The following is a 56,073-nucleotide window of genomic DNA, read 5'->3' as shown; positions in this document are numbered from 1 at the left end:
GGAGCTGAAATCTACTTCCTCAAGTTTGCCGGTCAGGACCAGTGGCGAGGTAGCGCTATAGATTCCGGCAAGCTTGAGTTCATCCACAAAGGCCTGCTGAATGTAGCTTTCAAAGTTTGGAGAGACCGTTACAGGGCCTGCAGCGCGACACGTCAGAGAGGCGTTGCCCGGCTTCGCGGACTGGAAACTTCCCACTGCAACCGGCTGAAGGTTGTAGGCCTTGATCGCTTCAACGTTTTGGACTGCTGCCCCATAAGGCGCAACGTTGTATGCACAACCGGTGAAAAGGAACGTCGTCGTGATCAGAAGAGCCAGCTTGATTTTCATCGTCTTGTTAATTGTAAAAAAGAGTATCAATCATAACTCGACCTGAAGACAACGTATCAAGTAATTCGTCGTTGGATGCACATATGTGACGAAGGCTTGTCAATGTTGGTATCGATGAAGGGGGGATTTAACTGAGATGTTCATTACCGAATTGAACGGGCTCAGCAGGCAGGCCGCATGCCGAGGTCCGGTCAAGTCGTGGGGGAAACACTCTCAGAATCGATAACCCCGCGTGAGCACTCCACCCAGCCGTGCTCACGCTGCTACCCTCAAAACCGATAACTCACCCCCGCCGTCACCACCAGCGGATCCAGCCGCACCTTCGCATGCGCCGGCGCCCCGCCCAGCGCCGGCAGCGTGCCCGTCGCGGTCGTCTTGAGCCAGATCTTCTTCGCATCGACGAAGAAGCTCCAGCGTTGGTCGATCGGCACCTCGAAGCCGGCCTGCAGCACCGGGCCGACGCCATTCTTGACGTGAAGGTTCGACACGAAGCCATCGCGGGATTCGAGCACCAGGGTGTAGTCGATGCCGGCGCCGATGTAGGGGCGCACGGGGCCGCCTTCCCACAGATGGCGGCGCACGGAGAGCACGGCGGGGCCGTATTTCACCTTGCCGAGCGTGCCGGCGCCGGCCAGCGTTCCGGTGCCCTTGAGGGCGGTGGTGGGTGGCAGGCCCAGGGCGATTTCGGCGCTCCAGCCCGGGTGGAAGTCGTAGATGGCGCCGAAGCCGAGGCTGTAGTTGGCGTCGGCCTTGGCATCGGCGCCCGGCACTAACTGGCCGCCGGCGCGCACTTCGGCCGAGGTGCTGAAGCCGATGTGCGCGGCGCCGGCGTAGATGCGCCAGGGCGATTTCGGAGCCGCGTCGGGCGCCTGGGTCTGTGCTTGAACCTGCGCCTGCGCGGGCAGCGTGGGGGCGAGGCTGGCGAAAGCGGCGGCTGCGGCACAGGCCGCACGGGCAGCAGACCGTGAAAGGAACGGGCGCGCGGCGGTGGCGGCGGCGGGGGTGTTGCGGTGTGCAGTGGCTTGCATGGCGTTGTCTCCTGGCTGTCTGGGTGTGTGCCGTTGTGACCGCGGATCAATCCCGCCCCGCGCGCTCGATGCCGCGCGCGAAGCCTTCGGGGTCGGTGAACAGGGCCTCGTGGCTGCCGCCGGTCTCCACGTAGCGGAACAGGCCGAGCCGCTCCGACAGGCGCGGATGCCAGGGCAGGCTCTGCGGGAGCGCGGTGTCTTCGCGGCAGTTCAGGTACGACTTGCCCAGCGCCAGTGCGGCGGTGGGCTGCGAGAGGGTGATGGGGTCGGTCAGGCAGCGCAGCGGCTGCGGGTGCAGCAGCGCATAGGTGGTGCGCGCCAGCTCCGCATCGGCGTCGTTGATGAAGCTTTCGCGCCAGACCTCGTAGGGCAGTTGCACCCCGCCGCCGTTCGCAGCGGCGATGTTTTCGAACATGGCGCGGTAGTAGGGGGGCGCCATGTCGGCCAGGGATTCGCCGGGCAGCGGCACGAAGGCGTTCACGTACACCAGCCGCCGGATGCGCCCGGGCACGCGGTCGGCCGCGCCGGAGAGCAGCATGCCGCCGTAGCTGTGGCCGACGAGGCGCACGTCGTTCAGGTCGTTCGATTCGAGGAACTGCACCAGCCCGTCGATCGCGTCCTGCAGGCCCAGCGGGGCCGTGCCGTCGCCGGGGCGGTTGCCCGGCAGCGTGGGGCAGTGCACGGTGTGGCCGCGCGCGCGCAGGTGCCTGGCCGTGGCCGCCAGGGTTTCGCCGGTGTGCCAGGCGCCGTGGACCAGAACGTAGGTGTCCGCCATGTCGTTGTCTCCTTGTGGTGTGGGAGACCCATGGTGGCCCGGCGGTGGGGCCGCGGATGGCCGTTGCGTGCCAGCGTGGCGGACGCTGGCTGCCAGGCGAGGCGGGAGTTCAGGCGCGTGCCGCTGCGCTCACCGCATCTCCGCCCGCGCTCCGCTCCTGCGCGGGCGTCCTGCCGCACCACTGCCGGCAGGCGCGTGCGAAGTGCGACGGGTCCAGGAAGCCTGCGCGCCGCCCGATCTCGGCCACCGTCAGGTGCCGGTGCGAGGGCGCATGCAGCATGCGCTGCGCCACGGCCATGCGCTCGCGCATGAGCAGTACTGCGAAGGTGGTGCCGCCCGACGACAGCGCGCGGTGCAGCGTGCGCAGCGAGACGCCGACGTCATCGGCCACGTCGGCGGCGGTGAGGCCGGGCTCGCAGAAGCGCTCGCGCACGCAGTGTTCGATGCGCTGCAAGAGGCCCGGGCGCGGCGGCTCATGGGGCACCGCGCCGCAGGCCAGGGACAGCAGGCCGCCCAGGTGCTCGGCCTGCAGCGCGCCGAGCCGCTCGGGCGTCTCGGTCTGCAGCTGGCTCACGTAGGCGCTCAGCACCCGGCCCCAGCCGGCGGAGCCGTCCACGCGGCGGCCCAGCCAAGGGTCCGCGGCGGGCAGCCAGGTGCCCAGCCAGCCGATCGGGATCTGGATGGAGACGGTGTCCACCACGTCCGGAAAGTCCAGCAGGTAGCGGCGGCGCGAATCGATCAGGGCCAGATCGCCGGGCAGCAGGCGCGCGGCGCCGGCATCGTCCTGCGCGACGTGGCAGGGCGCGGTGTCCTTGCAGAGCAGGTAGTAGAAGTTGTCGCCGCCCCCGCGGCGGATGGCCTGCTGCGTGCGGCGCACGCGCTGCCCGCTGCCGCTCACGCGGTTGAGGCGCAGGCCGCCGCAGGGCACGGAGGTGAGCGTGGCCGAGAACGCGTGGCGCTGGCCGGGCTCGACCTCCATGTCGAGGAAGCAGTCGCAGACGGCGCCGACCCAGTAGTCGGCCCGCTGCGCGGGGGGAACGGCGTCGGTGGTCCAGGTGCGAAGGCCGTCGTGCATGGCGTGTCGGGTGCGGTGGGCCGCTGTGGGAATGTCTTTGCCGGGGATGCTATGCCGGCTCGGCAGTGGGCGCTCTCCGGGCCATCCCTATCACGTCGCCATCCCTATCGTGTCGCCATCACGCGCCGCGCCGCACGCGCCCCAGCAGCACCACCGCCACGGCCGCCAGCACCGCGGGCACGGCGGCCACCAGGATGATGGAGGACGGCGTCCACGCCGCAGCCAGCAGCGCGCCGCCGGCCAGCGGGCCGACGATGGCGCCGATGCGGCCCACGCCCAGCGCCCAGCCCACGCCGGTGGCGCGGATGTGGGTGGGGTAGATGGCGGCGGCCAGCGCGTTGCAGCCGATCTGCGCGCCCACCACGCCGAAGCCCGAGAGCGCGGCGCCGGCCAGCAGGCCCGTGAGGTTCTGCCCGCTGAAGGCGATCAGCGCGATGAAGCCGGCCGATGCGGCGTAGGCCGCGCCCAGCACCGTGTAGGCGCTGAAGCGGTCGATGAGCCGGCCCAGCGCGAGCGCGCCCACCACGCCGCCCAGGTTGAGCATGGCGGTGGAGAGGATGGCTTTTTCCAGCGGCAGGCCGGCGCTCTTGAGCAGCGTGGGCAGCCAGTTGACCAGGAAGTACATGACCAGCAGGTTCATGAAGAAAGCCAGCCAGAGCAGCAGGGTGGTGGGCAGGCGGCCGTGGCGGAACAGCTCGAACACCGAGAAGCCGCCCTGCACGCCCGCGGCCTCGCCGCGCAGGCCGGCCATCACCGTGGCCGGGTCTTCGCCGGGATAGGCACTGCGCACGATCGGCTCGTAGCGCGCGGGCGCGGCGCCGCTGGCGGCCAGGTAGCGCAGCGATTCGGGCAGCAGCAGCGCGAGCACGGGCAGCAGCAGCAGGGGCAGCACGCCGCCCAGCACAAAGACCGAATGCCAGTCGAAGTGCGCGATGAGCCAGCTGGAGACCAGCCCGCCCAGCGTGGAGCCCAGCGGGAAGCCGCAGAACATCACGGTGACCAGCGTGGCGCGCAGGCGCTGCGGCGCGTATTCGCTGGTGAGGGCGATGATGTTGGGCATGGCCGCGCCCAGGCCAACGCCGGTGATGAAGCGGTAGGCCAGCAGCTCGTTCATGCTGGTGGCCCAGGCGGTGAGCAGCGCGAACAGGCCGAAGATGCAGGTGGACAGCAGGATCACCTTCTTGCGGCCCCAGCGGTCCGCCACCGGGCTGAGCAGGAAGGCTCCGGCCATCAGGCCGAAGAGGCCCGCCGCGAAGATGGGGCCGAACTCGGACGCCTTGAGGCCCCAGTCTTCCGCGATGCGCGGCGCCACGTAGGCGATGGACTGGGTGTCGAAGCCGTCGAGCATGGCGACGATGGCGCACAGCAGCGTCACGCGCAATTGCAGCGGCCCGAAGGCGGCGCGGTCTGCCGCCGGAATGCCGGCGGCCATGGATGGGGTCATTTTGTCTCGCTCCGTTGTCAGGGATGGAAAGGGCCCGGCCCGCCGGTGCCGGACGGCTTGTCGCCACCCTGGCCGGCGGATCTCTGCGCCCCTTGGGGCTCGCACAGGTCAGGTCATGGCTGGTAGTCCGGCTGCGCCTGCGGCCGTGCCGCGATGAAGGCGGGGTGCTGTTCGGCATGCGCGTGGACGGCCATCACGCGCGCATAGGGCGCGAGGTCGCAGCCGGCGCGCAGGGCGTTCGCCACCTGGGGCACCAGGCATACGTCGGCCAGGGTGGGCGCATCGCCGAAGCACCAGGGGCCTGTGCCGCCCTCGCCTGTGCCGCAGTGCCGCTCCAGCAGCCGTTCGACGGCCTCGAAGCCTTCGGCCGCCCAGTGGGCGTACCACGCGTCCTTCTGCGCAGCGCTCAGGGCCAGCGGGCCCTGCAGGTATTTGAGGATGCGCAGGTTGTTGACCGGGTGCATGTCGCAGGCGATGACATTCGCCAGCTCCAGCACGCGGGCGCGCAGGCGGGGTTCGAGCGGGATCAGCCGCGGCTCGGGGTGGCACTGGTCCAGGTAGTCGAGGATGGCCATCGACTGGCCCAGCGTGAAATCGCCGTCCACCAGCGTGGGCACGACGCGCGAGGCGTTCAGTTCGGCATAGCCCGGAGCGCGGTGCTGGCCGGTGCGGATGTTCACGCCGTGGTAGTCGGCGGGCAGCCCCTTGAGCGCCAGCGCGATGCGCACCCGGTACGAGGTGGAGCTGTTGAAGAAGCTGTAGAGCTGCATGGCGGAGCCCATCGAACGTCAGACCACGTCCACCGCCAGCTCGCCCAGGCGCTCCACGCCCACCACCATGCGGTCGCCGCGCACCACCGGGCCGACGCCTTCGGGCGTGCCGGTGTAGATCAGGTCGCCGGGCTCCAGGCGGAAATACGTGGAGAGGTCCGCAATGGTCTCGGCCACCGACCAGATCAGGTGCGACACGTCGCTGCGCTGGCGGTCGGCGCCGTTCACCGTGAGCCAGAGGCCGGCCTGCTCGAAGTGGCCCACGTCGCTCGCGCGGTGGATGGGGCCGATGGGCGCGGAGGCGTCGAAGGCCTTGCCGATCTCCCACGGGCGGCCCATCTGGCGCATCTCCATCTGGCGGTCGCGGCGGGTCATGTCCAGGCCCACGGCATAGCCCCAGGCATGCTCCAGCGCCTGCTCGCGCGGGATGTCGCTGCCGGCCTTGCCGATGGCGACGACCAGCTCGGCCTCGTAGTGGAAGTTGTCGGTGCGCACCGGGTACGGCAGCCGCAGCGTCTCGCCGTAGGCCACCGGAATGACCGCATCGGCCGGCTTGCAGAAGAAGAACGGCGGCTCGCGGTCCGGATCGAACCCCATCTCCCGCGCATGGGCCGCGTAGTTGCGCCCCACGCAGTACACACGGCGTACGGCGAAGGCATCCGGCGTGCCCACGACAGGCACGGCGACGGTAGGAGGAGCAGGGAAAACGAAGGCCATGGTGTTTTCTTTCTAGGAATGAATCGTTCAAAGGGGAAGCAGGGTCACGCTCGTAAGCGGTCCACAGAGCCTCTCTGGCAAGGCGCCGCATCGCAGACAGTGGCAGCGCCACGGCAAGATGCGGCAACGCCGCCAGGGAGGCTCTGTGGACCGCGCCCCATCACATGCGGTGTTCGCGGTGGAGATTGAGTGCCGCCTGCACGGGGCGGTCGGAGTAGCTGAACAGCACCGCATCCTGCGTGGCGGCCAGCTGCACCGGCGCCCACGACGGGGCGACGAAGGTGTCACGCGGGCCGAACTGGAAGGTGCTGTCGCCCATGCGCGCCGTGCCCTGGCCTTCCACCACGCTGAACACGGTGGCGTCGGTGCCGCGGTAGGTGCGGCCCTGGAAGCCCGCGGGCAGCAACTGCAGGAAGGTGGCCATGGTGGGCATGGGCCAGCCGCCGGTGGCGGGGTTCACGTAACGCAGCTTCACGCCGTCCCAGGCGTCCAGCTCGCCCTGGCGGAACAGCCGGTCCAGCGCCTCGCGGCTGCGGTCGTAGGGGTAGCTGAAGATCGGCGAGGTCGAGGCCGAGTCCGCCGCGCGGTGGCGCACGGGCGCCATGTTGTGGCCGAAGGCGGCGAAGCTGTGGCCTTCGGGGCAGCTGATGGGCTGCACGGCCTCGGGGTAGTTCTCGGCGAAGCCGGCGTCCAGGTGGCCGATCAGGGGAATGTCCAGACCGTCCAGCCACACCACGGGCTCGCCGCCTTCTTCGAGCCGCGGGTTGCCGTGGTCGTGCCAGGTCCACGACGGGGTGATGATGAAGTCGCCCGGCCGCATGGTGGTGCGCTCGCCGTTGACGGCCGTGTACGCGCCCTGGCCTTCCACGATGAAGCGCAACGCCGACTGCGTGTGGCGGTGGCTGGGCGCCACCTCGCCGGGCAGGATCAGCTGCAGCCCCGCGTACAGCGTGGAGGTGATGCTGGAGCGGCCGGCCAAGCCGGGGTTCTCCAGGATCAGCACGCGGCGCACGGCCTCTTCGGCGCTGATGACCTCGCCGGCCTGCATGACCAGCGGGCGCACGTCGGCGTATTTCCAGATGGCGGGCACGGCCTGCGGGCGCGGCTCGCGCGGCACGAGGCTGTGCAGCGATTCCCACAGCGGGGCCATGCCGTGGCCGGCGATGCGGTCGTAGTAGGCCTGCCGTTCCGGTGATGGGGTCCGGGACGTCGAGGCAGGTGCCGGTGCCGACGCGGCGGCCGGGGCGGCGCCCTGGGCTGCAGGCCGGGCGAGGGTGGTGGTGTCCATGCTTGTCTCCTTGGCAGCGGCCCGGCGTCGCGCCCTCGGTGAAGGCTCGGCCGTGCCATGGAGTCCATTATTCGAAGCGAGCGATAGTCCGTAAAATCATTTATTGGTCTTATCCATAAGTTTTTGGATATACCTCCTGCCCACCTTCTTACGCCTGGATCGCCCATGGACTGGACCCACCGCCTGCGGCTGCGCCAGCTGCAGATGCTCCTCAGCCTCGCGCAGACCGGCAACATGAGCCAGTCGGCGCAGCAACTGCACACCGCGCAGCCCGCGCTCTCCAAATGGCTCAGGGAGCTGGAGGACGATCTCGGCATGGTGCTGTTCGAGCGCCATGCCCGCGGCCTGCGCCCCACGCCCCAGGGCGAGGCGCTGATCGCGCACGCCCGCCGCATCGAGGCCCACCTGGACAGCGCGCGCGACGACATGCAGGCCCTGCGCGACGGCGGCAGCGGGCTGGTGGTCGTGGGCACCTCGGGCGCATCGGCCTCCGACGTGGTGCCGATGGCCGTGCTGCGCCTGCTGGAGTGGCTGCCGCGCGCGCAGATCCGGCTGGCCGAGAGCACCATGAACGTGCTTATGCAGCAGCTGGCCCACGGCGAACTCGACGTGGTGGTGGGCCGCTCCGCGCCCGAGCTGCACGATGCGCACATCCATGCCGAGACGCTCTACATGGAGCCGATCCATCTGGTGGCGCGCCCGCAGCACCCGCTGCTGCAGCGCGCCGAGGGCGAGGCGCCCGGCTGGCGCGACCTGATGGCCTTCCGCTGGCTGGTCTGGCCACGCGGCACGCCCATCCGCAACGCGCTCGACGGCGCGCTGGCCGCCGCCGGGCATGCGCTGCCGCCGGGCAGCGTGGAATCGAACTCCGTCACCATCAACCTCACGCTGCTGGGCCACAGCGACATGATCGGCCTGGCCTCCCACCGCGCGGCGCTGCGCTTCTCGCACATGGGCGCGCTGCGCGTGCTGCCGGTGCGGCTGTCGGGCTTCGGATCGGTGTCGATGTACTGGCGCGAGAACACCACCGACCGCATGGCGGTGGCCGCCATGCTGCGCGCACTGCGCGAAGTTTCTTCCTCCCCCGTGTCCTGAAGGCGCGTGCAGGCCCGGGCCCGTAGGGGCACCATAAGGGCCTCGGCGCACGCCGCCGCATCGCATCCCTGTGGAGGAGACACCCATGGCCCAGCCCACCCACGTGGTTTTCAACCAATACGCCGAGCTGGCCGACTACGACCTGCTCGCCACCGATGCCGCGCTGCAGGAGGCATTGCAGCGCGCGGGCGCCGGCCATGCCCTGCCCGCGCTGGGCGACTACGCCCGCCGGCTCGGCAGCGCCGGCACCTATGCCCTGGCCGAACTGGCCAACCACCACAAGCCCGTGCTGCACCGCTTCGACAGCCGCGGCCGGCGCATCGACCGGGTGGAGTTCCATCCCGCGTGGGACGCGCTGATGGCGCTCTACCGCGGCGAGGGCCTGGTCTCGATGCCGTTCGACGGCGACCGGCCCGGCCGCTGGTCCGCCTGGGCCGCGGGCTTCTACCTGCACGGGCAGGTGGAACAGGGCACGCTCTGCCCCGCCACGATGACGCAGGCATCGATTCCGCTGCTGCGCAAGGAACCGGCGCTGTGGGCGCAGCTGGAGGGCAGGCTCCGCAGCCGCACGCACGACCCGCGCGACCTGCCCGCGCACGACAAGGCCGGCATCTGGCTGGGCATGGGCATGACGGAAAAGCAGGGCGGCTCCGACGTGCGCGCCAACACCACCGTGGCCACGCCGGTCGGCGCGGGCGGGCGGGGCGGCGAATACCTGCTGCGCGGCCACAAGTGGTTCTTCTCCACCCCGCAGAGCGATGCGCACCTGGTGGTGGCGCGCACGGGCGAGGGCGGGCCCTTCGCCTGCTTCTACGTGCCGCGGCGCCTGGAGGGCGGCACGCTCAACGGCGTGCACGTGCAGCGCCTGAAGGACAAGGTGGGCAACCGCAGCAACGCCAGCGGCGAGGTCGAGTTCGACGGCGCCTGGGGCGTGCTCATGGGCGAGGAAGGCCGCGGCATTCCCACCATCATCGAGATGGCCACCTATACGCGCCTCAACTGCGTGGCCGGCAGCGCCGCCATCCTGCGGCAGGCCACCGTGCAGGCGATCGCGTACGCACGCCAGCGCCATGCCTTCGGCCGCGCGCTGGCCGAACAACCCCTGATGCGCACCGTGCTGGCCGATCTGGCGCTGGAGAGCGAGGCCGCGCTCGCCCTGCTGATGCGCCTGGCCGAAGCCTTCGAGCACGACGACGGCGGCACCGCGAGCCCGGCCGACCGCGCCTGGAAGCGCGTGATGACGCCGGCCGCCAAATTCTGGGTCTGCAAGCGCGGCGTGGAACTGGCGGGCGAGGCCATGGAAGTGTTCGGCGGCAACGGCTACGTACAGGAAGGCGTGATGGCCCGGCTCTTCCTGGAGTCGCCCGTCAACTCCATCTGGGAAGGATCGGGCAACGTGATGTGCCTGGACGTGCTGCGCGCCCTCTCCCGCGATCCCGAGGCCGCCCACGCCCTGCTGGAAGAGCTCGCACCCGCCGCGCAGGGCGAGCCGCGCATCGCCGCCGCGCTGCGCGAGCTGCAGGCGCTACTGGCCGAGCCCGCGGAAGCGCTCGAAGCGCTGGGCCGCCTGCTGGTGCAGCGGCTGGTGCTGCTGGCCCAGGCCTGCCTGCTGCGCCGCCATGCGCCCGCGGCCGTGGCGGATGCGTTCATCGCGACCCGCCTTGGCGATGCAGGCAGCGGGCGCGTAGTGGGCGCGATCGATGCGCGCGCGCTGGGCGTTGACGCCGTCCTGTCGCGCGCGTTCCCCGGCTGAGCAGACCTCTACGGGCCTTGCACCGGTACGGATCGACCGCTTTCACGCCGGCCCGGAACGCCGTCGCCCGGCGCATCAACGGCGGGGCGGCTCCTCGCGCCGGCTCCGGCCCAGCCAGGCCGCCGCGCCCAGCAACACCGTCAGGAGCAGTACACCTCCTTCGGTCAACCCCGGAATGGCAACCGGGGCCAGGACGGGCGCCGCAGCGAGTTCCAGTACGTAGCTGCGGCTTCCTTGGCCAGCCACACCCGCGGCGCTGTCGGTGACCGTTGCGGTGAAAGCAAAACTGCCCGCCTGGGTCGGCGTACCGGACAGCACGCCGGCCGCACTCAGGCTCAACCCGGCCGGCAAGGTGCCTGCGGTGATGCTGTAGGTGTATGGCGCGGTGCCGCCAGTGGTGGTCAGCGTCTGGCTGTAGGCGCTGCCGGCAGTCCCACCGGGCAGGTTGGACGGAGTGATGGTTAACGTCGACGCGACGATCGCCAGCGTGAAGCTGCGGCTGACCTGACCAGGCGTTCCGCTGGTGCTGTCGGTGGCGGCCACGGTGAAGCTGAAGTTGCCGGGGGCGGTGGGCGTGCCGCTGAGCGCGCCGGTCGCGCTGTCGAGGCTGATGCCCGCCGGCAACGCGCCTGCGCTCACCGCATAGGTATAGGGCGCAATACCGCCGCTGGCCGGGGTGATCGACGTGCTATAGGCTTGGCCGGCGGTGCCATCGGGCAGGGTCTTTGCCGGCAATGTCAGCGTCGGCGACGCCACGGTCAGGGTGTAGGCGCGGTTGCCGGCGGTGGGAATGCCACTGTCGGTGGCAGACACGGTGAAATTGAAGCTGCCGCTGGCGGTCGGTGTGCCGGACAGGATGCCGGACGGATTCAGGGTCAGCCCCGCCGGCAACGCGCCGGCGGTGATCGCGAAGGTATAGGGCGCGGTACCGCCGCTGGCGTTCAGGGTCTGGCTGTAGCCCGTGCCGGCGGTGGCCGCCGGCAGCGAGGCAGGCGAAACCGTGACCACCGCATCGTCGTTGAGGATGGTGCCGGTGGCCGCGGCGCGGGCGATGCTCGCGTTGGTGGCTCCGGACAGGTTCAGGGTGAAGATCTCGTCCGGCTCGACCGTGGTGTCGCCGTTGACGGTCACCGCCACGCTCTGCGTGGTGGTGCCGGGCGGGAAGGTCAGCGTGCCCGACCGGGCGACATAGTCGCTGCCGGCGTTGGCGGTGCCGTCGGCGGTCGCGTAGTTGACCGTGACGGTCTGGCCGCTGGCGGCGCCGAGGCTGACCGTGAACGTCATTGTGGCAGTGCCGCTGTTGCCTTCAGTGGCGCTGGCATCGCCGACCGACAGCGCTGGCACTGCGTCGTCGTTGATGATCGTGCCCTGGCCTTGCCCATCGGCGACCGTGGCGCCGTTCACATTGGTGACGTTGACGAAGAAGGTCTCGTTGGGCTCGTTGAGCGTGTCGCCGACGACCTGCACGGTGAAGGTGGCGCTGCTGCTGCCGGCCGCGATGGTCTGCCCGGCCAAGCTGGACGCGACGTAATCCGTGCCCGCGATGGCGGTGCCGTTGGCGGTGGCGATGTCGAAGCTGACCCCGCCGGAGCCGGCCGGCTGGCTGAGCGAGACGGTGAAGGTGAAACTGGTGGTGCCGGCATTGCCCTCGTTCAGCGACACGTCGTTGATCGACAGCGCCGGGAAGTCGTCGTTGAGGATGGTGCCGGTGGCGCTGTTCGGCGAGCCCACCGTATAGCCGCTGCCTGCATTGAGGCTGATCACCACGGTCTCGTCGGGTTCGACGGTACCGTCAGGCGTGGGGTTGACAGTGATGGTCCCGCTGGACTGGCCAGCTGCGATCACCAGCGGCGAATTGATCGTGGCGTAGTCAGTGCCGTTGGTGGCGGTCCCGCCCAAGCTGAAGCCGATCGAGAGCGCCGACGTCGACGGCTGGTCCAGGGCGACGGTGTAGATGAGATTGGGGGCGCCGTCCTCGTTCACGCCGGCCGGCGAGACCGTGATGCTGGCGACGGGGAAGTCGTCGTTGACGATGGTGGCGGTGGCGCTGGACGGGCTGCCGACGGAATAGTCCGTGCCGCTGGCGATGCTGAAGATCGCCGTCTCATCGGGTTCCACCGTCGTGTCGGCGCCCGGGGTGATGCTGAAGCTGGCCGAAGAGGCATTGGCCGGTACCACGAGGCTGCTGACCGCGCCGGTGTAGTCGGTCCCGCTGGTGGCCGTGCCGCTGCGGGTCAGGTTCACGGTGGTCGGCGAACTGTTGGTCTGGCTCAGCGTCACCGTGTAGACCAAGGCCGTGCCGCTGTCCTCATTGGTGCTGGACGGCGAGACCGAGATGCTGGCGGTGCGCGAGGGATTGATGGTAATGTTGAAGACGATCTGGTTGTTGTACTCGTCGAGCAGGTAGAACGAGTCCGACGTCGCGCCGTCCCCGTTGTTGGTATAGGTCACCCGTTCGGTACCGGCGGCGTCGAGCTGGCCGGTCAGGGAGTAGCTGCCGTGCGAGGGTTGCTGGCCGTCGGTCATGCCGGTGTTGGACAACGATCCGTCGCAGGTGGAGACGTCGAAAGTGAAGGAGCCGCCTGAGCTCACGGTAGCGGTCTTCGGCGTCGGACACGCTGGCTGCCCTGGCCCCTCCTGCGCAAGGGCGAGAGACGCCGTCACCAGCAGGCATAGCGCCAGGAACCAGCGCAGGGCCAGACTCGCCCTGCCCCACAGAAACTTGTTTGCGGTCATTTTTCTCTCTCCCTCCAACGTCTTCTACAGACGCAAGCCCTTCACTTTGACGCCGGCGACATGGCTACGCCATCGGTTCAATCATGAACCGTGCGTAATTTCTCAGAAATACGACGGTGTGAATGGAATTCGCAATCTCCCCACAACCAGACCATGGGGGGATCGTGTAGCTGGAGAAAAAAGGATAGCCCGATGAACGGAGCCTGTGGCGGGCGCGATCTGCATGATCGGCAGCGGTGTGCGTGACCCGCATGGAGCAGCTTGTTTCCCACGCGCGACAATGGCGCCCATGCTGACCCTCCCCGACATCCAGGCCGCCGCCGCCCGCCTCCAGGGCCAGGTGCTCGACACCCCCTGCGTCGAATCGCGCACGCTCTCGCAGATCGTGGGCGCGCAGGTGTTCCTCAAATTCGAGAACCTGCAGTTCACCGCCTCCTTCAAGGAGCGCGGCGCCTGCAACAAGCTGAGCCAGCTCTCCCCCGAGGAGCAGCGGCGCGGCGTGATCGCCATGAGCGCCGGCAACCATGCCCAGGGCGTGGCCTACCATGCGCAGCGCCTGGGCCTCGCGGCCGTGATCGTGATGCCGCGCTTCACGCCCGGCGTGAAAGTGGAGCGCACGCGCGGCTTCGGCGCCGAGGTCGTGCTGCACGGCGACACGCTGGAAGAAGCCCGCGCGCACGCCTATGCGCTGGCCGAGGAACGCGGGCTCACCTTCGTGCATCCCTACGACGACGAGGCCGTGGCCGCGGGCCAGGGCACGGTGGGCCTGGAGATGCTGCAGGCGGTGCCCGACCTGGACTGCCTGGCCATCGCCGTGGGCGGGGGCGGCCTGATCGCCGGCATCGCCACCGCCGCCAAGGCGCTCAAGCCCGGCATCGAGATCATCGGCGTGCAGACCTCGCGCTTCCCGGCCATGGTGAACGCCGTCAAGGGCACGCAGCACCCCCAGGGCACCTCCACGATTGCCGAGGGTATCGCCGTGGGCACGCCCGGCCGGATCACCCGCGAGGTGATCGAGCGGCTGGTGGACGACCTGCTGCTGGTGGACGAGGGCGACATCGAGCAGGCCGTGCTGATGCTGCTGGAGATCGAGAAAACGCTGGTCGAGGGTGCGGGCGCCGCGGGGCTGGCCGCGCTGCTGCGGCATCCGGAGCGCTTCCGCGGCAAGCGGGTGGGCCTGGTGCTGTGCGGCGGCAACATCGATCCGCTGCTGCTGGCGGCGATCATCGAGCGCGGCATGGTGCGTTCCGGCCGCCTGGCGCGCGTCAAGGTGAGCGCGCGCGACATCCCGGGCGTGCTCGCGCGCATCACCGCCACGGTGGCCGAGGCCGGCGCCAACATCGAGGAGGTGCACCACCAGCGCGCCTTCACCATGCTGGCCGCGCAGAACGTGGAGATCGAACTGGTGCTGCAGACCCGCGGCCGCGAGCACGTGCAGCAGGTGCTGGCGCACCTGCGTGCCGCGTCGATGGAAGCCGACCTGCTGTGAGCCGCGGGCCAGCGCTGCTGTAGGACGCGGACGGGTTTTGCGGCTATTGCCTGCTGAGTCACAGGGCGTTGCATCGCGGCCGCGCCGTTTTCGGCACACTGCTGCCCCATGCAGAAACCCCAACGACGCCATTTCCTCCGCTCCCTCGGCAGCGGCGCCGCGCTGGCCACCGCAGGTGGGCTGGGCCTGAACTGGACCCAGGCCTTCGCCGCCCTCAAGCCCCTGGGCGAGGCCCAGCCCTTCGATTTCGCGGCGCTCAAGGGCCAGGCCCGGGCCCTCGCCGCCAAGGCCTACGAGCCGCCCAAGGACACTATTCCGCCGTCCGTCTCCCAGCTCGACTGGGACCAGTACCAGTCGATCCAGTTCCGCGGCGACCACGCCCTCTGGGCCGACGAGAACCTGCGCTTCCAGGCCAAGTTCTTCCACCTGGGCCTGTTCTTCAAGAAGCCGGTGCGCATGTACGAACTCTCGGGCGGCAAGGCGCAGGAACTGGCGTACGACCCGGAAATGTTCAACTACGGCAAGAGCGGCCTGAAAGCCGGCGACCTGCCGCCGAGCCTGGGCTTCGCGGGCTTCCGCCTCAATTTCCACACCGATCCGGTGCGCGACGTGGCCGCCTTCCTGGGCGCGAGCTACTTCCGCGCGGTGGGCGGCGAATGGCAGTACGGCCTCTCGGCCCGCGGCCTGGCGATCGACACCGGCATGCAGCGACCGGAGGAATTCCCCGACTTCACCGCCTTCTACCTGGAGCGCCCCCTGCCGGGTTCCAACACCGTCGTGGTGCTGGCGCTGCTCGATTCGCCGAGCGTGGCCGGCGCCTACCGCTTCGCGATCACACCGGGCGACACGCAGGTGATGGACATCGACGCCGCGCTCTACCCGCGCAAGCCCATCGAGCGACTGGGCATCGCGCCCTGCACCAGCATGTTCCAGCACGGCGAGAACGACCGCCGCATGGCCAACGACTGGCGCCCGGAGATCCACGACTCCGACGGGCTGCAGATGTGGCGCGGCAACGGCGAATGGGTGTGGCGCCCGCTCACCAATCCGCCGACGCTGCAGTTCAACGCCTTCGCGGACCAGAGCCCGCGCGGCTTCGGCCTCGTGCAGCGCGACCGCAACTTCGACCATTACCAGGACGACGGCGTCTTCTACGAGCGCCGCCCCTCGCTCTGGGTGGAGCCCAAGTCCGACTGGGGCGCGGGATCGGTGCAGCTGGTGGAGATCCCCACCGTCGACGAGACCTTCGACAACATCGTCGCGTTCTGGAACCCCGACCGCAAGCCGCAGGCCGGCGAGGAGCTGCTCATCGGCTACCGCCTGTTCTGGGGCGCGCACCCGCCCGCGCAGTCGCAGCTCGCGCGCTGCGTGGCCACCTGGACGGGGCTCGGCGGCGTGGTCGGCCAGCCGCGCAAATACTTCTCGTGGCGCTTCGCGGTCGACTTCGCGGGCGAGAACCTCGTGGCCCTGGGCCGCAATGCCAAGGTGGAGCCCGTGATCACCGCGAGCCGCGGCACCATCGAGATCACCTCCGCCCGGCCGCAGGACGCGATCCAGGGCTGGCGCGCGATGTTCGACATCAAGCCCGACGACGACCGCACCGACCCGATCACCATCCGCATGTTCCTGCGCGGCGAGAACGGCGCACCGCTCACCGAGACGTGGCTGTACCAGTGGGTGCCGCCCGCCCCGGCAGACCGCAAGCCTTACTGAAGGCAGCCCTGGGGCGCAAGGCCGGCCGCGAATACTGAGGTTTGTACCGAGGAAACCGCGGACCGGGCGCGGCGGGGCTGTGGCTAGAATGGTCCGACCCCTCCGCAACCCCGAACCGAGGAACCTGCCATGGCCCACGACACCACCACCACACCGCACGCCGGCGAGCAGCACGCGCCCGACGGCGTGGAGGCCGTGGTGCCCTACATGCCCATCGTGCTGCCCATCGCGGGCGGCATCCTGATGCTGCTGCTGGCGTTCATCGCCATCTACATGGCCTGACGCCCCGGCACGCTTCGGCGGTCACGGCCCCGCGCATGCGGGGCTTTTTTCATTTCCCCCTCCCCTTTTCTTTCCCTTCAAGGACCCATCCCATGCGAGCCGGCCACGCCCTCGTCCTCTTCTCCGGTGGCCAGGACTCCACCACCTGCCTGGCCTGGGCACTCGAACGCTTCGAGCGCGTGGAGACCATCGGCTTCGACTACGGCCAGCGCCACCACGTGGAACTGGCCGCCCGCACCGAAGTGCTGGCCGCGCTGCGCGAGCGCTTTCCGCAGTGGCGCGACCGGCTGGGCGAGGACCACATGGTCGACCTCGCCGTGCTCGGACAGATCAGCGACACGGCGCTCACCCGCGACACCGCCATCCAGATGACCGAGGCCGGCCTGCCCAACACCTTCGTGCCCGGCCGCAACCTGCTGTTCTTCCAGCTGGCCGCGGCCGTGGGCTACCGGCGCGGCCTGCACACGCTGGTGGGCGGCATGTGCGAGACGGACTTCTCCGGCTACCCGGACTGCCGCGACGACACGCTCAAGGCGCTGCAGGTGGCGCTGTCGCTCGGCATGGGCCAGCGGTTCACGATCGACACCCCGCTCATGTGGATCGACAAGGCGGCGACCTGGGAAATGGCCCGGCAGCTCGGCGGCGACGACTTCGTGCGGCTGATCGTCGAGGACACCCACACCTGCTACCACGGCGAGCGCGGCGCCCTGCACGCCTGGGGCCACGGCTGCGGCGAATGCCCGGCCTGCGCGCTGCGCCGAGCCGGCTTCGAACGCTGGACCGCAGTGAAACCCGCCTGAATGCGCGCATAACCCCATGCATCTTTTGCATGGATTTCCCCCCTGTCTGACAGACAGGAAAGGGGTGGGTTCATAAAATCGTCATCCCAGCCGACCTGCGGATGACGCAAACGCCCCTGGCGAACCGCCTGCCCTGCGCCGTTCACCCGCCCGCCGACTGAGCCGCAAGACGTTTTTTCAAAGACAGCGCTCAGGAGCCAGCGCGGCACTGCCGCATCCCGGCCGCTTCCTTTGAAAAACCGTTTTTCAACTTCAGGAAGCCCGCGATGAACGCACCCACCATGCAAGGCCTCGACCTCCAGGCCCCCGCATACGTCAAGAACGCCCGCCTGCTCGCCTGGGTGGCCGACATGGCCGCCCTCTGCAAGCCCGCCAAAATCCACTGGTGCGACGGCTCGCAGGAAGAGTACGACCGCCTCTGCCAGCAGCTGGTGGACGCCGGCACCTTCAAGAAGCTCAACCCCGCCAAGCGCCCCGGCAGCTACCTGGCCTGGTCCGACCCGTCGGACGTGGCCCGCGTGGAAGACCGCACCTACATCTGCTGCGAGAAGAAGGAAGACGCCGGCCCGACCAACAACTGGATGGCCCCGGCCGAGATGCGCAGCACGCTGCAGCCCCTTTTCGACGGCTGCATGGCCGGCCGCACGATGTACGTCGTGCCGTTCAGCATGGGCCCGCTGGGCTCGCCCATCGCCCACGTCGGCATCGAGCTCTCCGACAGCCCCTACGTGGCCGTCAACATGAAGATCATGACCCGCATGGGCAAGGCCGTGTACGACGTGCTGGGCGTGGAAGGCGACTTCGTGCCCTGCGTGCACACCGTGGGCGCGCCGCTGCAGGCCGGCCAGCAGGACGTGTCCTGGCCCTGCAACAAGACCAAGTACATCGTGCACTACCCCGAGACGCGCGAGATCTGGTCGTACGGCTCCGGCTACGGCGGCAACGCGCTGCTGGGCAAGAAGTGCTTCGCGCTGCGCATCGCCTCCACCATGGGCCGCGACCAGGGCTGGCTCGCCGAGCACATGCTGATCCTGGGCGTCTCCAACCCCGAGGGCAAGAAGTACCACGTGGCCGCCGCCTTCCCGAGCGCCTGCGGCAAGACCAATTTCTCGATGCTGGTGCCGCCGAAGGCCTTCGAGGGCTGGAAGGTCACCACCATCGGCGACGACATCGCCTGGATCAAGCCCCAGGCCGACGGCTCGCTGCGCGCCATCAACCCCGAGGCCGGCTACTTCGGCGTGGCCCCCGGCACCAACTACCACACCAACCCCAACTGCATGGCCAGCCTCGACAAGGACGTGATCTTCACGAACGTCGCGCTGACCGATGACGGCGACGTGTGGTGGGAAGGCATGGAAAAGGACACCGGCAGCCTGCCGGACCACCTGATCGACTGGCAGGGCAAGGACTGGACGCCCCAGATCGCCCGCGAGACCGGCGCCAAGGCCGCCCACCCGAACGCCCGCTTCACCGTGGCCGCCACCAACAACCCGGCGCTGGACCCGGCCTGGGACGATCCGAAGGGCGTGAAGATCGACGCCTTCATCTTCGGCGGCCGCCGCTCCACCACCGTGCCGCTGGTGACCGAGGCCCGCGACTGGCAGGAAGGCGTCTACATGGCCGCCACGATGGGCTCCGAGACCACCGCCGCCGCCTTCGGCGCGCAGGGCGTGGTGCGCCGCGACCCGTTCGCCATGCTGCCCTTCATGGGCTACAACATGAGCGACTACTTCCAGCATTGGCTGAACCTGGGCGAGAAGATCGCTGCCTCGGGCGCCACGCTGCCGCGCATCTACACGACCAACTGGTTCCGCAAGGACGAGGCCGGCAAGTTCGTCTGGCCCGGCTACGGCGAGAACATGCGCGTGCTGAAGTGGATGATCGACCGCATCGAAGGCCGCGCCACCGGCCGCGAGACCGCCTTCGGCGTGGCGCCGCAGTACGGCGAGATCAACTGGACGGGCCTGGACTTCTCGGGCGAGCAGTTCGACACCGTGACCCGCATCGACCAGGCCGCCTGGGCGGACGAGCTGAAGCTGCACGACACGCACTTCGAGCAGCTGGCCCACCGCCTGCCGGAGCAGATGCTCCAGACCAAGGCCGCGCTGGAAAAGCGCCTCGCGGCGGCCTGATCGGCGCACGGACGCGTCCGCACCGGCGGACGCCCTTTTGAAGAAAGCCCCGCACCATGCCCATGGCCGGGGCTTTTCTTTCACGCGCCCACGAAAAAGGGCACCTTGCGGTGCCCTGGAAAGTGCCGGAAGAGTTCGGGGTTCGTGGCCCCGCCCGGCCGGTCCGGGCGCATGGCCCGGGACCTGATGGAATCGGATCAGTAGTAGCGGCGGATGTTGTCCACGGCGATGCCGTTCATGGCGCGGCTCAGGTCGGCCATGATGCGGGCGTCGTAGAGGGCGGCGTTCCAAGTCTGCTCGTCCTCGGCGTCGCGGCGGCGGGCTTCCGTCCAGGCGTGGAAGCCGGCACGCAGCATGGCGGCGCCACGGCGCACGGGGCCGGCCAGCAGGGCCAGGGCGGCGAAGGCGATCAGCCAGAGCACCATCCAGGCGGTGAGGGTGTGGCCTTCGCTCCAGGTGTCGATGATCTGGTTGGCGACCACCAGCACGGCGGCCACGACGGCGGCCAGCAGCAGGGAGGAGGCGCCGCGCGCGCCGTCGAAGGCGCTCTTCAGGGTGGCGGCGGCCTGTTCGGCACGGGCCACGCCAGGGTGTTCGGTACGGTAGTCGATGTGGACGAAGCTGGTCATGATGTGTTCCCTTTCGGTCGCTTGTGGCGAAGTTGCCGGGCGAATGCAGGTATCTTAGGGTTTACCCCAGGGTTCTTCCACTTTATATTTTGAATCCCAGACATTCATATCTGTGATGATTCGACGATGGCGCCGATCAATTTCCGCTCGCTCGACCTGAACCTGCTGCGGGTGTTCGATGAAATCATGGCCGAGCGCAACCTCACGCGCGCGGCCGCCAAGCTCGCGATCACCCAGCCGGCGGTCAGCAATGCCCTGCGCCGGCTGCGCGAGGTGTTGGGCGACGACCTCGTGGTGCGCAGCGGCCAGGGCGTGGAGCCGACGCCGCGCGCGCTCGCCCTCTGGCCGCCCGTGCGGCAGGCGCTGGCCCAGTTGCAGCAATCGCTGGCACCGGGCGCGTTCGATCCGGCCTCGGCCAATTCCACCTTCGTGCTCGCGCTGGCCGACGCCACGGGCGCCACGCTGATCCCGCCGCTGGTGGAAATCGTGGAGCGCGAGGCGCCCGGCGTGTCGCTGCGCGTGGTGCCGCTCACCACGCGCGACCCGCGCGGCCTGCTGGACGACGGCTCGACCGACATGGCCGTGGGCTACTTCCCCGCGGTGATGGCCGACCTCACGGCACGCGCCCAGACCGACAGCGTGGTCGCCTATGAAAGCCTGCGGCTCTACGATGGCGAATACGTCTGCGTGATGCGCCAGGACCATCCGCTGGCGGCCGAGCCGCTGACGCTGGACCAGTACTGCGCGGCGCGCCATCTGCTCGTGAGCTTCTCGGGCAAGCCCTACGGTTTCATCGACGAGGCGCTCACCGCCCTCGGCCGCGAGCGCCGCATCGTGCTCACCGTGAACCAGTTCTTCACCGCGGGCCGCGTGGTGGCCACCACCGACCTGCTCACGGTGCTGCCGCGCCACTTCGTGGGGGTGGCGAGCCTGGGCGGCGAGCTCGTCTGGCGGGCGCTGCCGATGCCGCTGCCCACGGTGCACGTCGATGCGCTCTGGCACCGCAACAAGGGCCACGACGCAGCCCACCGCTGGCTGCGCGGCGCCATGGCGCGCTCGGCCCTGCACACCACGGCGCGCCCTCCGGCAGCCGCGCCGCCGCCCGCACCGGACAATCCGGGCCCATGAAGATCCAACTGCTGTCCGACCTGCACCTGGAGGCCCATCCCGCGTTCCAGCCGAGCCCCGCCCCGGATGCCGACCTGCTCGTGCTCGCGGGGGACATCGGCTCCTACCAGAGCGGCTCGCGCCTCGCCGACGACGATTTCGGGCTGGCACGCTTCTCGCCGTTGCCGCAGCATGCGGGCTGGCCCGTGCCGGTGCTGTTCGTGCCCGGCAACCACGAGTACGACATGCAGGATTTCGATGCGGGGCGCGAGCGGCTGCGGGCCACCTGCGACCGGCTGGGCCTGCAGTGGCTCGACCGCGAGACGGCGGTGCTGCAGGACGTGCGCTTCGTGGGCACCACGCTCTGGAGCGACTTCGATGCGCTCGCCCTGGACAAGAGCGACCAGGGCGCCGACATGGCCCGGCTGCTGCGCCACCGCGACAAGGCCTTCCGCGCGGCGAACTTCTACCTGCGCAAGACCGGCGGCACGCGCGGTGGCGAGCCCTTCCTGGCCGAGCCCATGCGCGAAGAAGCCCTGCGCTGCCAGGATTGGCTGCGTGCGGCCTTGCAGACGCCTTTCGACGGCCCCACGGTAGCGGTCACCCACTTCGCCCCCAGCCTGCGCAGCGCCGACCCGCGCTACGGCCTGGTGCCCGGCACCGCGGGCTTCTGCAATGCGCTCGACGACCTGCTGCCCCATGCGCAGGTATGGATGCACGGCCACCTGCATGCGCCCAGCGACTACACCGCGCAGGACACCCGCGCGGACGGCAGCGCCTGGGCCTGCCGCGTGGTCGCCAACCCGCTCGGCTATGCGGGCAAGGGCGAGCAGGAGACCTTCCGGCCGCATTTCACCATCACCGTATGATGGGCGCCGGGGCCGCATGCACCCATGCCCGTCCCGGTCCGCACGCGCACGGCAGCACAAAGATGACCCAGGTCAAGACAACAGGCACAGGCGCGCTTTAGTCTCCCTCCATCCCTTTGTGAAAGCGTCTCTACCATGAAGATCCTCCTGGCCGTCGACGGCAGCGCCTATACCAAGAAAATGCTGGCCTACCTCGCCACGCACGACGAACTGCTCGCCGGCGGCACGCACGACGTGACTGCGATCACCGTGCAGTCGCCGCTGCCCCCGCGGGCCCGCGCCGCCCTGGGCAAGGAAGTGGTCGAGAAGTACTACGCCGACGAAGCCGAGAAGGTCATCGGCCCGGTCGCCAAGTTCCTCGCGCGCCACGGCATCACGCCCAAGCGCATCGTGAAGATCGGCCCGGTCGGCGAGACCATCGCCAAGGCGGCCGATGCGGGCAAGTTCGACCTGCTGGTGATGGGCTCCCACGGCCACGGCGCGCTGGGCCAGCTCGTCATGGGCTCGGTCAGCACCCAGGTGCTGGCCAGCAGCCGGGTGCCGGTGCTGCTGGTGCGCTGAGCCAGGCCCTTGGACAGGCAGGGCGCCGACCGATCAAAAGGCCGCGGAGCAGGCCATGCCGGCGGACGCCGTGGAACGGGCCTGGCCCGGCCACCGGCGTCGTCCCCCTTCCCGCGCGCCAGCGCGAGAGCAGGGGGAAGCGGCGCAGCCGCTCAGGGGGTCGACCTGCTTTTCAGGCCATCGAAGCACGCCTGCACCGCCCAGTCCACGATCTGCCCGTCGGTGTACCCGCCCCGCTCCCGCAGCATGGAGAGCAGCGGATCGGCGCTGCGGGCGTAGAGCGAATAGAGGATCACCTCGCACGGCAGCGCCTCGCTCAGCCGGCCCTCGCGCTGGGCCGCGGCGATCCATTCCGTGGCGCGCGCGCTCACTTCCTGCAGCGCTGCCTGGTAGGCCGCGCAGTCCTTGAGCGGGCCCCGCAGGCCCGAATTGCGGGCGAGCATCAGCGGCAGTTCGTCGGTGAGCTGCTGGGACAGCAGCCAGCGCAGCAGCTCGCGCAGGCATTCGAACGCCGGCAGATCGGCGGGCAGTCCGTCGAGGAAGGCGCCGAGCCGGCCCACGGCCTGGGCCATGGCGGTGGCGCACAGTTCTTCCTTGCCGGCGAAATGCTTGTAGAGGCTCGCCTTGGCCACGCCCACCTCGGCGGCGACCTCTTCGAGCGTCATGGCCTCGAAGCCCTTCTCGCCCAGCAGCCGGCCTGCGGCCGCCACGATCGCCTGGGCGCGGGCCTCGTGCATCTGTGCCTTGAAGGAGCGGCGGGGCGGAGCGGGCGTGTTCATGCGCGCATCTTAGGGCCTCCGTCGCTAACTCGACAGTAGCGTAAGGGCTGCCTGCGTCATGGATCGGTGGCGAGCGTGCGGGCCGCGGCGGCCGTGAGCGCCTCGGTCAGCGCGTCGAGCACTTCGGATTCCAGATTCCAGCAGTGCCAATAGAGCTGGATCGGCAGCGCGTGGCCCGGGGCGAGGTCCACGAGCGCCCCGCTGGCGAGCGCCGGGCGCGCGAGCAGCTCGGGCACCACGCCCGCGCCCCATCCGGCGACGACGGCGCGCACCTGGCCTTCGGAACTGGGCACGAACAGGTGGTGCAGCGCCACCCGCTTGAGGCCGAAGGCGCGCATGATGAATTCCGACTGCATGTCGTCCTTGCGGTTGAACGACAGGAAGGGCACGTCGCGGAAGTTGTGCGGCGTGAGCCCCTGCGGCAGGTGCCGCGCCGCCAGGCCGGGCGAGGCCACCGCCACGTAGCGCATGGCCCCCAGCGGCACCACCTTGCAGCCGCGCATCGGCTGCCTGAGCGTGGTCACGCAGCCCAGCACCTGGCCCGAGCGCAGCCACTCCTGGGTGAAATCCTGGTCGTCCGCGATGATCTCGATCGGCAGGCGCTGGCGGGCGAGGTCGTGCAGCGCGTCGAGGGCCCAGGTGGCGATGCTGTCGGCATTGATGGCGATGGCGATGCGCTCGTCCTCGCGGGCGCCGCCGGGCGCGCTGGGCGCGAGGTCCTGCAGGTCGCGTTCCAGGTCGGCGCGCAGCAGGCGCAGCTGCTTGGTGTGCTTGAGCAGCAGCTGGCCCGCGCTCGTGGGCTTGAGCGGCCGGCTGCGCACGATCAGCACCGAGCCCACCTGGGCCTCCAGCGCACGCAGGCGCTGCGAGACGGCCGACTGGGTAACGTTCAGGCGCTGGGCGGCGCGCTCGAAGCCCCCCTCTTCCACGATGGCGGCCAGGCATTCCAGGGCGGCGGGATCGAAGGTGCTCATGGCGTTCGCTTCATTAGGTGAACTGATGAATTTGGAGGAAGTTTAATTCCTCTTCAAAAATAACGGGCTCCGCCGCACACTGCGCAGCTATGAAAACCATCGTCCTCGGAGCCGGCATCATCGGCATCAGCACCGCGTGGCACCTGCTGGAGCGCGGCCATGACGTCATCGTCGTCGACCGCCAGCCCGATGCGTCGCTGGAGACGAGCTATGCCAATGCGGCGCAGATCTCCGTGAGCTACTGCGAGCCCTGGGCGAACCGCGAGGCGCCCTGGAAGGCGCTCAAGTGGATGATGGACAAGGAAGCGCCGCTGCTGTTCCGCCCGCGCATGGACTGGGAGCAGTGGCGCTGGAGCCTGAAATTCCTCGCGCAGTGCAACGACGCCGCCTTCGCCCGCAACGTGCAGCAGATCGTGGCGCTGGGCGCCTACAGCCATGCCGCGCTGAAGGACCTGGTGCGCTCCACCGGGATCGAATACCACCGGCTCGAACGCGGCATCGCGCATTTCTACACCGACCAGAAATCCTTCGACGCGGCCGGCCACGCCGTGGAACTGATGCGCCAGTACGGCGTGCAGCGCCGCCTGGTGAGCCGCGACGAGCTGCTGCAGATCGAGCCGGCCTTCCGCGCCTACGGCGACCGCATCACCGGCGGCACCTACACCAGCACCGACGAGAGCGGCGACGCCCGCGTATTCACCCAGGCGCTGGCGCGCCGCTGCGCCGAGCGGGGCGCGCAGTTCCTGTTCGGGCACGACGTGCTGCGGCTGCAGCGCACGGGCGACGCGATCGATTCCGTGGCCGTGCGCTCCCGCGAGCCCGGCGCGGCCGTGCAGGAGCTGCGCGCCGACGCCTTCGTGGCGGCCTGCGGCTCGTACACGGCGCCGCTGCTGCGCACGGTGGGCGTGGACCTGCCCATCTACCCCGGCAAGGGCTACAGCGCCACCTTCCCGCTGCTGAAGCCCGAGGGCGCGCCGATGGTCTCCACGATCGACGACGGCAAGAAGATCGCGATGAGCCGGCTGGGCAACTATCTGCGCGTGGCGGGCACGATCGAGCTGGGCGGCTACGACCTCTCGCTGGACAGCCCCGTGGCCCGCGCGCGCTGCCACATGCTCTCGCGCCGCATCGCCGAGATCCTGCCCGGCGTGTGCGACACGCGCACGCCCGAGGAAGGCGGCGACCCGCAGTACTGGACGGGCCTGCGCCCCGCCACGCCGACCAACATTCCGTTCATCGGCCGCACCCGCGTGGGCCGGCTCTGGGTGAACGCCGGGCACGGCACGCTGGGCTGGACGCACGGCGCGGGCTCCGGCAAGGCGATGGCCGAGCTGCTGACCGGCGAGCGGCCGGCGATGGATTTCGGGTTCCTGGGCTTCGGCACCGAGGGGCTGCGGGCCAGCGCCACCCCGGTCGCCGCCTGACGCACGTACCGGCCCGCGGCGCTACCATCGCGCGCATGCCGTCCTCGTCCTCGCCCCATCTCCTCTTCCTGAACGCCTCCACCCGCGAGCCGGGCCACGTCGGCAACACCGAATGGCTGGCCCGGCAGGCCGCGGCCGCACTGCCCGCCCCCGCCCTCCAGAGCTGGCTGCACCTCGCCCGCCTCGATCTGCCGCCGTTCGTGGACCTGCGCCACACCGCGGGCAGCTATCCCGCACCGGAGGGCGACCTGCGCACGCTGCTGGACGCCACGCTCGCGGCCTCCGAGATCGTGTTCGTGTCGCCGGTGTACTGGTTCAGCATCCCCTCGCCGCTCAAGACCTACCTGGACCACTGGAGCGCCTGGATGCGCGTGCCGGGCCTGGAGTTCAAGGAGCGCATGGCCGGCAAGGCGCTGAGCCTGGTCACGACCAGCGGCGACCGCGCCAAGGCCCAGCCGATGATCGATTCGGTGGAACTGTGCGCGCGGTTCCTGGGCATGCGCTTCCGCGGCGCGCTCTGGGGCAAGGGCGGGCCGCCGGGTGCGGTGCAGGCGGATGCGGCGGCCGTGCGGGAGGCCGCGGGCTTCCTGGCTGCGCCCCTGCCCTGACGCGCGTCCGCCCTAGCGGACGGCGGTACCGGCGGGCGGCGTGTCGGCCGTGGCGAGGTGGGTGTCCATCCACCTGAGCAGATCCACCCACATCTGGCGCACCTGGCTGTCGTCGGGCATGCGCAGTTCGTGCTGCAGCTCGATGGTGACCACGGGCATGCCCTGGCGCACGCTGCCGTAGTGGCCGAGCGAGCCGGGGAAGATGCCGAGCTGGTCGAGCCGCAGCTGGCCCAGGCGGCTGGGCGGCGGCAGGGGCCCGTCGTAGTCGAGCACGCCGTAGGGCGCGTGGATGCTCACCACCAGGTCGGGCCGGAAGCCCTCCATCTGCTCGTGCAGGAAGCGCGATTCAGGCTCCGACAGCGGCGTGGGGCCCGGCCAGCGGCGCGGGTCGCGGTGCGTGCGCTTTTGCCAGTAGATGGGCGCATCGCGCTCCCAGTTCGGCGTGGGGAAGTTGCGGTTCAAGTCCACGCCCCGGGCATTCACGCGCGTCGCCGGGCGCGCCAGCATGCCGTCGGGGTTGAGCGCCGGGATGAAGCGCCAGTGCACGGGCTGCCGCAGGGCCCGCTCCGGCTGGGCGGCGAAGCCGATCCAGCGCATCGCGAGCGAGGCGGAGGTGGGCTCGTCGCCATGGATGGCACCCACGACGAGCACGCGCAGCGGCGGCGGCGTTGCGGAAGCCCCCGCCCGGCCCGCCGGTGCGGGCGCCGGGAACACGTCGCGCCAGTAGAGGGGCAGGCCCTTGCGGGAGTGCGCGCCGCTCTCGGCGAGGCGCGTGGATTCGCACAGGGCCCTGTCCACCGTGGGCAGGCGCGGCAGCAGCAGCTGGCAGGCGGCCTTCGATTCCGGCGCGCCGGGGGATGGCACGGGCACGGGGGCCTGGGCAGCCGCAGCCGCCATGCCACCGTTCCCGGTGCCCGCATCGGCCGGGCCCTGCGTGCCGTCACCACGCGCCATGGCGATCGGCGGCTTTGCCCCGCGCGCCGGAGCGGATCCGGACGCGGACGGCGCCCGGGGCATGTCGGCAGCGGCAGGCGCGGCCACCGCGTCGGAGCGCTCGGCGGGCGCGCCGAGCACCACCACCGAGTGGTAGCCGGCGCCCGCGTCGCCCGACCCCAGGTGGCCCCTGCCGACGGCGACCACGGCGTCCGACGCGGTGCCCGCGCCCGGCCGGGCGCCGTCCTGGAAGGCGCGCGGCTCCCAGACGGAAGCGCCCAGCAGGCCGAGCGCCAGCACGGCCACGGGCGGCAGCAGCCACAGCGGGCCGGCGCGGCGGAGGGAAGCGGTCGCCCCGGGAGCGCCCGGGGTTCCGGTGTCCGGCGGCGCCATCAGTGGACCGTCCGCGGAGCGCGGGAGCCCAGGAAGTCGAGCAGCGCGCCGTCGAAACCGTCCGGGTCTTCGAGCTGCGGCCAGTGCCCGACGTGGGGCAGGCTCAGGTGGCGCGCATCGGGCAGCACGTGCGCCAGGGCCTGCAGCGCCTCGGGCGGCATGCAGCGGTCCTGTGCGCCGCTCACGAGCAGCGTGGGCATCGACAGGTGCGCGAGGTGGGACGCATCGCGCGCGAACGCGGGCAGCAGCTCCAGCGCGCGGCGGAAGGTGGAGGGATGCACCTCGCCCATGGCGTGGCGTGCGAGGCGCACGCCTTCGGGCAGGGCCCCGGTGCCGGTCTGGCGCGGCACCAGCACTTCGGCCAGCCGCTCCATCGACTGGCCCGCGTCCAGCGCGGCGACGCGCGGCTCCACCCAGGTCCGCAGGCCTTCGGCATCCAGCGCCGGGCCGCCCGCGCAGAGCACGAGACGGCCCACGCGGCGCGGCGCCCGGGCAGCCACTTCCACGGCCAGCATCGCGCCCAGGCCGTGGCCGACGAGCGTGGCGCCTTCCGTGCACTGCAGGGCGTCGAGCAGCGCGATGCAGCTCTGCGCCAGCCCCTTGAAGCCATAGGGCTCGATGGGCGCGCTGTGGCCGTAGCCGGGCATGTCCCAGGCGATGGCGCGGTAGCCGGCGCCCGCGAGGGTCTCGACCTGGGGAGCGAAAGTCAGGTGGCCGCCGTCCGCGTCGTGCAGCATGAGCACGGTGGAACCGGCGCCGAGGGTGGAGAAGGTGGGAAGCAAAGCCATGGAGGGAAAGGGGAACGGCAACGCGGCCGGTGGGGGCACGCGGGCCCGGCGGCGGCAGGCCGGTGGATGCCGGCCCATAATAGCCGACCCCTTTCTCCGCCCGGCGCGCGATGCGCCACCGCCCTTCCCGTGACACGTCCCCCGATCCGGCCCGCGCTGGCCCATCCCCCGAGTTTCTCGCCCCGTGAATTCCGCGACGCGCTCGGCATGTTCGCCACCGGCGTGACCATCGTCACCGCGCAGGACGCCGCCGGCGGCCTCGTCGGGCTCACGGCGAGTTCGTTCAATTCGGTGTCGCTCGCGCCGCCGCTGGTGCTCTGGAGCCTGGGCCGCGCGGCCGGCTCGATGAATGCGCTGGCCGCGGGGTCGCACTACGCGATCAACGTGCTGGCCGCCGACCAGCAGGCGCTGGCCGAACGCTTCGCCAGCCGCGGGGTGGACCGGTTCGCGGGCGTGAAGTACGCGCTCGGGGTGGCGGGCGCGCCGCTGATCGAGGGCGCGGTGGCCACCTTCGAATGCTTCAACCGCAGCCGCTACGACGAAGGCGACCACGTGATCTTCGTGGGAGAGGTGGAGCGCTGCGCGCACCGCCCCGGCGTGCCGCCGCTGCTCTACCACGGCGGGCGCTTCTATACCGAGCACCCGCTCTGAGCCGCTCCGGCGCCCTCCCTCCGGGGAAGACGGCGCCGGCAGGCGGCGTTCAGCGCACCGTGTCGGGCAGCTCGATCTTGACTTCGAGCACCTCGAGGTTTTCCTGGCGCTCCAGCTGCACCGTGAGGTCTTCGGGGCTGATCTTCACGTACTTGGAGATCACCGCCACGAGCTCGCGCTGCAGCGCGGGGAGGTAGTCGGGCTCGGAGGCGTTGCGGCCGTTGCGCTCGTGCGCGAGGATGATCTGCAGCCGCTCCTTGGCGACGCTGGCGGTTTTTTTCTTCTCGCCGAGCAGGAAGGAAAGAAAGGATGCCATGCGTTACCTCCCGCCGAAAATGCGCTTGAAGAAGCCGGGCTTCTGCGCGTCGATGAAGCGCAGCGGCTTGTCCTCGCCGAGGAAGCGCGCCACGACGTCCTTGTAGGCCTCGGACACGTCCGTGCCCTGCAGGTGGATGGCGGGCGTGCCCTGGTTGGACGCCTGCAGCACGCTCTCCGATTCCGGCACCACGCCGATCAGCTCGATGCGCAGGATGTCCTGGATGTCCTCCAGGCTCAGCATCTGGCCGTCCTGCACGCGGTGCGGGTTGTAGCGGGTGATCAGCAGGTGCTCCTTGATCGGCTCCTTGCCCTCGATCGCGCGCTTGGTCTTGCTGCCGAGCATGCCGAGGATGCGGTCGGAATCGCGCACCGAGGAGACCTCGGGGTTGGTCACGAGCAGCGCCTCGTCGGCGAAGTGCATGGCCATGAGCGCGCCGCTCTCGATGCCGGCGGGCGAATCGCAGACGATGTATTCGAAGTCCATCGCGGCGAGGTCGTTCAGCACCTTCTCGACGCCTTCCTGCGTGAGCGCGTCCTTGTCGCGCGTCTGGCTGGCGGCCAGCACGAACAGGTTGTCGCACTGCTTGTCCTTGATGAGGGCCTGGTTCAGGTTGGCCTCGCCGTGGATCACGTTGATCAGGTCGTACACCACGCGGCGTTCGCAGCCCATGATGAGATCGAGGTTGCGCAGACCGACGTCGAAGTCGATCACGGCGGTCTTGTGGCCGCGCAGCGCGAGGCCCGATGCGAAGCTCGCGCTGGTGGTGGTCTTGCCCACCCCTCCCTTGCCGGAGGTCACGACGACGATTTTGGCCATGTATGCAAATTCCCTTTGGGGCGTTGGTTCTGGAGTTCGGTGGAGGCGGCGCCTCAGGCGAGCGGCTCGATGATCAGCTTTTCGCCGTCGAGCCGCACCTGGGCGGGCTTGCCGCGCACGTTGTCGGGCAGTTCGGTCTCGGTGGTGCGGTAGATACCGGCCACCGACACGAGCTGCGGCTCCAGGCAGGTGCTGAAGATGCGCGCGGAGGTGTCGCCGCGCGCGCCCGCGATGGCGCGGCCGCGCAGCGGCGCGTAGACATGGATGTTGCCGTCGGCGATCACCTCGGCGCCGAAGCTCACGACGGCCATCACGACGAGATCGGAGCCGCGCGCATAGACCTGCTGGCCGGAGCGCAGCGGCTTGTCCACCACCACCGTGCCGGGCGCGGGGGCGGGCACTTCGCGCACCACCTCGACCTCGCGGACCACTTCGCGGACGGTTTCGCGGACCTCCTCCTGCACGGGCACGGGCATGGCCGCTTCGGCCGTGGCGGGTGCGGGCGCATGCGCGGCGCGGGAGGGCGGTGCCTCGGGCGCGGCGACGAGGCCGGCCGCGAGCGCGGACTCCATCTGTGCGGGATTGCCGCCGCGCACGGCCACGGGCTGGGTGCGGTGCTGGCGCAGCAGGGCGATCAGGGCGGGGAAATCGATGGGCGCGGGCTCGTCGCGCACGGCGGCCAGGTCGATCAGCACCGGATCGTTGTCGAAGAAGCCCGGGTCTTCGCCGAGGCGGGCCGCCAGCTCGGCAGTGAGCGCGTCGGCGTCGGTGGTCCGGAGCGCCACGGCCACCACGGGCAGTTGGGCGCTCTTGAGGTCAAAGCTGGTGCGGGCCTGGCCCACCGTGTCAACGGCCATGGAAGGTAGGAGTGCGGACGACGCGGCTCAAAGCGCCGGAGTTTACCGTTACCGGGGCGGATGGCACGCACGGCGGGGCCGGAGTGCGGGTAAATGTTCTGTACGGAAGAGGAATCCACGGTCGGGGAAGCAGAAGCCCTGGGCGTCTCCATGTTTCGCACGGTAGCGCCGCACGTCTCTGCCCGGCACGCCACTGTGGCCCCCAGTCGTGCAAAGCGCACCTGGAAAAGCCGAAGACCCGCATCCAGCAAGGTAGCCCCTTCAGGCGCGCACGGAGCCTGTCCGGTCAGAAGGCCGCGGAGCAGGCCACGCCAGCAGACGCCGTGGAACCGGCTTCGCCGGGCCACCGGCGTCGTTCCCCTCGGGGCTGAAGGCCGCGGCTCCGGGCCTGCCTGCGCAGGCCTGGACGTGCCTGAAGAGCTGCCGACTCTGGCGGCTGCACGGAGGCGCCGCAGGCGACTCAGGGGGGTCAAAACTTCGGTATGCGGATCCGGCTGATCATCAGCGAGCCCGACACCGCGAACACCAGCACGAACGGGTGCAGGGTGAAGCCGCCCACCACGAGCTGGCCGAACCACAGGTGTTCGCGCACGGCGCCCATCCAGGCGGCCAGCGCCATCAGGCCCACGAGCACGATGGAGGTGGGAATGGGCGTGCCCTCGAAATACTTCACCTTGCCCGATCCTTCGGAGAGGGTTTCGGCGGTGACGTTGTAGCGCGCCAGGCGCGAGACGCCGCAGGCCACGAAGAAGGCCAGCACGATGCGGTCGTAGAGGCCCTGCATGCCGCAGGCATACGCGATGATGGCCGGCGCCACGCCGAAGGAGATCACGTCGGCCAGCGAATCCAGTTCGCGGCCCATGGCGGAGGATTTCTGCCGCCAGCGCGCGACGCGGCCGTCGAGCACGTCGAAGATCAGCGCGGCGAGCACCAGCGCGGCCGCGAAATACACGTGGCGCACGTCGCCCGTCTCCAGGAACGTCATCGACGAGAACAGCGCCCCCACGCCGCACACGGCGTTGCCCAGCGTGAACCAGTCGGCCAGGTGGAACTCGCGGATCATCGAAAAACGCTTGGGGGTCGGGGGGGTCATGGGCGGTCTTTCCTTCCTGGCGGTCCTGCGGATGCGTGCGGCGGCGACGAGAGCAAAAGGCCACCGGCCGATTCGATTATGGGTCGGGGCCGGCGCCGGCCTCGTCAGGCATGTCCTACCGGCGCCCGGTGCCCTGCGGGGGCGGCGCGCGCAGCGTTTCCAGGTGGATGCTGGTTTCGGTGTTGCGGATGCCCTTGATGAGCCGGATGCGCTCCAGCGCCCGCGCCAGTTCGGCCAGCGTGGCCACCTGCAGATCGGCCAGCAGGTCCCACTGGCCGTTGGTGGCGTGCAACGCCAGCACGCTGGGCTCGCCCAGCAGCGAGGCGGTGACGCGGCGCGCGTCGTTGCCTTCGATGGAGATGCTCATCCAGGCCTGCAGCCCGCCGGTCTCGCCCTCGGGCCGCAGCCGGACCGTATATCCGACGATGACGCCGGCGTCCTCCAGCTTGCGGATGCGGTTGGTGACCGTGCCGCGCGAGACGCCCAGGCGCTTGGCGAGGGTGGCGACGCTGGCGCGGGCGTCGTGCCGCAGCGCGGCGATGAGTTGCTGGTCGATATTGTCCATAGTGGCAACGGATGCTGTCATAAAGCCAGCCGAATGTGCAAATGCACGCAGGATTGCCGATATGCATTGATGCTGGCCTGTGGGAACCTCCCTGGAACACCACCGCAAGGAGCCGACCATGCATGCCTCCCCCACCCGCCATGGCCTTGCCTCGGACACGGAATTCCTCGATGCGCCGCGCGCCGCCGAGCTGGTGGGGCGCACGGGCGTCGTCGCCTGCATTCGCGCCATCGCCCAGGCGATCGAGGCCGACTTCATCCGCTGGAACGATTTCGACAAGACGGCCCGCACCGCCGCGCATTCGGCGCACGGCGTGATCGAGCTCATGCCGGTGGCCGACACGCGGCCCGGCGGCGGCTATGCCTTCAAGTACGTCAACGGCCATCCCTCCAACCCGGAACGCGGCCTGCCCACGGTGATGGCGTTCGGCGCCCTGGCGGACGTGGATACCGGCCTGCCGGTCTTCCTGGGCGAGCTGACGCTGACCACGGCGCTGCGCACGGCCGCGGCCTCCGCCGTGGCGGCGCGGCGCCTGGCCCGTCCGGACAGCCGCAGCATGGCGCTGATCGGCAACGGCTCGCAGGCGGAGTTCCAGGCGCTGGCGTTCTTCGGGCTGCTGGGCGTGCGCGAGCTGCGCCTGTACGACACCGACCCCGCGGCCACGCGCAAGCTGGTGCGCAACCTCGCCCCCTATCGGCAGCAGGGCCTGCGCTGCGTGCCCTGCGCGAGCGCGCGCGAGGCGGTGCGGGGCGCCGGCATCGTGACCACGGCGACGGCCGACAAGACCCGCGCCGCGATCGTGCTGGAAGACATGCTGGAGCCCGGCATGCACCTGAACGCCGTGGGCGGCGACTGCCCTGGCAAGACCGAGCTGGCCCCGGAGGTGCTGCGCGCCGGCACCGTGTTCGTGGAATACGAGCCCCAGACCCGCATCGAGGGCGAAGTGCAGCAGATGCCGGCGGATTTCCCGGTGACGGAACTCTGGCGCGTGCTCTCGGGCGCGGCGCCGGGGCGCACGTCGGAGGCGCAGGTGACGGTGTTCGATTCGGTCGGCTTCGCGCTGGAGGATTACGCCGCGCTGCGCACCATGCGCGCGCTGGGCCAGGCGGCCGGCCTGCTGGAACGCATCGCGCTCGTGCCCACGCTCGCCGATCCCAAGGACCTGTACGCGCAGCTCCACCCCTGGCTCGCGCCAGGCCCCCCCGGGGCCGCGGAACCCACGCCGCATGCGCCCGCGCTCCAGCACGAAGCGGCCTGATTTCCGACGCCCGCCCGCCACCGTCCCTGCGCACAATGTCCGCTTCAGGAGAGACGCATCCGATGGAAACCACCCCTGCCTTGCGCCCGGTCACGCTGATCGGCGTTCCCACCGATGTCGGTGCCGCCAGTCTCGGGGCGGCCATGGGCCCGGACGCGCTGCGCGTGGCGCAGCTCGGGCCGGCGCTCGAACGCCTGGGCCTGCACGTGCAGGACCTCGGCAACCTGCACGGCCCGCCGAACCCGCGCGGCGAGCGCACGGCCGAAGGCCTGCGCAACTTCGCAGAATGCGAGGCCTGGAACCGCTCCACGCACGATGCGGTGTTCGGCCAGCTGCAGGCCGGGCGCCTGCCGGTGATGCTGGGCGGCGACCACAACCTCGCGATCGGCTCGATCAGCGCCGTGGCGCGCCACTGCCGGGAGACCGGCAAGCGGCTGCGCGTGCTCTGGCTGGACGCGCATTCCGACAGCAACACGCCGGAGATCTCGCCCAGCGGCAACGTGCACGGCGTGCCGGTGGCCAGCCTCTGCGGGCTCGGCCCCCCGGCGCTCGCGTCGCTCGGCGGCCCCGGCCCGGCGCTGCGGGGCGCGCAGATGTGCCAGATCGGGTTGCGCAGCGTGGATGCGGCCGAGAAACGCATGATCCACCAGCTCGGGCTGGAGGTGTACGACATGCGCGCGATCGACGAGCTCGGCATGCGCGAGGTGATGCGCCGCGCACTCGCCGGGCTGGAGGACGACGACGGCGCGCACCTGCACCTGAGCTTCGACGTGGACTTCCTCGATCCCGAGATCGCGCCCGGCACGGGCACCACGGTGCGCGGCGGGCCGAACTACCGCGAGGCCCAGCTGTGCATGGAGATGATCGCGGACACAGGAAGGCTCGCCTCGCTCGACATCGTGGAGCTCAACCCCGCGCTCGACATCCGCAACCAGACCGCCGAATTGGTGGTGGACCTGGTGGAGAGCCTGTTCGGCAAGAGCACGCTGGCGCGCACCCCCGCCCCGGCCCCGTACGGGCGCTAGGCCCTGCTCAGGCCCGCTTGGGGGAGGCAGCGACGGCGGCCGCAGTGCGCGCCAGGTGCCGCCGCGCGAAGTCCTCGTACCAGCCGAGGCAGCCCGGGTTGGCCATGGCGTCGCGGTTCACCACCTTCTCCAGCGGCTGGCCGAGCAGCAGCTTCTTGATGGGCAGCTCCTGCTTCTTGCCCGTGAGCGTGCGCGGCACCTCGGCCACCTGCACGATCTCGTCGGGCACGAAGCGCGGCGAGAGCGCGGTGCGGATCGCCCCGGCGATGCGGCCCTGCAGCGCGTCGTCCAGCACGGCGCCCTCGCGCAGCGCCACGAAGAGCGGCATGTGGCTCTCGCGGCCCAGGTATTCCAGGTCCACGACGAGGCTGTCGAGCACTTCGGGCAGAGCCTCCACCGCGCGGTACAGCTCGCTGGTGCCCATGCGCAGGCCGTGGCGATTGATGGTGGCGTCGCTGCGGCCGTAGATCACGCAGCGGCCTTCCGGGCCGACGCGCAGCCAGTCGCCGTGGCGCCAGACGGCGCCCATGGACGCGGGGCCGTCGCCGCCGCCGGGCTGGCGGCCGTGGCCGGGCGGGTACATGTCGAAGTAGCTCGCGAGGTAGCGCGGCCCCTGCGGGTCGCCCGGCAATGCAGGTGCGCCCGCGGGCGCGTCGCCCCAGAAATAGAGCGGCATCGAGGGGATGGGCTGGGTGCAGACCAGCTCGCCCACCGCATCGGTGACGGGCCGGCCGGCCTCGTCCCAGGCCTCCACCGCCGCGCCCAGCATGCGGCACTGCATCTCGCCGGGCACCTGCGGCAGCTCGCGGTGGCCGCCGATGAAGGCGCCGCAGAAATCCGTGCCGCCGGAGATGTTGTCCCACCAGACCGGCTCGCTGCCGCCATCGCCTCCGGCCTGGGCCCGGATGCGCGCGAACTGCGCCGTGCCCCACTCCTGCACTTCGGGCGAGAGCGGCGAGCCGGTGGTGCCCAGCGCGCGGATGCGGGAGAGATCGCCGCAGGCCGCGAGATCGAGCCCCGCCTTCATGCAGTTGGCGTAGAAGGCGGCGCCCGCGCCGAAGAAGGTCACGCCGGTCTCGGCGGCGAAGCGCCAGAGCGTGCCCCAGTCGGGACGCTCGCGGCTGCCGCCCGGGTTGCCGTCGTAGATCACGCAGGTGGTGCCCGAGAGCAGGCCGCTGGCCTGCGCGTTCCACATCACCCAGCCGGTGGAGCTGTACCAGTGGTAGCGCTCGCCGAAGGAGTTGGGCGCGTGGCTCGGGCCGATGTCGTTGTGCAGGCTTTTGAGCAGCAGTGCCACCAGCACCATGCCGCCGTGGCCGTGCACGATGGGCTTGGGCAGGCCGGTGGTGCCGCTGGAATACACGATCCAGAGCGGATGGTCGAACGGCAGCCAAAGCGGCTCGAAGGACGCCACCGCGGCATCGTCCCGCGCGGTGGCCCCGGCGTAGTCCACGCAGCCGTCGATGGCGCCCGCGGTGCCGAGCTGGTCCACGACGACGACGTGCTCCAGCGTGGGCAGGGCCGCGCGCAGCTCGGCGAGCACGCCGCGGCGGTCGAGGTCGCGGCCGCCGTAAGTGACGCCGTCCACGGCGATCAGCGCCTTGGGTTCGATCTGCCGGAAGCGGTCCAGCACCGCGGCCGTGCCCATGTCGGGCGCGCACACGCTCCAGATGGCGCCCAGGCTGGCCGTGGCCAGCAGGGCCACCATGGCCTCGGGGATGTTGGGCAGGTAGGCGGCGACGCGGTCGCCCGGCCCCACGCCCTGCGCGCGCAGGTGCAGGGCCAGCGCGGCCACCTGCCGGCGCAGTTCGGGCCAGGAGAGTTCGCGGTGCTGGCCGCGCTCGTTGCGGCTGATGATGGCCGGCTGCCCGGCCGCGTGCGCGGCGTCGGCATGCCGCAGCGCCTGGCGCGCATAGTTCACCTGCGCGCCGGGGAACCATTCGGCGCCGGGCATGGTGTTGCGGGCCAGCACGGCCGTGTGCGGCGTGGGCGATTCGAGGCCGAAGTAGTCCCAGATGCTCTGCCAGAAGGCATCCAGGTCGGTCACGGACCAGCGCCAGAGGGCTTCGTAGTCATCGAACCGCAGGCCATGCCTGGCGTGCAGCCATTCCTGGTAGAGCCGTATCTGCGGGACGAAGGGGGCGTGCGCCGCGGGGGCAGCGGCCGCGTTGCGCGGCGGGGGGGTGGTTGTCTCCATGGCCACGCAGCGTACTGCGTGGTGCCCCGGCGTGTCACCGCCGGGGCGTCCCGGGCTTGACAGGCGAAGCGCCGGTCAGTCTTCCTTGAGTTCCTTCACGCTGGTGATGGCGTACTCCTTTTCCTCCAGCTGCCGGGCCGGCTCGGGAATGCCGTAGTCGTTCCAGTGGGAGGCAGTCTCGTCGAGTTCGTGGCCGCGCTCCTGGCAGGTCCAGTCGGTATTGATGGCTTCCTGGGGGATGGGGCGGCCTTCGGGCACCACGAGGTAGGAATGCTTGCCGTCGGCTTCGGGCCGGCGGTAGATGTCGACGCGCATGGGCGGGATCCTTTACTGCGATGGGAGAGGAAACTCCACTCTAGCCAACGCCCCGCCACGCTCCCGTAGGAAAACCGCCCGGCGCCGGGTGGCCGCCGGGGGCTTTCCGGTCACGTGCTCACTTGGCCGCCATGTCGCGCATGCGGTCGGCGCGGCCGGCCGGATCGGGGTGCGAGGAAAGCATCTCGTCGAGCACGCCGCCCTTGCCGCCGCCCTGGGCCGCCAGCTTGCGGAAGGCCGATTCCATCGCGCTCACCTTGTACTTGTGCTTCTTCATGAAGGCCAGGCCGTAGTCGTCGGCGGCCGTCTCCTGGCTCTGCGAGAACTGGCTTTTGACCAGCTTCTCGCCGAGCGCGCCCAGGTCGCTGTCGGCGAGGCGGCCCACGCCGCCGGCCGCGGAGGCGGCCTTGCGGCCGGCCGAGGCGAGGTAGGCGGTGCGCATGGCGGCCAGGGAGTGCTGCAGCTTCACGTGGCCGATCTCGTGGCCGATCACGCCCAGCAGTTCCTGGTCGTTCATCATGTCCATCAGGCCGCTGTAGACGCGGATGGAGCCGTCGGCCGTGGCGTCGGCGTTCACTTCGTTGGCGAGGTAGACCTTGAAGTTGAGCTTCATGCCGTCTTCGTTGACGTGGTTCTTCGTGAGGCGGGCCAGGCGCTGGGCGTACTTGTTCTTGGCCGGCGCGACCTTCTCGGTGCGCTCCTCGTAGGCGCGGAACTGCTGCGAGACGGACTTGAGCTCGTCGTCGGACACGGTGACCGCCTTAAACACGTCTACGGCCGCGCCGACCTTGCTGTCGGTGCTGGAGCCGGTGCCGCCCGTGCCCGCCGCACCCAGCACGGAGCCGAGGCCGGAACCGGCGGACGGGGACCCCGTGGAGCCGTTGGTGGCGCAACCGGCCAGGATGATGGAGAGCGCAAGCGCGCCCAGGCGGAACGTGTTCATGGTTTTTCTACCCTCTTTGGAATGATGGATGGGATGGCCGGAAAGGAAGGGTCCGGGCGCGGCCCGGCATCTTTCGTGCGCATGGGCCCCCAGCGGGGCCGCTTTCCGGCGCGGGACGGATTCTCTTCACACTGGCAGGTCTGCGCGCCCTGCGCCGCCCCGCACTTGCATCCATTTGTATTCAGTTCCAAAACCGGTAACACCCTGCATCCCCGGGGAACTTTCCACGTTTTCCGCTCGCGCACCTTCGCCCTGCAGGCGACATCTTGTTGCTTCTTTTGCAAACACCGTCCGGTCGTTCGGCGACTCAGAGGGACAGAGCGAACAGGCGCCCGGAGAGCGGCGCATTCGCCAGCATGTCGAGCGCGACGGGCTGGCGCGCGCTGGTGACGAACAGGGTGCGGCCGTCCGTGCCGCCGATCGCCACGTCGGTCGGGCAGGGCACCGGCAGGGCCGCCACCCGGTCCGGGCTGCCGTCGGCAAGAAAGCGCACCACGCTCCAGCCGTCCCGCAGCGCCGTCCAGACGCCCCCCTCGGCGTCGAAGGCCAGCCCGCTGACGCGGCCCGAGCCCTTGGGCACGGTGACGAGCCGGCGCACCACGCCGGGGCTCTCCGGGTGCATGTGCAGGATGGCGCCGGTATCGGGCACCGTGGCCAGCAGGGCGCCGTCCTGGGCGCGCCAGCGCAGGCACTGCAGCGGCTCGGCAAGGCGCCACAGCACGTCGAGCGCGCCGCCCCCGCCCAGGCGGCCCACCGCGCTGCCGCCTTCGGCGGTCTCCACCGCCATCCACACGCAACCCTCCGCGCCCAGGCAGGCGGCGCGCACCGGCATGCCGGCCGGCCAGGCGGGCCAGGGCTCGGGCGCCGACGCGCCGGGCCGCCAGCGCAGCGCACGGCTGGCGCCGACGATCGATACGTCCCCCCGGCCGTGTACCAGCACACCGACGATGGGCGCCTCGTCATCGGCCACGGCACGGTCGGTGCCCGCTGCGTCCGGCGCGTCCGGTTCCTGCGGCGGCGCGGTCCAGGCGCGCAGCGTGGGGGCGAGCACGTCCGCCCAATACAGCACGCCGGTGTCCGCGCACCAGTGCGGATGCGCGCCCTGGAAGGCCCAGGGCCCGGCCAGCGCGCGGGCCTCGGTATCGGCGACCGGGGCGCGCACGTGCCGCAGCTGCGCTCCCACGCGGCGGGCCGCCTCGGCCACCTCCGGGCCGAGCAGCTCCAGCCGTTCAGGCGTGAGGCGCCAGGCGGGGCCCGCCACGCTGAGCGCGCCGCGCACCTGCCCCTGGCCGTCCACGATGGGCGCGCCGACGCAGCGCACGCCGGACACGATCTCCTCGTCGTCGATCGCGTAGCCCCGCGCCGCCGTCACGCGCAGCTCGGCCTGCAGGCGGCGGCGGTCGGTGATGGTGCGCGGCGTGAGCGCCTTGAGCGCCAGCCCCCGCACCAGAAGTTCCCGCTCGGCATCGGGCAGCACCGACAGGATGGCCTTGCCCTGGCTGGTGCAGTGCACCGGCTTGCGCTGGCCGAGCGCGCTGGAGGAGCGCTCGCTGTGCGCGCCGTCGCAGCGCTCCAGCGACACCACCTCGCGCCCGTCCAGCGCGGCGAGGTAGCTGGTCTCGCCCGTCAGGTCGCGCAGCGCGCGCAGCTCCAGCGCCGCGGCGGCGGCGAGATCGGGCATGGCGTAGACCTGCCGTGCCATCTCGAAGCAGCGCATCCCCAGGCAATACACCCTGCGCAGGGGATCGCGCCGCAGCAGCCCGCGCGCGACCAGGGTGGCGAGCAGGCGGTAGACCGTCGTGCGCGACCATCCGAAGCGCTGGGCCAGCGCGGCCTGGCCGAGCCCGTCCGGGGTGGAGCCCACCGCTTCCAGCAGGTCGAGCGCCTTGTCCAGGGCAGCGGTGCCGTCGGCGGGAGAAGAAGCCATGTGTGTCTCGAATGGTGGAACGGGCTCGCACTGTAACGGCCCGTGATCCGCCCGCGATCGATGCCGCTATCGCCGCCCGGCCGGCCGCGCCCGGGTCGCCGCTCCCCGGGCGCAGGCCAGCGCCGCGGCGGCCAGCACCACGGCAGGAAGGCCGTAGAGCCAGGACGTGGGCAGCACCGGCAGCCACAGTCCGGCCGCCAGCGGCCCCAGCCCCGCCCCGATGTCCCGCCAGACGGACCGGGCCGCCAGGGCACGGACCCGGTCGGCCCCGGGGTGGCGGAGGGCGACGATGGGTGCGAGCAGCGGCAGCTGCAGGGCCCGCAGCACCACGATCGCCGCGGCGCAGCTCCACAGCCAGCCCGTTCCGAAGCCGACGAGGGCCATGGCCGTCATGAGCGAGAAGACCACGAGCAGCCGTTCCGCGCCCCACCGCTCGGCCCAGCGGCCGCCCACCGGCCCCAGAACGATCTCGGAGCCGTACCGGACGGCGAGCAGCACCGCAGCGGCCGTCAGCGCACTGGAAGGCCACAGCTGCTGGCCCAGCACGGTGAGGCCGATGAGAAACAGGCCATCCAGCGCGAACCCCTCCACGAAGGACCACGTATCCAGGGCGTTGGGACGCGACGGCCTGGCCCTCACGGCGCCCATGCCCGGGTGGGGCCGGGCGGGAAGCGTGCGGGCGGGCCACAGGCCGGCCAGGGCCACGAGGCTCAGCGCGCCCAGCACCCATCGGGGCCCTGCCAGCGCGCTCAGCGCGGCAGCCACCGGCAGGGCGATCACGGGCCCCAGCGCGATGAAGGCACGCGACCGCCCGGACCGTGCCGATGCACCGGCCACCGACGACGTGGCCAGCACCTGGGTGGAGAGGTTCAGCGCGGCGAACGCCATGCCCCAGAGCAGCCGCAGCGGCAACAGCAGCCAGAAGCCGCCGAGGGTGGCATTGCCCAGGGCGCCCACGGCAGCCGCCGCGACCGCCAGCGTGCAGACCCTGCGGTCGCCGTACCGGGCATAGAGGCGCGCGACCCAGCCGTACCCGGCGATGCGCACGAGACGGTTGGCCGCGAGCAGGATTCCCGCCTCCGCCAGGGTGATGCCCCATGCGGCGCCGTGGACGGGGAACAGCAGATAGAGCACCACGTCCGAGGGCAGCGTGGTGGCCAGCGCGATCGCGGCGTTCCTGGAGTCGCGGTCGGCCGCTTCGGGACCGGTAGGAGCTGTCTCTGCCGCGCTTCGTGTCTGCATCGCCCGGATCGTGGGCCACGCGGAGAGCGCCGACAAACGAGTTTGTTGCGCAGCTACGTGTGCAAAAATCTCACGCATGGCCCTGGTGCTTCCTCCTCTCAACGCGGTGCGGGCCTTCGTGGCCGCAGCTCGGCACCAGAGTTTTTCGCGGGCAGCGCAGGAGCTTCACGTGACCCACGGCGCGGTCAGCCGGCAGATCAAGGGCCTCGAAGCCGATCTGGGCGTCGCCCTCTTCGAGCGCCGTGTCCGGCAGGTGGTGCTCACGGTGGAGGGCCAGGCGTTCTACGCGCAGGCCGAGGCGGGTCTCGCCCTGATCGGCCATGCGGCCACCGCCCTCCGGTCCGGTGCGGCGGGCCGTGCCGTGCGGATCAATGTCCGGCCGTCGTTCGCCGTGCGCTGGCTGATCCCCCGGCTGCCCGACTTCGTGGCCAGGCATCCCGGCATCGAGCCGGAAGTCGTCACCAGCACCGCCACCCCGGCGCGCGCGCCGGAGGGTTTCGACGTGGCCGTGCGGCGCGGGCTCCAGGGGTGGCCCGCATCGCTGCAGGTGGCACCGTTCCTGGAGGACGAGGCATTCGCCGTGGCCTCCCCCGCCTTGCTGCGCAGCATGCATCGCCCGGTCGAATCCCCCCGCGATCTGGCGGCGTTCGTGCTGCTCGGCGCGCGATCGAGAAAAGGGGATTGGGACGACTGGTGCCGGCAGGCGGGGATCGGCCGGCTGAAGGCGGCGGGACGGCTGCACCTCGACCACCTGCACCTGGTCTTCCAGGCCGCCATCGATGGGCTGGGCCTGGCCATGGCGCCGCGCTCGTTGTGGGGCAACGATCTGCGGCAGCAGCGGCTGGTGGCGCTGCTGCCACGGCACGGCCTGCCTCTGGACCGGTACTACTACGGCATTTCGCCCGAGGCCTCCGAAGAGACCCGCTGCTTCGTGAAGTGGCTGGAGGCGGCACAAGACCTCTAGCACCCGTCGGGGCCGAGCCCGCCGGCCGGGCCGGAACCCTCCCGGTGGCCGAGGGTGCCGAGGCCTGATGCGGCGGCACCGACGCTTGATGCACGGCAATGGCGGGCGCGGCCCACCGCGCCCACAATGGGCGGTTGCCCTTCCTGCCGCCCTGCCGCCGTCCACCCGCCATGAACGAGATGCCCGCGCCCGCCTCCGCCACCGATCCCCAGCCGACCCGGGCCCTGGCCGTGGCCTCCCACGATTGCGACGTCCTGATCGTGGGCGGAGGCCCCGCGGGGCTGTCGCTGGCGGTCTCGCTGGCGCAGGCGGGCTTCACCGCCACGGTGGTGGAGCGGCAGACCGAAGCCGCGCTGGCCGCGCCCGCCCCGGACGGCCGCGAGATCGCGCTCACCCACCCGAGCGCGGACACGCTGCGGCGCCTGGGTTCCTGGCAGCGGCTGCTGCCGCACGAGATCGGGCGCCTGCACGCGGCGCAGGTGCACGACGGCCCCGTGGGCGGCGCACCGCCGCTGTGCCTGCAGGCCCAGGCCGCGCACGGTCCCGGGCACCTGGGCTGGATCGTGCCCAACCACGCCCTGCGGCGCACCGCCCATGCCGTGGCCGCGTCCACGCCCGGCGTGCGGCTGCTGGCCGGCCGGCAGGTGGCGCGCGTCGCCGTCACGGCCGGTGCGGCGGAACTGGAATGCATTCCCGCCGACGGCACGGGCGATGGCCACGGCAGCCGCCCGCTGCGGCTGCGCGCCCCCCTGCTGGTGGCCGCCGACAGCCGCTTCTCCACCACCCGGCGCCACTTGGGCATCGGCGCATCGAGCACCGACTTCGGCCGCACGGTGATCGTCTGCCGCATGCAGCACGCGCAGGCCGGGGACGGCACCGCGCACGAATGCTTCGGCTACGAGCGTACGCTGGCCATCCTGCCCCTGCCGCCAGACCCGGACACGGGCGCGCCCCTGTGCTCGGTGGTGGTCACCACCCGCGCCGATGACGCCGCCGCGCTGCTGGCGCTGCCGCCGGCGGAGTTCGCCGCCCGGGTGCAGGCCCAGTTCGGCGGCCGGCTGGGCGCGATGCGCCTCGTGGGCGAGCGCCATGCCTACCCGCTGGTCGCCGTCTGGGCGCACCGCTTCAGCGGCCACCGCTGCGCGCTGCTGGGGGATGCGGCGGTGGGCATGCACCCGGTGACGGCCCACGGCTACAACCTGGGCCTGGCGGGCGTGGAGCGGCTCACCGGCGCCCTGGCGCAGGCGCGCCGGACGGGCCGCGACCTCGGCGATGCCGACCTGCTGCGGCGGCATTACGCGGGCCCGCACCACCGCCACGCCTGGCCGCTCTACGAGGGCACGAACGCGATCGTGCGGCTCTACACCGACGACCGCCCGCTGCCGCGCCTGCTGCGGCGCGCGGTGCTGCAGGGCGCGCGCCGGTTTGCGCCCGTGCAGGCGGCGATCGTGGGCCAGCTCATGGGCACGGCGCCGCAGGCGGGCTGAACTTTCGCGCGGCGGCGAACTCATGCATGCCGCCCGCGCACAGTACGAGCCCTGTATGGCGCGCGGGGCGTGCAGGGAGGCCCTTGGCGTCACGGTGACCGGCTACCCTATGCTCTGCCATTCCGGTCCCGCACACCATGAAAAACCAAGCGTCCCGCGAATTCTTTCCACGCCAGGTCGTGGATGCCGGTCCCAACCGATGGGACTGGGCCCTGCTGCCCCTGGTACTGGCCGCGATCGTGCTGCTGGCCTACGGCGCCGCGCAGATGGCGCAGCCCTTCCACATGGGCGAGACGCTGCCGCTGTCGCTCGACCCGTGGCAGCTGCCCTACTACCTGCTGCGCACCACGCTGCGCATGTTCATCGCGATGGGCGCGTCCCTGGTCTTCGCCTGCGTGTTCGCGGTGCTGGCCGCCAAGTACCGGCTGGCCGAGCGGGTGCTGATCCCGCTGCTGGACATCCTGCAGTCCATCCCCATCCTCGGCTTCCTGTCGATCACCGTCACGGGCTTCATCGCGCTCTTCCCGGGCAGCCTGCTGGGCGTGGAGTGCGCCGCCATCTTCGCCATCTTCACCTCGCAGGCATGGAACATGGCCTTCAGCCTGTACCAGTCGCTGCGCACCGTGCCGGCGGAACTGCAGGAGGCAGCGCGCGTGTTCCAGCTCTCGGGCTGGCAGCGCTTCTGGCGGCTGGAGCTGCCCTTCGCCATGCCGGGGCTGCTGTGGAACATGATGATGTCGATGTCCGGCGGCTGGTTCTTCGTGGTGGCGTCCGAGGCGATCTCGGTCTCGCACCAGGACATCAAGCTGCCGGGCGTGGGCTCGTACATCGCGATGGCGATCGAGGCGCGCGACCTCTCCGCCATCGGCTGGGCCATCGGCTGCATGCTGGTGGCGATCCTGCTGTACGACCAGCTGCTGTTCCGGCCGCTGGTGGCCTGGGCCGACAAGTTCCGCTTCGAGGAGAGCGGTGCCGATGCCGTGCCGCGCTCCTGGCTGCTGGACTGGCTGCGCCGCGCGCGCGGCGTGCAGGGCGTGGCGGGCTGGTGCCAGCGGCAACTGGCGCGCACGCTCACGCTGTTCCGCCGCAGCCATGACGGCACCTCGATCCGTGCGCGGCCGCAGTCGCGCTCTGCGCGCGCCGAACGCGTGTGGGACGCGGTGCTGGCCGCGGGCGTGCTGTTCGCCATCGCGCGGCTCGTGCAGTTCGTGCACTCCGAGGTGGGCTGGCACGAGGTGGCGCACGTCTTCACCCTGGGCGGCTACACGCTGCTGCGGGTGCTGGTGCTGATCGCGCTGGCCGCGCTCGTCTGGGTGCCGCTGGGCGTGTGGATCGGCATGAACCCGCGCTGGTCCGGGCGCCTGCAGGCCGTGGCGCAGTTCCTGGCCGCCTTCCCGGCCAACCTGTTCTTCCCGGTGGCGGTGATGCTGATCGTGCACTGGAAGCTGAACCCCGACGTGTGGCTGTCGCCGCTCATGATCCTGGGCACGCAGTGGTACATCCTCTTCAACGTGATCGCCGGCGCGTCGAGCATCCCGAACGAGCTGCGGCTGGCCGCGCAGAACCTGGGCCTCTCGGGCTGGCTGAAATGGAAGCGCTACCTGCTGCCCGCGGTGTTCCCGAGCTTCGTGACCGGCGCCATCACCGCCAGCGGCGGCTCGTGGAACGCGAGCATCGTGGCCGAATACGTGACCTGGGGCGACACCACGCTGCAGGCGCAGGGCCTGGGCAGCTACATCGCGCAGATGACGGCCGCGGGCGACTTCCCACGCATCGCGCTGGGCATCGGCGCCATGGTGGTGTTCGTGATGGGGCTGAACCACTTCCTGTGGCGGCGCCTCTATCGCCTCGCCGAGGATCGGATGCATACATGAGCCCACCCCGTTTGAATGTCTCACTGTGTGTAGACATTCCATCCCCCTCAAGGGGCGCCGCCAGCGGCCTGGCAAAGCCAGTGCCGCGGCGTCTGCTGGCATGGCCTGCTCCGCGGCCATCAGAAACTTTGTGCACGAGCCACTTCCGTGCGGTGCAAGCCGCTCTCAGCGCAATGGATCACTGACCTATGACGCAATCCATCATCGAACTCCAGGGCGTGGGCAAGAGCTTCCGCTCGTCCGACGGCCGCGAGCGGCCCGTGCTGCAGCAGGTCGATTTCACGCTGCGCGAGGGCGAGATCGTCGCGCTGCTCGGCCAGTCCGGCTCCGGCAAGAGCACGCTGCTGCGCATCATGGCGGGGCTGGTGCCGGCCGACGGGGGGCAGGTGCGCTACCGCGGCCAGCCGCTGCACGGGCCGGCGCGCGCGATCAGCATGGTGTTCCAGTCGTTCGCGCTGTTCCCGTGGCTCACGGTGCAGCAGAACGTGGAGCTGGGGCTGGAGGCGCGCGGCGTGCCGCAGGCGCAGCGCGCGGCACGGGCCGAGGCCGCCATCGAGCTCATCGGCCTGGCGGGCTTCGAGGGCGCGCTGCCGCGCGAGCTGTCGGGCGGCATGCGCCAGCGCGTGGGCATCGCGCGGGCGCTGGTCACCGAGCCGGACGTGCTGCTGATGGACGAGGCGTTCTCGGCGCTGGACGTGCTCACCGGCGAGCGCCTGCGCGAGGACATCCTGCAGCTGTGGCGCAGCGGCACCATGCCCACCAAGGCGATGCTGGTGGTGTCGCACAACATCGAGGAGGCCGTGATGATGGCCGACCGCGTGCTGATCTTCGCGAGCGACCCGGGCCGCATCCGCTGCCAGCTGGCGATCCAGCTGCCGCGCCCGCGCGATCCGGACAGCCACCATGTGCGCGCGCTGATCGACGAGGTGTATGCGCTCATGACGGCCGGGGCCGCGCGCCATGCGCCGGCAGCCGGGGGGGAGGCGGCGGCCGGGCCCGCGCCCGCCACGCTCACCGACCGCCTGCCCGCCGCCGACGTGGCGCGCATGGACGGCCTGCTGGAGCTGCTGGCCGAGCCGCCCTTCGACGGCCGCGCCGACCTGCCGCGGCTCGCGGAAGAGACCAGCCTCACCGACGCCGAGCTGCTGCCCGTGGCCCATGCGATCGCCCAGCTCCAGCTCGCGGCGCTCGCGGGCGGCGACCTGCAGATCACCCCGCTCGGCCGGCGCTACGTGGAGGGCGCCCACGGCCTGCGGCAGGACATCTTCGGCCAGCAACTGCTCGCCCACGTGCCGCTGGTGGCGCACATCCGCCACAGCCTGGAGCAGGAGCCCGCGGGCGAGCTGCCGGATGCGCCCTTCCTGCGCCTGCTCGCCGAGCAGCTCGACGCGCAGGAGGCCGAGGACGTGCTGCGCACGGCCATCACCTGGGCGCGGCACGGGGAGGTGTTCGAGTACGACTACCGGACGGGGGTCATGCGGCTGCCGACGGGGGAGGAAACGGCGCCCTGAGCCGACGGGTCGCCGAGGGAAGCGGAAGCACGGCGCTCCGGCAGCCCGCCAGCGGCAGGCGGCACGGAGCGTTCGGAGGCGTCCAGCCGCACGGGCCGGGCCCCGCCGCCGACCGGCGCGAGGCTGCCGTACAGGAGGCGCCGGATGGGGATGACGCGGCTGAACATGGTCGGTGGTCTCCGGTCGGTCAGGCGGCGGCGGGGGCGGATGCGGTGGCAGCGGCTTCCTCGCGCCACCAGGGCTGCGTGGCCGTGGGGAACCGGATGTCCACGCGCTCGCCCATGGTGGGCGTCAGCAGCGGCACGCCGCGCGCGGCCGCGAGGGCGGCGATGCGCTCGAAGGGCTCGGTCCAGCCGTGGAACGACAGATCGAACGTGCCGTTGTGGATGGGCAGGCAGCGCCCGCCGCGCACGTCCAGGTGCGCCTGCAGGCTCTGTTCGGGCTGCATGTGCACGTCGGGCCAGTCGGTGTTGTAGGCGCCGGTTTCCATGAGCGTGAGATCGAAGGGGCCGTAGCGCTCGCCGATCGCCCGGAAGCCGTCGAAGTAGCCGGAATCGCCGCTGAAGAAGACGCGCGTGCCGCCCGCGATCAGCACCCACGACGCCCAGAGCGTGCGGTTGCCGTCGGAGAGGCTGCGCCCCGAGAAATGCTGCGCCGGGGTGCAGACCAGCCGCACGCCCGCGAAGGTGGTGCCCTGCCACCAGTCGAACTGCCGCACCTTGTCGGCCGGCACGCCCCAGCCCACCAGGCGGTCGCCCACGCCCAGCGGCGCGATGAACTGGTCCACCTTCGGCGCGAGCGCGAGCACGGCCGCGCGGTCGAGGTGGTCGTAGTGGTCGTGCGAGAGCACCACGCCGCGGATAGGCGGCAGTTCATCGATGGCGATGGGCGGGGCATGGAAACGCCGCGGCCCGGCGAACGCCACGGGCGAGGCGCGCTCGGCGAACACCGGGTCCGTCAGCCAGAACCCGCCCTGCAGCTTGAGCAGCACCGTGGAATGGCCCAGGCGCCACAGCGACATGTCGGGCGCGGACAGCAGGGCCTCCCGCGTGAGCGCCTGCACGGGCACCGGGCGGTCGGGCACCGTGCCGGGCGGCTTGCCCAGCGCCATGCGCAGCATCACCCGCAGGCCCTTGCGCCAGCCCATGCGGCGGGGCGGCGCCGCGTTGCGGAAACGGCCGTCGGCCGAGGCCGGAAGCCGCAGGGGAGACGGATCGGCCGGGGCGGCTTGGCTGTAGGCGGACGGACGGGCCATGGCAGTGGGGCAGGTATGGGAAAAAGACGCACTACGAAGTGCACTGCACAGTGTAGTGTTGTTTCGCAAAAAGTAAACCACGCAGTGTAAAATTTCCGAATGACAGCTACCGACGTGCTCCCCCGCCTGACCGACCGCAAGCGCGAAGCCATCGTGCAGGCGGCCATCGCGGAGTTCCGCGAGGGCGGTTTCGCCGGCACCAGCATGGACCGCGTGGCCTCCGCCGCCGGCGTATCGAAGCGCACGGTCTACAACCACTTCCCCAGCAAGGACGAGCTGTTCTCCGCCATCCTGGACCAGCTCTGGAACCGCAGCCAGGCACTGCCCGAGACGTCCCACGACGCCGGCCGGCCACTGCGGCCGCAGTTGCTGGAGCTGATCGGCGGCAAGATGCAGCTCTTCAACGATCCGAGCTTCATGGACCTCTCGCGCGTGGTAATGGCCGAGATGCTGCACACGCCCGGCCGCGCGAAGGCGATGGCCGAGCGCCTGTCCTCCAGGGAAGAGGGCCTGCCCGCCTGGATCCGCGCCGCGCAGCAGGCGGGTCGCCTGCGGGCCGATGCCGACCCCCTGTACGCGGCCCACCTGCTCATGGGCCAGCTCAAGACGCACGCCTTCTGGCCACAGCTCATCCTGGGCCTGCCCGCCCTCGACGAGGCGCAGCAGGCCCAGGTACTGGCCGACGCGGTGGACATGTTCCTGGGCTTCTATTCCCGCGGCTGAAGCCCCCGCTCCCCCACGTCACGGCCCGGCCGCCCCCGCACCCCATGCCCCTGTCCCCCTATCTCGACACCGCCCCCACGATGGACGCGGGCGTCTTCGTCCATGCCTCGGCCCAGGTGATCGGCGACGTGCACCTGGGGCGCGATGCCTCCGTGTGGTGCAACGCCGTGCTGCGCGGCGACGTGCACCGCATCACCGTGGGCGAAGGCTCCAACGTGCAGGACCTGGCCATGGGCCACGTCTCGCACCGCCACCCCGGCAAGCCGGACGGCTCGCCCCTGGTGATCGGCAGCCACGTGACCATCGGCCACTCGGTGATCCTGCACGGCTGCCGCATCGGCGACGAATGCCTGATCGGCATGGGCAGCATCGTGATGGACGACGCCGTGGTGCAGGACCAGGTCATGCTCGGCGCGGGCAGCCTGGTGCCGCCCGGCAAGGTGCTGGAGCGCGGATCGCTCTACATCGGCCGGCCCGCGGTGCGCCAGCGCGCGCTCACCGCCCAGGAGATCGCCTACCTGCGCTATTCGGCGGAGCATTACGTGCGGGTCAAGAACAACTACCTGGCCGCGCCGCAGCCACCGCAGCAGCCACATCCCCTGCCGGCACAGCCGCGCTGAGCCCTCGACACCGGAGAGTGGATCGTCTAATCTGCCCCATGCAATGAACCCCTTTCTTGAGCAATTGTCCGGGTCGGTCGCCGCGGCGCAGAACGTGGAAGACCTCACGCGCTCGCTGCTGGAGATGCTGGAGGCGGTGACGGGCATCGAGTCCACCTACCTGACCTCCATCGACGAGTCCCAGGGCACCCTCGAGATCCGCTATGCCCACAATGCCGGCGAGCTGCAGATTCCCGAGGGCTTCTCCACCGCCTGGGACCAGACGCCATGCAAGCGGGCGATGGACGAGGGCCGGGTCTACATGGACGACATTTCCGAGCGCTGGGGCGACATGGCGGTCGTGCGCGACCTGGGGCTGCGCGCCTATGCCAGCATGCCCGTGCGCAGGGCCGACGGCCAGCTGTGCGGCACGCTCTGCGCGGCCAGCCGGCGCGAGCGCCCCAGTACCCCTGAAACGGGACACATCCTCACGCTCTTCGCCCACCTGATCGGCCAGCAGCTCGAGCGCGAGCGGCTCATCCAGGAACTGACCGCCGCCAACGAGCGGCTGACCCGGCATGCCGCCACCGACGAGCTCACCGGGCTGCCGAACCGCCGGGCACTCATGGACGCCCTCACGCGCCTGCTGGCGCAGGGCCGGCGGCGGCAGGCGGAGGTGCTGGTCGCCTTCGTCGACCTGGACGACTTCAAGGCGATCAACGACCGCCACGGCCACGGGGTGGGCGACCAGTTCCTCGCCGCCATCGCCCAGCGGCTGCGAACGGTGCTGCGCGAGGAAGACGTCATCGCCCGCATCGGCGGGGACGAATTCGTCGTGGCGACCCTCGGCCCGCAGGCCGGAGACGCGTCGCGCTGCGCCCAGGACACTTTCCGTGAGCGCATCGCGCAGGCCACGCAGGGGCGCTTCGACCTGCCGGGCGGATCGTTCGACTACGCGGGCGCCAGCGTCGGTGCCGTCGCCGTGCCGCCGCACGGCTCCTCCACGGCCGGGGACGCGCTGCGGCTGGCCGACCGGCGGATGTACGAGACCAAGCAGGCTCGGCGCGCCCTGGCCCCTGTCGACTTCAATCCGCGCTGATGCGGGCGCGCGCGGCCACGGCGCGCATCAGGGGCAGCTCGCGCTCCAGCAGCGCAGCGGCCTCGGCGGCGGAGCCCACGACGGCCTCCACGCCCTGCTCGGCCAGCGCCTTGCGCACGCCGGGGTCGGCCATGGTTTCGGCGAGCGCCTGCTCCAGCTTCGCATGCACCGCGGGAGGCAGGCCGCGCGGGGCGATCAGCGTGCCCCACGATTCGAGCACCACGTCCGGAAAGCCCGCCTCGGCGAAGGTCGGCACCTGCGGCAGCGTGGCCAGGCGCCGGGGCGAGGCCACGGCGATCGCCCGCACCTTGCCGGCCCTGATCTGCGGCGCGGCGGTGACCACGGTGTCCATCGCGAGCGGCAGCTGCCCGCCGATCAGGTCGGTGAGCATCGGCGCGCTGCCCTTGTAGGGCACGTGCAGCAGCTGCACGCCCATGGCGAGCCAGGCCATCTCGGCCGCGAACTGCGACGCGGTGCCCGCGCCGAACGACGCATAGGGCAGTTGGCCCGGCGCCTTCTTCGCGGCGGCCTGCAGCTGGGCCAGCGTGCCGAACGGCGCGTCCTTGCCCGCCAGCAGCACCATGCCGGCACGGCTCACCATGCCGATCTGCTCGAAGCTCTTCACGGAGTCGTAGGGCAGGTCGCGGCGCACGGCCGGGTTGAGCGTGAGCATCGAGCCCGAGCCGATCAGCAGCGTGTAGCCGTCGGGCGCCGAGCGTGCCACATAGCCGGCAGCCACCGCCGTGCCGCCGCCGGGGCGGTTGTCGATCACCACGGGCTGGCCGAGCTTTTCGCCCAGCTTGGGGGCGATCGCGCGGCCGATGGTGTCGCTGCTGCCGCCGGGCGGGAACGGCACCACGAGCGTGACGGGGCGGGACGGCCACGCGGCCTGCGCGAGCGCGCCGGCCGCACCCATCCATGCCGCGGCGGCCACGGCGGCCGCCCTGAAGGCCCAGGCCCTGCGTTGCATCTTCATGGAAAACATACTCTCTCGGAAAAGGTCAAGGGTGCGGATGGTAGGCAAGCCCTCAGATGCGCCCCGGCATATCGATAGATACGCGGCAGTGCCCCCAGGCCGGCGCGGGCAGCCACCGGCCGGGATAATCGGGGTCCGCCTCCCCACGATTCCCATGCCCGATTCCGCCTGCCGCGTGCTGGCCGTCATCCCGCCGATGACGCAGCTCAACACGCCCTACCCCTCCACCGCCTACCTCACGGGCTTCCTGCGCTCGCGCGGCGTCGCGGCGTTCCAGGAGGACCTGGCGCTGGCGCTGGTGCTGCGGCTGCTCTCGCCCGAGGGTTTGAGGGACGTGGCGGCGCGCGTGCAGGCGATGCCGGAGCAGCGCCGCAGCCCCGCCGTGCAGTCCTTCGCCGCGCAGCAGGACCGGTACCTGGCCACCATCGGCCCGGCCATCGCCTTCCTGCAGGGCCGCGACAGCACGCTGGCGCACCGCATCGCGGGGCGCCACTACCTGCCCGAAGGGCCGCGTTTTTCCACGCTCGACGTGTATGTGGACGACGAGGGCGGCGATCCGCTGGGCTGGGCCTTCGGCGCCCTGGGCCTGCAGGACAAGGCCAAGCACCTGGCCACGCTCTACCTGAACGACCTGGCCGACGTGCTGCGCGATGCGGTGGACGAGCGCTTCGAGTTCGTGCGCTATGCCGAATCGCTGGCCGGCAGCCAGCCGACCTTCGACCCGCTGGCCGACGCCCTGGCCGCGCCGCCCACGCTGGTGGACGAACTGCTGGTGCAGCTCACGCACGAGGCCGTCGAGCGCCACCGGCCCACCGTGGTGCTGCTCTCGGTGCCGTTCCCAGGCTCGGTCTATGCGGCCTTCCGCATTGCCCAGGCCATCAAGGCACGGCACCCGCACGTCGCCACCGTGCTCGGCGGCGGCTTCGTGAACACCGAGCTGCGCGAGCTGTCCGATCCGCGCGTGTTCGACTTCTTCGACTACGTCACGCTGGATGCCGGCGAGCGCCCGCTGCTGGCGCTGCTGGAGCACCTGGAAGGCCGCCGCGGCCGCCAGCGCCTCGTGCGCACCTACGTGCGGGACGACGCCGGCACCGTGCAGTACGTGAACATGATGGAGGCCGACGTCGCCTTCGCCGAGGTCGGCACGCCCACCTGGGACGGCCTGCCGCTGGACCGCTACCTGTCGCTGCTGGACATGCTCAACCCGATGCACCGGCTCTGGAGCGACGGGCGCTGGAACAAGCTCACCGTGGCGCACGGCTGCTACTGGAAGAAGTGCAGCTTCTGCGACGTGGGCCTGGACTACATCGGCCGCTATGAGGGCGCCAGCGCCCAGGTGCTGGCCGACCGCATCGAGGCCATCGTGGCCGAGACGGGGCAGACGGGCTTCCACTTCGTGGACGAGGCCGCGCCCCCGAAGGCGCTCAAGGCGCTGGCCACCGAACTCATCGAGCGCAATGCCGGCATCAGCTGGTGGGGCAACGTGCGCTTCGAGAAGACCTTCACGCCCGAGCTGGCCGGGCTGCTCGCCGATTCGGGCTGCATCGCCATTTCGGGTGGGCTGGAAGTGGCCTCGGACCGCCTGCTGCAGCTGATGAAGAAGGGCGTCTCGGTGGACCAGGTGGCGCGCGTGACCCGCGCCTTCAGCGACGCCGGCATCCTCGTGCACGCCTACCTGATGTACGGCTTCCCGACGCAGACCGTGCAGGACACGGTGGACGCGCTCGAATACGTGCGCCAGCTCTTCGCCAACGGCTGCATCCAGAGCGGCTTCTTCCACCGCTTCGCCTGCACCGTGCATTCGCCCGTGGGCCAGAACCCGCAGGAATACGGCGTGACCCTCGCGCCGCTGCCGCCGGGCGGTTTCGCGAAGAACGACGTGGCCTTCATCGACCCGACGGGGGTGGACCACGATGCGCTCGGCAGCGCGCTGCGCAAGGCCATCTACAACTACATGCACGGCATCGGGCTCGAGGAGGACGTGCGCGCGTGGTTCCCGTTCAAGGTGCCGAAGACCACCGTGAACCGCCGCCGGATCGAGCGCGCGCTGACCGGCCAGGCCTGACCCCCGGCGATTCGCGCCCGCGCAACACAATGCGCGCCTTGTCCCCGCAAAACCGCGGGCCGGGGGAGGCCGCCGAGCACTCCGTTGCGTTTTGTCACATACTCACGGATTGTCATGGCTCCGCGCGAAAATGCGCGTCCGCGCTGGGTTTTCGCCCGGCCGAGCCCCTGCCGTTCTGAAAGTCCCCATGCAATTCCTCCGCCGCCTCACCCTGGGATCCCGGCTTGCCCTGGGTTTCGGCCTGCTGCTGCTGCTGCTGGCCATCGTGACCGGACTGGGCATCGCCCGCATGTCCTCACTCGACCATACGTCGCAGCAGATCTCGTCCGAGTACTACGCCAAGGCGAACATCAGCCAGCGCATCAGCTACCTCGTGCTGGACATCGCCCGGGCCGCGCGCAACATCGTCATCCTGGAGGATGAGGCGCAGATGGCCTCCAACAAGGCCGTGATCGACAAGAACATCGCCGAACTGGGCACCGCGGTCGCGCGGCTGCGGCAACTCGAAACGGGCGCCGAGGCCCGCCGCCTGATCGACACCACCGAAGCCAGCAGCAAGGAGTACCTCGCCTTCACGGACGACGTGGTCAAGCTGGGGCTCGCCAACCAGAACACCGAGGGACAGAAACTGCTTTTCGGGCCGCGCTACAAGTTCCAGGGCCAGCTGCTCGGCCATCTGGCCGATCTCGTGAAACGGTACGAGGGCGAAATGCAGCAGGCCAGCGCCCAGGCCCACGAGACCTTCGTGCAGTCCGCCACCATCCTCGGCGTGGTGGCCCTGGTCGCCGTGCTGGTGGGCGTGGCCGGCGCGGTCCTCATCACCCGCTCGATCACGGTGCCCATGGCCCGCGCGGTGGACGTGGCCCATGCCGTGGCCGAGGGCGACCTCACCCGCGCCGTGGACGATGACGGCCGCGACGAGGCCGCCCTGCTGGTGCAGTCGCTGCAGACCATGAACGGCAACCTGACCCGCGTGGTGCACCAGATCCGCCAGGCGAGCGATTCCATCGCCACCGGCTCCAGCCAGATCGCCAGCGGCAACGCGGACCTGTCGCAGCGCACGGAGTCGCAGGCCTCGAGCCTGCAGCAGACCGCCGCCTCGATGGAGGAAATGAGCGCGACCATCCGCCAGAACGCGGACACCGCCCGCACGGCCAGCCAGCTTGCCGCCACCGCCAGCCAGGCCGCGAGCCGCGGCGGCGACGTGATGGGCCAGGTGGTCGCCACCATGCAGGACATCTCGGGCAGTTCCAGCAAGATCGCCGACATCATCGGCGTGATCGACGGCATCGCCTTCCAGACCAACATCCTGGCGCTGAACGCGGCCGTGGAAGCCGCCCGTGCGGGCGAGCAGGGCCGCGGTTTCGCCGTGGTGGCCGGCGAAGTGCGCGCACTGGCGGGCCGCAGCGCCGAGGCCGCCAAGGAGATCAAGACCCTCATCGGCCAGAGCGTGGAGAAGGTGGGCACCGGCACGCGCCTGGTGGACGAGGCCGGCACGACCATGTCGGACATCGTGCAGCAGGTGCAGCGCGTGAGCGACCTGATCGCCGAGATCGATGCCGCCACGCGCGAGCAGAGCGAGGGCATCGGCCAGGTGAACGCGGCCGTGTCGCAGCTCGACCAGGCCACCCAGCAGAACGCCGCGCTGGTCGAGGAGTCCGCCGCCGCGGCCGGCAGCCTGCAGCAGCAGGCCGTGCGCCTCACCGAGGCGGTGGGCGTGTTCCGGCTCTCCGGCATGGCCGAGCGGGCCGCCACCATGGCGCCCGCGGCGCCCATCCCGGCGCCCGCGCCCCGCGCCGTTGCGGCGCGCGCGCCCGCACGGG

Annotated in this window: 50 protein-coding genes (1 of these 50 only partly in view); 24 read left to right on the top strand and 26 right to left on the bottom strand. The window is 70.9% G+C overall.

Annotated elements, in window-relative coordinates:
* The 8 genes from Q9R47_RS14875 to gtdA all read right to left on the bottom strand — a co-directional run.
* Window positions 1–327 carry the 5' portion of a hypothetical protein gene (locus Q9R47_RS14875; protein ID WP_311233976.1) on the bottom strand. Its footprint begins 207 nt before the window's first position, so 327 of the gene's 534 nt are visible here — the first part of the coding sequence; it begins with the start codon at window positions 325–327; the stop codon falls past the left edge of the window.
* Between the two features lie 269 nt (window positions 328–596).
* Entirely contained in the window at window positions 597–1,355 is a 759-nt protein-coding gene (locus Q9R47_RS14870; protein WP_311233975.1) for an OmpW family outer membrane protein, read from the bottom strand.
* A 46-nt stretch (window positions 1,356–1,401) separates the two neighbouring features.
* On the bottom strand, window positions 1,402–2,130 hold the full coding sequence (locus Q9R47_RS14865; RefSeq protein WP_311233974.1) for an alpha/beta hydrolase: 729 nt from the start codon (window positions 2,128–2,130) through the stop codon (window positions 1,402–1,404).
* Between the two features lie 109 nt (window positions 2,131–2,239).
* Window positions 2,240–3,205 carry a helix-turn-helix domain-containing protein gene (locus Q9R47_RS14860; protein WP_311233973.1) on the bottom strand — a complete coding sequence of 322 codons (966 nt, stop codon included), beginning with the start codon at window positions 3,203–3,205 and terminating at the stop codon, window positions 2,240–2,242.
* A 118-nt stretch (window positions 3,206–3,323) separates the two neighbouring features.
* Window positions 3,324–4,649, bottom strand: a complete 1,326-nt coding sequence (locus Q9R47_RS14855) for an aromatic acid/H+ symport family MFS transporter (protein WP_311233972.1) — start codon at window positions 4,647–4,649, stop codon at window positions 3,324–3,326.
* Window positions 4,650–4,762: 113 nt separating this feature from the next.
* Window positions 4,763–5,419: a maleylacetoacetate isomerase gene (gene maiA, locus Q9R47_RS14850; RefSeq protein ID WP_311233971.1), complete on the bottom strand. Its 657-nt coding sequence runs from the start codon at window positions 5,417–5,419 to the stop codon at window positions 4,763–4,765.
* Window positions 5,420–5,437: 18 nt separating this feature from the next.
* Complete coding sequence (locus Q9R47_RS14845; protein WP_208947724.1) at window positions 5,438–6,136, bottom strand: fumarylacetoacetate hydrolase family protein; 699 nt, start codon at window positions 6,134–6,136, stop codon at window positions 5,438–5,440.
* Between the two features lie 160 nt (window positions 6,137–6,296).
* The gene (gtdA, locus tag Q9R47_RS14840) at window positions 6,297–7,424 is read right to left on the bottom strand and encodes a gentisate 1,2-dioxygenase (RefSeq protein ID WP_311233970.1); all 1,128 of its coding nucleotides are present in this window, start codon (window positions 7,422–7,424) and stop codon (window positions 6,297–6,299) included.
* A 165-nt stretch (window positions 7,425–7,589) separates the two neighbouring features.
* Here gtdA and Q9R47_RS14835 point away from each other — a divergent pair, with 165 nt between their 5' ends.
* Both Q9R47_RS14835 and Q9R47_RS14830 read left to right on the top strand, forming a co-directional pair.
* Entirely contained in the window at window positions 7,590–8,519 is a 930-nt protein-coding gene (locus tag Q9R47_RS14835) for a LysR substrate-binding domain-containing protein (protein ID WP_311233969.1), read from the top strand.
* An 85-nt stretch (window positions 8,520–8,604) separates the two neighbouring features.
* Window positions 8,605–10,272: an acyl-CoA dehydrogenase family protein gene (locus Q9R47_RS14830; protein ID WP_311233968.1), complete on the top strand. Its 1,668-nt coding sequence runs from the start codon at window positions 8,605–8,607 to the stop codon at window positions 10,270–10,272.
* A gap of 75 nt (window positions 10,273–10,347) precedes the next feature.
* Here the strand turns inward: Q9R47_RS14830 and Q9R47_RS14825 are convergent, their stop codons facing one another.
* Entirely contained in the window at window positions 10,348–13,008 is a 2,661-nt protein-coding gene (locus Q9R47_RS14825; RefSeq protein WP_311233967.1) for a Calx-beta domain-containing protein, read from the bottom strand.
* A 289-nt stretch (window positions 13,009–13,297) separates the two neighbouring features.
* Here Q9R47_RS14825 and Q9R47_RS14820 point away from each other — a divergent pair, with 289 nt between their 5' ends.
* The 5 genes from Q9R47_RS14820 to Q9R47_RS14800 all read left to right on the top strand — a co-directional run bounded on the left by Q9R47_RS14820 (window position 13,298) and on the right by Q9R47_RS14800 (window position 19,424).
* Entirely contained in the window at window positions 13,298–14,497 is a 1,200-nt protein-coding gene (locus Q9R47_RS14820; protein ID WP_311233966.1) for a threonine ammonia-lyase, read from the top strand.
* Window positions 14,498–14,605: 108 nt separating this feature from the next.
* On the top strand, window positions 14,606–16,210 hold the full coding sequence (locus Q9R47_RS14815; RefSeq protein WP_311233965.1) for a glucan biosynthesis protein D: 1,605 nt from the start codon (window positions 14,606–14,608) through the stop codon (window positions 16,208–16,210).
* A gap of 129 nt (window positions 16,211–16,339) precedes the next feature.
* On the top strand, window positions 16,340–16,492 hold the full coding sequence (locus tag Q9R47_RS14810; protein ID WP_013592688.1) for a hypothetical protein: 153 nt from the start codon (window positions 16,340–16,342) through the stop codon (window positions 16,490–16,492).
* Window positions 16,493–16,584: 92 nt separating this feature from the next.
* On the top strand, window positions 16,585–17,292 hold the full coding sequence (queC, locus tag Q9R47_RS14805; protein ID WP_311233964.1) for a 7-cyano-7-deazaguanine synthase QueC: 708 nt from the start codon (window positions 16,585–16,587) through the stop codon (window positions 17,290–17,292).
* A gap of 266 nt (window positions 17,293–17,558) precedes the next feature.
* Complete coding sequence (locus tag Q9R47_RS14800; protein ID WP_311233963.1) at window positions 17,559–19,424, top strand: phosphoenolpyruvate carboxykinase (GTP); 1,866 nt, start codon at window positions 17,559–17,561, stop codon at window positions 19,422–19,424.
* A 197-nt stretch (window positions 19,425–19,621) separates the two neighbouring features.
* Here Q9R47_RS14800 and Q9R47_RS14795 read toward each other — a convergent pair whose 3' ends face one another.
* Window positions 19,622–20,053 (bottom strand): hypothetical protein, encoded by a 432-nt coding sequence (locus Q9R47_RS14795; protein WP_311233962.1) that lies wholly within the window; start codon window positions 20,051–20,053, stop codon window positions 19,622–19,624.
* Window positions 20,054–20,179: 126 nt separating this feature from the next.
* On the opposite strand from Q9R47_RS14795, the gene Q9R47_RS14790 reads away from it, so the two are divergent.
* The 3 genes from Q9R47_RS14790 (at window position 20,180) to Q9R47_RS14780 (ending at window position 22,590) form a co-directional block, all read left to right on the top strand.
* Entirely contained in the window at window positions 20,180–21,181 is a 1,002-nt protein-coding gene (locus tag Q9R47_RS14790) for a LysR family transcriptional regulator (protein WP_013592683.1), read from the top strand.
* The gene (locus Q9R47_RS14785) at window positions 21,178–22,029 is read left to right on the top strand and encodes a metallophosphoesterase (protein ID WP_311233961.1); all 852 of its coding nucleotides are present in this window, start codon (window positions 21,178–21,180) and stop codon (window positions 22,027–22,029) included. The genes Q9R47_RS14790 and Q9R47_RS14785 overlap by 4 nt, the downstream gene beginning before the upstream one ends.
* A 135-nt stretch (window positions 22,030–22,164) precedes the next feature.
* Window positions 22,165–22,590, top strand: a complete 426-nt coding sequence (locus Q9R47_RS14780; protein ID WP_311233960.1) for a universal stress protein — start codon at window positions 22,165–22,167, stop codon at window positions 22,588–22,590.
* A gap of 152 nt (window positions 22,591–22,742) precedes the next feature.
* Here Q9R47_RS14780 and Q9R47_RS14775 read toward each other — a convergent pair whose 3' ends face one another.
* A complete protein-coding gene (locus tag Q9R47_RS14775) occupies window positions 22,743–23,369 on the bottom strand; it encodes a TetR/AcrR family transcriptional regulator (protein ID WP_311233959.1) in 627 nt (208 codons plus the stop codon).
* A gap of 56 nt (window positions 23,370–23,425) precedes the next feature.
* On the bottom strand, window positions 23,426–24,343 hold the full coding sequence (locus Q9R47_RS14770) for a LysR family transcriptional regulator ArgP (protein ID WP_311233958.1): 918 nt from the start codon (window positions 24,341–24,343) through the stop codon (window positions 23,426–23,428).
* 89 nt (window positions 24,344–24,432) lie between these two features.
* Here Q9R47_RS14770 and Q9R47_RS14765 point away from each other — a divergent pair, with 89 nt between their 5' ends.
* Both Q9R47_RS14765 and Q9R47_RS14760 read left to right on the top strand, forming a co-directional pair.
* Window positions 24,433–25,767 (top strand): D-amino acid dehydrogenase, encoded by a 1,335-nt coding sequence (locus Q9R47_RS14765; RefSeq protein WP_311233957.1) that lies wholly within the window; start codon window positions 24,433–24,435, stop codon window positions 25,765–25,767.
* Between the two features lie 35 nt (window positions 25,768–25,802).
* A complete protein-coding gene (locus tag Q9R47_RS14760) occupies window positions 25,803–26,375 on the top strand; it encodes an NAD(P)H-dependent oxidoreductase (protein ID WP_311233956.1) in 573 nt (190 codons plus the stop codon).
* A gap of 12 nt (window positions 26,376–26,387) precedes the next feature.
* Here the strand turns inward: Q9R47_RS14760 and Q9R47_RS14755 are convergent, their stop codons facing one another.
* Together Q9R47_RS14755 and Q9R47_RS14750 are read right to left on the bottom strand one after the other, a co-directional pair.
* On the bottom strand, window positions 26,388–27,701 hold the full coding sequence (locus Q9R47_RS14755) for a M14 family zinc carboxypeptidase (RefSeq protein ID WP_311233955.1): 1,314 nt from the start codon (window positions 27,699–27,701) through the stop codon (window positions 26,388–26,390).
* Window positions 27,701–28,489 carry an alpha/beta fold hydrolase gene (locus tag Q9R47_RS14750; protein WP_311233954.1) on the bottom strand — a complete coding sequence of 263 codons (789 nt, stop codon included), beginning with the start codon at window positions 28,487–28,489 and terminating at the stop codon, window positions 27,701–27,703. Before Q9R47_RS14750 ends, Q9R47_RS14755 begins: the two co-directional genes overlap by 1 nt.
* 129 nt (window positions 28,490–28,618) lie before the next feature.
* Here Q9R47_RS14750 and Q9R47_RS14745 point away from each other — a divergent pair, with 129 nt between their 5' ends.
* A complete protein-coding gene (locus Q9R47_RS14745) occupies window positions 28,619–29,140 on the top strand; it encodes a flavin reductase family protein (RefSeq protein WP_311233953.1) in 522 nt (173 codons plus the stop codon).
* Window positions 29,141–29,189: 49 nt separating this feature from the next.
* Here the strand turns inward: Q9R47_RS14745 and minE are convergent, their stop codons facing one another.
* The 5 genes from minE to Q9R47_RS14720 all read right to left on the bottom strand — a co-directional run bounded on the left by minE (window position 29,190) and on the right by Q9R47_RS14720 (window position 32,790).
* Entirely contained in the window at window positions 29,190–29,456 is a 267-nt protein-coding gene (minE, locus tag Q9R47_RS14740; RefSeq protein WP_311233952.1) for a cell division topological specificity factor MinE, read from the bottom strand.
* A gap of 3 nt (window positions 29,457–29,459) precedes the next feature.
* Window positions 29,460–30,275: a septum site-determining protein MinD gene (minD, locus tag Q9R47_RS14735; protein ID WP_311233951.1), complete on the bottom strand. Its 816-nt coding sequence runs from the start codon at window positions 30,273–30,275 to the stop codon at window positions 29,460–29,462.
* A gap of 53 nt (window positions 30,276–30,328) precedes the next feature.
* Window positions 30,329–31,132: a septum site-determining protein MinC gene (gene minC, locus Q9R47_RS14730; RefSeq protein WP_311233950.1), complete on the bottom strand. Its 804-nt coding sequence runs from the start codon at window positions 31,130–31,132 to the stop codon at window positions 30,329–30,331.
* Window positions 31,133–31,601: 469 nt separating this feature from the next.
* Entirely contained in the window at window positions 31,602–32,225 is a 624-nt protein-coding gene (gene pssA, locus Q9R47_RS14725) for a CDP-diacylglycerol--serine O-phosphatidyltransferase (protein ID WP_311233949.1), read from the bottom strand.
* Between the two features lie 115 nt (window positions 32,226–32,340).
* On the bottom strand, window positions 32,341–32,790 hold the full coding sequence (locus tag Q9R47_RS14720) for an Lrp/AsnC family transcriptional regulator (protein WP_311233948.1): 450 nt from the start codon (window positions 32,788–32,790) through the stop codon (window positions 32,341–32,343).
* Between the two features lie 118 nt (window positions 32,791–32,908).
* On the opposite strand from Q9R47_RS14720, the gene Q9R47_RS14715 reads away from it, so the two are divergent.
* The gene (locus tag Q9R47_RS14715) at window positions 32,909–34,048 is read left to right on the top strand and encodes an ornithine cyclodeaminase (protein WP_311233947.1); all 1,140 of its coding nucleotides are present in this window, start codon (window positions 32,909–32,911) and stop codon (window positions 34,046–34,048) included.
* A gap of 62 nt (window positions 34,049–34,110) precedes the next feature.
* A complete protein-coding gene (rocF, locus tag Q9R47_RS14710) occupies window positions 34,111–35,073 on the top strand; it encodes an arginase (RefSeq protein ID WP_311233946.1) in 963 nt (320 codons plus the stop codon).
* Between the two features lie 7 nt (window positions 35,074–35,080).
* Here rocF and Q9R47_RS14705 read toward each other — a convergent pair whose 3' ends face one another.
* The 5 genes from Q9R47_RS14705 to Q9R47_RS14685 all read right to left on the bottom strand — a co-directional run bounded on the left by Q9R47_RS14705 (window position 35,081) and on the right by Q9R47_RS14685 (window position 41,697).
* Window positions 35,081–37,270: an acetoacetate--CoA ligase gene (locus tag Q9R47_RS14705; RefSeq protein ID WP_311233945.1), complete on the bottom strand. Its 2,190-nt coding sequence runs from the start codon at window positions 37,268–37,270 to the stop codon at window positions 35,081–35,083.
* Between the two features lie 75 nt (window positions 37,271–37,345).
* Window positions 37,346–37,585 (bottom strand): DUF6139 family protein, encoded by a 240-nt coding sequence (locus Q9R47_RS14700; RefSeq protein WP_311233944.1) that lies wholly within the window; start codon window positions 37,583–37,585, stop codon window positions 37,346–37,348.
* A 118-nt stretch (window positions 37,586–37,703) separates the two neighbouring features.
* Window positions 37,704–38,528 carry a M48 family metallopeptidase gene (locus Q9R47_RS14695; protein ID WP_311233943.1) on the bottom strand — a complete coding sequence of 275 codons (825 nt, stop codon included), beginning with the start codon at window positions 38,526–38,528 and terminating at the stop codon, window positions 37,704–37,706.
* Window positions 38,529–38,835: 307 nt separating this feature from the next.
* On the bottom strand, window positions 38,836–40,455 hold the full coding sequence (locus Q9R47_RS14690) for an IclR family transcriptional regulator C-terminal domain-containing protein (RefSeq protein ID WP_311233942.1): 1,620 nt from the start codon (window positions 40,453–40,455) through the stop codon (window positions 38,836–38,838).
* A gap of 66 nt (window positions 40,456–40,521) precedes the next feature.
* On the bottom strand, window positions 40,522–41,697 hold the full coding sequence (locus Q9R47_RS14685) for an MFS transporter (RefSeq protein WP_311233941.1): 1,176 nt from the start codon (window positions 41,695–41,697) through the stop codon (window positions 40,522–40,524).
* 76 nt (window positions 41,698–41,773) lie between these two features.
* Between Q9R47_RS14685 and Q9R47_RS14680 the strand changes: the two genes are divergently transcribed.
* From Q9R47_RS14680 to Q9R47_RS14665, 4 genes are all read left to right on the top strand, one after another.
* A complete protein-coding gene (locus Q9R47_RS14680) occupies window positions 41,774–42,661 on the top strand; it encodes a LysR substrate-binding domain-containing protein (RefSeq protein ID WP_311233940.1) in 888 nt (295 codons plus the stop codon).
* Window positions 42,662–42,831: 170 nt separating this feature from the next.
* Window positions 42,832–44,148: a 5-demethoxyubiquinol-8 5-hydroxylase UbiM gene (ubiM, locus tag Q9R47_RS14675; RefSeq protein ID WP_311233939.1), complete on the top strand. Its 1,317-nt coding sequence runs from the start codon at window positions 42,832–42,834 to the stop codon at window positions 44,146–44,148.
* Between the two features lie 137 nt (window positions 44,149–44,285).
* On the top strand, window positions 44,286–46,022 hold the full coding sequence (locus Q9R47_RS14670) for an ABC transporter permease subunit (protein WP_311233938.1): 1,737 nt from the start codon (window positions 44,286–44,288) through the stop codon (window positions 46,020–46,022).
* A gap of 188 nt (window positions 46,023–46,210) precedes the next feature.
* Window positions 46,211–47,533, top strand: a complete 1,323-nt coding sequence (locus Q9R47_RS14665; protein WP_311233937.1) for a nitrate/sulfonate/bicarbonate ABC transporter ATP-binding protein — start codon at window positions 46,211–46,213, stop codon at window positions 47,531–47,533.
* A gap of 187 nt (window positions 47,534–47,720) precedes the next feature.
* Here the strand turns inward: Q9R47_RS14665 and Q9R47_RS14660 are convergent, their stop codons facing one another.
* Window positions 47,721–48,788 carry an MBL fold metallo-hydrolase gene (locus Q9R47_RS14660; RefSeq protein WP_311233936.1) on the bottom strand — a complete coding sequence of 356 codons (1,068 nt, stop codon included), beginning with the start codon at window positions 48,786–48,788 and terminating at the stop codon, window positions 47,721–47,723.
* A gap of 99 nt (window positions 48,789–48,887) precedes the next feature.
* Between Q9R47_RS14660 and Q9R47_RS14655 the strand changes: the two genes are divergently transcribed.
* The 3 genes from Q9R47_RS14655 to Q9R47_RS14645 are packed head-to-tail and all read left to right on the top strand — an operon-like array spanning window position 48,888 to window position 51,209.
* Entirely contained in the window at window positions 48,888–49,511 is a 624-nt protein-coding gene (locus Q9R47_RS14655) for a TetR/AcrR family transcriptional regulator (protein ID WP_311233935.1), read from the top strand.
* Between the two features lie 44 nt (window positions 49,512–49,555).
* Window positions 49,556–50,131, top strand: a complete 576-nt coding sequence (locus Q9R47_RS14650; protein ID WP_311233934.1) for a gamma carbonic anhydrase family protein — start codon at window positions 49,556–49,558, stop codon at window positions 50,129–50,131.
* Between the two features lie 43 nt (window positions 50,132–50,174).
* The gene (locus Q9R47_RS14645; protein ID WP_311233933.1) at window positions 50,175–51,209 is read left to right on the top strand and encodes a sensor domain-containing diguanylate cyclase; all 1,035 of its coding nucleotides are present in this window, start codon (window positions 50,175–50,177) and stop codon (window positions 51,207–51,209) included.
* Here Q9R47_RS14645 and Q9R47_RS14640 read toward each other — a convergent pair.
* On the bottom strand, window positions 51,196–52,185 hold the full coding sequence (locus Q9R47_RS14640; protein ID WP_311233932.1) for a tripartite tricarboxylate transporter substrate binding protein: 990 nt from the start codon (window positions 52,183–52,185) through the stop codon (window positions 51,196–51,198). The genes Q9R47_RS14645 and Q9R47_RS14640 overlap by 14 nt on opposite strands.
* A gap of 154 nt (window positions 52,186–52,339) precedes the next feature.
* Between Q9R47_RS14640 and Q9R47_RS14635 the strand changes: the two genes are divergently transcribed.
* Window positions 52,340–54,250, top strand: coding sequence for a radical SAM protein (locus Q9R47_RS14635; RefSeq protein ID WP_311233931.1), 1,911 nt, complete (start codon window positions 52,340–52,342; stop codon window positions 54,248–54,250).
* A 187-nt stretch (window positions 54,251–54,437) separates the two neighbouring features.
* Window positions 54,438–56,073: methyl-accepting chemotaxis protein (locus Q9R47_RS14630; protein WP_311233930.1), on the top strand; the 1,636-nt coding region annotated here is incomplete at its 3' end.

The sequence above is a fragment of the Acidovorax sp. PRC11 genome (genome assembly GCF_031844105.1).
GTDB lineage: Bacteria > Pseudomonadota > Gammaproteobacteria > Burkholderiales > Burkholderiaceae_C > Paracidovorax.
The sequence above is the reverse complement of the archived record's forward strand: the minus strand, read 5'-3'. Positions and strand labels throughout refer to the sequence as shown.

Coding starts and splice junctions, on each gene's coding strand:
- maiA (WP_311233971.1), bottom strand. CDS start 5,419: ATGCAGCTCTACAGCTTCTTCAACAGCTCCACCTCGTACCGGGTGCGC.
- Q9R47_RS14775 (WP_311233959.1), bottom strand. CDS start 23,369: ATGAACACGCCCGCTCCGCCCCGCCGCTCCTTCAAGGCACAGATGCAC.
- queC (WP_311233964.1), top strand. CDS start 16,585: ATGCGAGCCGGCCACGCCCTCGTCCTCTTCTCCGGTGGCCAGGACTCC.
- Q9R47_RS14820 (WP_311233966.1), top strand. CDS start 13,298: ATGCTGACCCTCCCCGACATCCAGGCCGCCGCCGCCCGCCTCCAGGGC.
- Q9R47_RS14855 (WP_311233972.1), bottom strand. CDS start 4,649: ATGACCCCATCCATGGCCGCCGGCATTCCGGCGGCAGACCGCGCCGCC.
- Q9R47_RS14665 (WP_311233937.1), top strand. CDS start 46,211: ATGACGCAATCCATCATCGAACTCCAGGGCGTGGGCAAGAGCTTCCGC.
- Q9R47_RS14640 (WP_311233932.1), bottom strand. CDS start 52,185: ATGAAGATGCAACGCAGGGCCTGGGCCTTCAGGGCGGCCGCCGTGGCC.
- minE (WP_311233952.1), bottom strand. CDS start 29,456: ATGGCATCCTTTCTTTCCTTCCTGCTCGGCGAGAAGAAAAAAACCGCC.
- Q9R47_RS14865 (WP_311233974.1), bottom strand. CDS start 2,130: ATGGCGGACACCTACGTTCTGGTCCACGGCGCCTGGCACACCGGCGAA.
- Q9R47_RS14635 (WP_311233931.1), top strand. CDS start 52,340: ATGCCCGATTCCGCCTGCCGCGTGCTGGCCGTCATCCCGCCGATGACG.
- Q9R47_RS14660 (WP_311233936.1), bottom strand. CDS start 48,788: ATGGCCCGTCCGTCCGCCTACAGCCAAGCCGCCCCGGCCGATCCGTCT.
- Q9R47_RS14670 (WP_311233938.1), top strand. CDS start 44,286: ATGAAAAACCAAGCGTCCCGCGAATTCTTTCCACGCCAGGTCGTGGAT.
- Q9R47_RS14690 (WP_311233942.1), bottom strand. CDS start 40,455: ATGGCTTCTTCTCCCGCCGACGGCACCGCTGCCCTGGACAAGGCGCTC.
- Q9R47_RS14800 (WP_311233963.1), top strand. CDS start 17,559: ATGAACGCACCCACCATGCAAGGCCTCGACCTCCAGGCCCCCGCATAC.
- Q9R47_RS14700 (WP_311233944.1), bottom strand. CDS start 37,585: ATGCGCGTCGACATCTACCGCCGGCCCGAAGCCGACGGCAAGCATTCC.
- Q9R47_RS14680 (WP_311233940.1), top strand. CDS start 41,774: ATGGCCCTGGTGCTTCCTCCTCTCAACGCGGTGCGGGCCTTCGTGGCC.
- Q9R47_RS14830 (WP_311233968.1), top strand. CDS start 8,605: ATGGCCCAGCCCACCCACGTGGTTTTCAACCAATACGCCGAGCTGGCC.
- ubiM (WP_311233939.1), top strand. CDS start 42,832: ATGAACGAGATGCCCGCGCCCGCCTCCGCCACCGATCCCCAGCCGACC.
- Q9R47_RS14650 (WP_311233934.1), top strand. CDS start 49,556: ATGCCCCTGTCCCCCTATCTCGACACCGCCCCCACGATGGACGCGGGC.
- Q9R47_RS14790 (WP_013592683.1), top strand. CDS start 20,180: ATGGCGCCGATCAATTTCCGCTCGCTCGACCTGAACCTGCTGCGGGTG.
- minD (WP_311233951.1), bottom strand. CDS start 30,275: ATGGCCAAAATCGTCGTCGTGACCTCCGGCAAGGGAGGGGTGGGCAAG.
- Q9R47_RS14720 (WP_311233948.1), bottom strand. CDS start 32,790: ATGGACAATATCGACCAGCAACTCATCGCCGCGCTGCGGCACGACGCC.
- Q9R47_RS14695 (WP_311233943.1), bottom strand. CDS start 38,528: ATGAACACGTTCCGCCTGGGCGCGCTTGCGCTCTCCATCATCCTGGCC.
- Q9R47_RS14810 (WP_013592688.1), top strand. CDS start 16,340: ATGGCCCACGACACCACCACCACACCGCACGCCGGCGAGCAGCACGCG.
- gtdA (WP_311233970.1), bottom strand. CDS start 7,424: ATGGACACCACCACCCTCGCCCGGCCTGCAGCCCAGGGCGCCGCCCCG.
- Q9R47_RS14715 (WP_311233947.1), top strand. CDS start 32,909: ATGCATGCCTCCCCCACCCGCCATGGCCTTGCCTCGGACACGGAATTC.
- Q9R47_RS14870 (WP_311233975.1), bottom strand. CDS start 1,355: ATGCAAGCCACTGCACACCGCAACACCCCCGCCGCCGCCACCGCCGCG.
- Q9R47_RS14835 (WP_311233969.1), top strand. CDS start 7,590: ATGGACTGGACCCACCGCCTGCGGCTGCGCCAGCTGCAGATGCTCCTC.
- Q9R47_RS14785 (WP_311233961.1), top strand. CDS start 21,178: ATGAAGATCCAACTGCTGTCCGACCTGCACCTGGAGGCCCATCCCGCG.
- Q9R47_RS14705 (WP_311233945.1), bottom strand. CDS start 37,270: ATGGAGACAACCACCCCCCCGCCGCGCAACGCGGCCGCTGCCCCCGCG.
- Q9R47_RS14750 (WP_311233954.1), bottom strand. CDS start 28,489: ATGGCTTTGCTTCCCACCTTCTCCACCCTCGGCGCCGGTTCCACCGTG.
- Q9R47_RS14795 (WP_311233962.1), bottom strand. CDS start 20,053: ATGACCAGCTTCGTCCACATCGACTACCGTACCGAACACCCTGGCGTG.
- Q9R47_RS14760 (WP_311233956.1), top strand. CDS start 25,803: ATGCCGTCCTCGTCCTCGCCCCATCTCCTCTTCCTGAACGCCTCCACC.
- rocF (WP_311233946.1), top strand. CDS start 34,111: ATGGAAACCACCCCTGCCTTGCGCCCGGTCACGCTGATCGGCGTTCCC.
- Q9R47_RS14860 (WP_311233973.1), bottom strand. CDS start 3,205: ATGCACGACGGCCTTCGCACCTGGACCACCGACGCCGTTCCCCCCGCG.
- Q9R47_RS14645 (WP_311233933.1), top strand. CDS start 50,175: ATGAACCCCTTTCTTGAGCAATTGTCCGGGTCGGTCGCCGCGGCGCAG.
- pssA (WP_311233949.1), bottom strand. CDS start 32,225: ATGACCCCCCCGACCCCCAAGCGTTTTTCGATGATCCGCGAGTTCCAC.
- Q9R47_RS14655 (WP_311233935.1), top strand. CDS start 48,888: ATGACAGCTACCGACGTGCTCCCCCGCCTGACCGACCGCAAGCGCGAA.
- Q9R47_RS14755 (WP_311233955.1), bottom strand. CDS start 27,701: ATGGCGCCGCCGGACACCGGAACCCCGGGCGCTCCCGGGGCGACCGCT.
- Q9R47_RS14770 (WP_311233958.1), bottom strand. CDS start 24,343: ATGAGCACCTTCGATCCCGCCGCCCTGGAATGCCTGGCCGCCATCGTG.
- Q9R47_RS14685 (WP_311233941.1), bottom strand. CDS start 41,697: ATGCAGACACGAAGCGCGGCAGAGACAGCTCCTACCGGTCCCGAAGCG.
- minC (WP_311233950.1), bottom strand. CDS start 31,132: ATGGCCGTTGACACGGTGGGCCAGGCCCGCACCAGCTTTGACCTCAAG.
- Q9R47_RS14780 (WP_311233960.1), top strand. CDS start 22,165: ATGAAGATCCTCCTGGCCGTCGACGGCAGCGCCTATACCAAGAAAATG.
- Q9R47_RS14825 (WP_311233967.1), bottom strand. CDS start 13,008: ATGACCGCAAACAAGTTTCTGTGGGGCAGGGCGAGTCTGGCCCTGCGC.
- Q9R47_RS14815 (WP_311233965.1), top strand. CDS start 14,606: ATGCAGAAACCCCAACGACGCCATTTCCTCCGCTCCCTCGGCAGCGGC.
- Q9R47_RS14765 (WP_311233957.1), top strand. CDS start 24,433: ATGAAAACCATCGTCCTCGGAGCCGGCATCATCGGCATCAGCACCGCG.
- Q9R47_RS14845 (WP_208947724.1), bottom strand. CDS start 6,136: ATGGCCTTCGTTTTCCCTGCTCCTCCTACCGTCGCCGTGCCTGTCGTG.